Genomic DNA, 57671 nt, shown 5'->3' with positions numbered 1-57671 from the left:
GCGCCCTCGCCGATCTCCCGCCCCCGCTGCTCCGGCGACGCATACATCGGGGTCTCGATCCCGGTGGCCGCCCAGTCCAGCAGCCGGCACAACGCGGCCGCATTGTAGCCGACGTGCGCGAGCAGATGTCGCCGCGACCACCCCGCCAACCCGGTCGGCTCGTGCAGTTGCTCGTCGGTCAGCTCGGCGAGACGCTGCGCGAAATACGCCGTGCCGCGGCGGGCGATCAGCAACTGCTCGTTCAGGTCGAGATCGTGGAAACCCACTGGGTGCGTCCTTACTTGATGATCGTCTTGTTGCGGACGGTGCCGAGGCCCTCGATGGCGACCTCGATCGTCTGCCCGTCCTGAATGTAGAGCCCGGGCTTGCGGGCGTGCCCGACGCCACCCGGGGTGCCGGTGATCACCACGTCACCGGGCTGCAGCGTCACGATGTGCGAGATGTACTCCACCAGCCTGGCCGGGGTGAACACCAGATCATCGGTCGTGGTGGACTGCACCACCTGCCCCTCCAGGGTGGTGACCAGGGTGCCGCCGAACGTGTACGAGTCGGTGGTCGTCAGGAACGGCCCGAAACCGCTGGTCTTCTCGAACGTCTTGCCCTGATCCCACTGCAACGTCCGGTACTGGTAATCCCGCATCGTGTAATCGTTCATCACCGAATACCCGGCAATGTAGGACTCCGCCTCGGCCTCCGGCACCTGGTACGCCTGCTTCCCGACGACGAACGCCAACTCCCCCTCCCAGTCCAGCTGCGCCGCCGCGTAGGCGGGGACGACCACGTCGTCGTACGGGCCCGTCAGCGCCTCCCGGAACTTCGCGAACAGGGTCGGGTACTGCGGCAGGTCCCGGCCCATCTCCTTGATGTGGTTGGCGTAGTTCAACCCGACGCAGATGATCTTCCCCGGGTGCGGGACCACCGGCGCGTAATCCGCACCGGCGAGGTCCACGGTGTCACCGGAGGCGTTCTCGGCGATCGACCTCCAGTCCGGGTCGGCGAGCAGCGCCGACAGGTCCGCGAACCCGTCGATGATCGTGGCGGCGGTGTCGGAATCGACGCGGACGGCGACGGTGGCACCGGTGTGGCGCAGGGTGGCAAGCTTCATGAGATTTCAGGCTCCTTCGGAAATGTAGGTGCGATCAAAGTGCAGGCGCTCGACGATCGGGGCGTCGGAGAACGCGAACAGGTCGAACTCGGTGTCGGCCTCGATCGACCACTCCGTCCAGGACGGGACCACGATCATGTCGCCCTTGCCGACGGTGCGGGTCTGACCGCCCAGGACGAACCGGCCCGAACCCTCGAACACCTGATAGACGGTCGAGCCGACGTCCCGGCGCGGCCGGGTGTGGGCACCGGCCCGCAACCGGTGGAACTCGGCGCGGATCGTGGGCATCACGTCCCCACCGGTGGTCGGGTTGGTGTAGCGGACCGCGGCATGACCGGGTTCGGTGGTCGCCGCGTACCCCTCGTCCTCGAGCGCCAACTGCTCGCGCAGCGCCGCGTCGGTGTGCTCCCACCGGTACGCCGCGATCGGCGACGACGTCTTCGCGTCCAACCCGACCAGCGGTCGCAGCCCCGGATGCGCCCACAACCGCTCCGACCGGGACACATCCGGGGTCGAGTCGTCGGTGACGTTCTCGGACCCGAATTCGAAGAACCCGGTGTCGGTGTAATGCACGAACGGGATGTCGAGGCCGTCGATCCAGGCCATCGGCTGATCGGTCTCGTTGTGGTGACCGTGGAAATGCCAGCCCGGGGTCAACAGGAAATCGCCGCGCCGCATCGCCACCGGATCACCGTTGACGACCGTCCAGACCCCCTCGCCCTCGACGACAAACCGGAACGCGTTCTGCGCGTGCCGGTGCTCGGGGGCCACCTCCTTCGGACCCAGATACTGGATCGCCGCCCACAACGTCGGCGTCACATACGGCACCCCACCCAAACCGGGATTCGCCAGGGCGATCGCCCGCCGCTCCCCACCCCGGCCGACCGGCACCAGATCCCCGGCCCGCCGCGCCAACGGATACAACGTCGACCACTTCCACACGAACGGCACCGCCCGCGACGTCGGCGTCATCGGCATCAGATCACCGAGCTGCGTCCACAACGGATTCAGGTGCTCGGCCTCGAAATCGTGATAGAGCTGTGTCAGCTCCGGAGCGTCGTCAATGGAGGGGTCGGGGGTATGCATGGAGGGCTCCTTCGAGTGGAGACCGAGGATCGGCGACGGCGCCATACACGTCGCCGATCCTCGGAAGTCTTACGACGCGGTGTCTTCGCGGGCGAGGCGTTGGCGAATGTCTTCGCGCATGGCCTTCTTGTCGATCTTTCCGACCTTGGTGGTGGGCATCTGATCGACGATGACGAGCCGCTCGGGGAGTTTGAATCGGGCGACGCCGGCCTCGTTCATGAGGGTGACGACGTCGTCGAGGGTGACGTGGTGGCCGTCGGTCAGCGACAGGTACAGACACAGCTTTTCACCGAGTTTGGGGTCGGGCATGGCGACGGCGGCGGCCATCTCGACGCCGTCGATCTGATACGCGAAGTTCTCGACTTCCTCGGCGGAAATCTTCTCCCCGCCGCGGTTGATCATGTCCTTGTCGCGGCCGGCGACCACCAGGTTTCCGTCGGGGCGGCGGACGACGATGTCGCCGCTGGCGTACCACCCGTCGGGAGTGAACGCCTTCGCGTTGTGTTCGGGTGCCCGGAAGTAGCCGCGCGGGGTGTAGGGGCCGCGGGTGAGCAGGGCGCCGGGGGTGCCGTCGGGTACCGGTTCGCCGATCTCGTCGACGACGGCGATCTCGTCGGCCTCGCTGACCGGTCGGCCCTGGGTATTGGTGATGACTTCCGGGTCGTCGTCGAGACGGGTCATGTTGATCAGACCCTCGGCCATCCCGAAGACCTGCTGCAGGCGGGCGCCGAGGACGGGTTCGACGCGGGCGGCGAGTTCGTCGGGCATGCGGGATCCGCCCACCTGGAGCACCCGCAGCGTGGTGCCGGTCATGGTGTGATGCTCGCGTTGGTGCTCGATCCAGGTCTGGGCGACGGCGGGAACGACGGTGGCGACGGTGACGCCTTCGGCGTCGATGGTGCGCAGGGCCCGCTCGGGGGCCGGCGACGGCAGCATCACGGTGCGGCCGCCGGCGAACAGCGCACCGAGAATGCCCGGACACGCCAGTGGGAAGTTGTGACTGCTCGGCAGGGTCCCGAGATAAACTGTGTCGGAGTCGAATTCGGTGACATCGTTGCAGCGGAGGACGTTGTAGACGTAGTCGTCGTGGGTGCGGACGATCAGTTTGGGCAGTCCGGTGGTGCCGCCGGAGAGCAGCAGGCAGGCCACGTCCGCGCCGGTCGGTTCGTACTCGGCGTCTGTGAACCGAACGGGAGTGTCCATGCCGGCGGCGAGCGCGCGCTCGGGTGCGTGCGGCGTCGGGTCGTTCGAGAGTTCTCCGTGGACGAGCACCGTCCGGATGCTGGGGACCTCGGCGGCGACCTGCTGGGCGATCTGGCGCAGGTCGGTATCCCGGTCCGTGTCGGCGACGACGATCGCGGTCGCCTCGGACAGCGACGCGAGGTGCGTGAGTTCGTGTCTGCGGTGCGCGGGCAGCGCCATCACCGGGACGATCCCGGTCCGGAAGCACGCGAGGGTGAGGGCGACGAACTCCCAGCTGTTGGGCAGTTGCAGCACGATCCGGTCACCGGGGGCGATCGACAGGTCGAGCAGGTACTGGGCGCAGGAGGCGGACTTGTCCCACAGTTGCCGGTAGGTCAGGCGCGTGGAGCCGTCGACGAGGGCTTCGTCGTCGGGTCTGCGCTCGACCTGTCCGGCGATGTGTGAGCCGATCGACGTTCCCTGCCAGTACCCGGCCTTGCGGTACTGCTCGGCGACATCATCGGGCCAGGGCACGACACCCTCGATGGACAGCGGGGTGCGGGTGCTCATTGCAGCTCTCCTTCGAGTGCGGTGGGCCGGTTCGGCGCCGGGAGGATGACCGCGTCGAGGGCCGTCAGTCCGGTCGGGGTCAGCCGCAGTGGATTGATCTCGATATCGCTGATCTCGGGATGGGCGGCCAGGTAGCCGGCGACGGTGACGGCGAGGTGGGCGAACTCGTCGCGGTTCAGGACGGGGCCGCCGCGCCAGCCGTCGAGCAACGGCGCGCACTGGAGGTCGTCGAGCATGGCGGCGGCCGCTGCGTGGGTGAGGTGGTGGCTGCGGATGGCGACATCGCCGATGGCCTCTGCCGCCGTGCCGCCGAGTCCGGCGACCACGATGGGCCCGAACACCGGATCCCGTCGGGCGCCGAGGAACAGGTCCACCCCGGAGGTAGCCATGGTCTCGACCAGATACGCGGGTGCGCCTATGGCGTCGAGGGCGTCGAGGGCGAGGTCGAGGTCCTCGGCGGTGCGGATCCCCAGGTGGACCCCGCCGATCTCGGTCTTGTGCACGACCGTGGCGTCGAGGATCTTCACCGCGACCGGGAGCGTGAGTTCGGTGAGAGCCTGGTGTGCGGCGGCGCGGTCGGCGCAGACGCGCCTCTGGGGTGTGGCGATTCCCAGGGCGTCGAGGAGGTCCTTGGCGGCGGCCTCGTCGACGGGCAGCGACAGTGCCGGGGCCGTGACGGTAGCGGTCGGCCGGGGGTCGGCGGCGCGCAGGAAGCGACTCCGTGCGTCGTGTACCAGCGCACTGATGCCGGTGGCGAGGGCGGTCGGGCTCGGCAGTACCGGGACACCGATCTCTGCGGCCGACGCGAAGGTCTTGCCGACTGCCTCTGCGGGGCCGCCGATGCCGAGGACGACGGGCACGTCGGTGTGTACTTCGGATTCGCGGACGGCGGCGGCGAGATCGATGGCGTCGGGTTCGGCGAGGGCATAGACCGCGAGGGCGTCGATCCCGGGGTCGGCCGCCGTGGTCGCCAATACGTTGCCGAAGGTGGTGCCGGGCCGACCGGTGTCGACGGGATTGGCCTGGAACGTCAACGGCGGCAGCAGTTCCGACAATCCCGCTTGGGTCGATCCGGTGAGGGTCGGCACCTGCACGTCCTGGGCGAGCAATTCGTCGAGGATCATCAGACCGGGGCCGGCCTGGGCGGTGACGAGGCCGATGCCGGGGGCCGGGGCGGCGGGCAACCGGGTGCGGCTGAGCACGGCGAGCGCATCGACGAGTTGCCGCTCGGAGTCGACGACCACGGCGCCGGCCTCGGCCAGCAGCGCCCGGGTGGTCTTCCAGGACGTCGCGAGGGCGCCGGTGTGCGATTCGGAGAAGGCGGAGACGTCGCTTCGCCCGACGACGATCGCCACGATCGGCTTCTCGGCAGTGACCTTGCGCACCGCGGCGAGGAGGGCCTGGCCGTCGTCGACGGATTCGACGTGGAGCGCGATGGCGGTGACGGTCGGGTCCTCGCTCAGGTATTCGAGTACGTCGACGCTGGTCACGTCGACACTGTTGCCCAGCCCGACGCCGAGTCCGACGCCGACGCCCTGCTCGGAGAGCAGGAACGACAGGGCGTGGTTCATGCCGCCGCTGGCCGCGACGACCGCGACGGTGCCGCGGTTGATGTGTTCGACCGTCGGCACGAAGCTCACGGTGGTGTTTCCCGGGCGGAAGAAGCCGGAGGTGTTGGGGCCGAGCAACCGGATCCCGGTCTCGGCAGTGATGTCGGCGAGCTGATTCTGCAGCGCGATACCGTCGGGGCCGGCCTCGGCGAATCCGCCGGAGCAGATCAGCGCGGCGCCGACGCCGCAGTCCGCGGCCTCACGCAGCGCGGCTGGGGTGGCCGCGGCCGGAATGCAGAGCACGGCCAGGTCGATTGGCGCGCCGTGGGCTTCGGTGGCGGCGGCCAGCGACACGTGGAATCCGTCGCCTGCACCCTTGGGGTTGATCCCGTAGGCGGTCACGGTGCCGTCGCTGCCACGATTGATCGCGTCGAGCATCACCGACCCCAGTTTCCCGGGGGAGGCGGATGCTCCGACGACGGCGATCGACGTCGGGGCGAACAGTCGGTTCAGTGGTGTGTTCGTCGGCGCGGGAGTGTGTGTCAGTGTCATTTCGCGACCTCGGCGGAGGTGAGGACACGCGGATGCGCGTCGGCGGTGGGTTCGAAAGCGACGGCGTCGGCGCGACCGGACAGGATCAACGTTGCGGCGCAGTCCCGTTCGTCGACAGCGCGCCTGGCGCGCAGAGACGTGGGCTGGTCGACGACGATCACCGGGATGCGATGGGTGAAGCGGATGTGTTCGGCGCACAACACCCGGGAGAGGGCAGTGCCTCCGCGGACCGCGACAGCAACCGGTGTCCGCGCACACAGCTCATCGAGTTCGGTGCGGGTGACGACGTCGAGCGAGGTCCGGTCTGCGTCCGGTGCGGTGAAGATCGCCGCCACGTCCGGTTCGCCGGTGGATGTTCCGGCGACCACCGAAGTCGTGCCGTCGCTGAAATGCAGGGAATCGTTGGAGAATTCGGTGATCTGCAGCAGCCGGGACCCGAGCGTGACGGCTCCGATGGTCAGCGGGGTATCCAAGGGGGTAGCACCGTGCTGGGTGTTCCAGGCGCGCTCGGCGTCGGAGACGAACCGGGGGTCGCGCACGCGCATCTTCTCGGCCGAGATGGCGCGGCTGAAGAAGTGGAATCCGAACTGCCACGGTTCGAGTGCGCGGTAGTACTCACCGAAGTGGTCCCACCAGGACAGGCTCGGCATCGCCGAGTCCTGGATCTTCGCGACCTGCGGGCGACGGATGTCCTCGAACGCGGCCAGGGCGGCATCGAGGTCGCCGCGATGATCGGCGACGGTCTGGGCGAGGACGGCGGCATCTTCCATGGCCATCTTGGTGCCGGAGCCGACCGAGAAGTGGGCGGTGTGCACGGCGTCGCCGAGGACGACCACGGGGGTGCCCTGCGCGGCGCGGGTGTGCCAGCGGCGGGTGCGGCGGGTACGGAAGTTCGCCCATCGGGAGTTGTTGGCCACCAGTTTGTGACCGTCGATCTGATCGGCGAACAGTTCCTCGAGGTAGCGCTGGGTCACCAGGTCCGACTGCCCGGGCGGGGTGGACACGTCGAAGCCGTCCAGGCCCGCACGGCGCCAGGTGGCCTCGTCGGTTTCGACGATGAACGTGCTCAGGTCGGAGCCGATCGGGTAGGCGTGCACGGCGAAATTGCCGTGCTCGGACTTCTTGTGCAGGAAGGTCAGTCCGTCGAACTGGAACGTGGTGCCGAACCAGATGAACTTGACCGCGGCCTCGTCGACCGAATGCCCGAGCTCGTCGACGAAACGTTCCCGCGACGCAGAGTTCGCGCCGTCTGCGGCGATGATCAGGTCGTACTCACCGCCGGCGTCGAGCGCGTCGACATCCACGGTGGTCGAAAAATGAAGGCGAGCGCCCAGTTCGGTCGCGCGGTCCTGCAGCGCTCCGAGCAGGACCCGTCGGTGCACGGCGGACATTCCGTTGCCGCCGGCGGAGGTGGTCACACCCTTGCCGCGCACCTCGATGGTGTCCCAGTGCCGGCCGTGCTCGGCCAGAGCGTCCCGCAGTACGGGATCGATCCGGTCGACGTTGTCGAGCGTCGCGTCGGAGAACACGACCCCGAACCCGAAGACGTCGGATTCGTTGTTGCGTTCGAAGACGTCGATCGTCGAGCCCGGCACGGTCTGTGCCAACGCGATGGCGGAGAACAATCCGCCCGGTCCACCGCCGATGCAGGCGACGCGCAGCGGTGCTGCGGCAGGCGACGAATTCTGATCTGGGATGGACATCAATGTCGGCCCCTCATGTGACTGTGGCCCGGATCTCGGGCGAACTCTCACCCAATTATGTGACATAAATTGTCGAAAGGTCAAGAGGTTTGTTACATGTTTGCGGCGATCTCGGCGACGAACTCCTCGGAATCTGCGCGCAGCGTGTCGTGGCACTCGGTGAACACCTCGTGCGCGACCCGGCCGCGCCATCCCGGAGGCAGGAGCGATTCGGGCAGGTCGGGGTCACGGAAGGGGTACTTCCGATACTCCTGAATCAGCTGCATTCGCTCGACAAGGGCCTCGCGTCCGTCGAGACCCCGGCGGTAGCGCGCGAGCCTGGGCAGGAACTCCTCGATGAACCCCTGATAGTCGGCGCCGAGCTCACGCAAGTCCCAGCACCGTTCCGCGATGAGTCGGTCGAACGGAAGCCCCGCCGTCTGACTGCGCAGGAACTGAATATGAAGCTCGTCGTCACCGGAAAGCATTTCGCGCAGCTGCTTCTCTCGGTCGTGCGGCGAGAACCAGGCGGTGCCGCCGTGATGCCCGAACCCCCACCACGTCAGTGCCGTTTCGATGCGTTTGCGCCGCTCGCGGCTCAGGTCGGATTCGTCGACGAGCGCCTGCGTCCAGGTGCGGTCCCAGTCGTCGAAGTGCCGCTCGAAGATGCGGGCACGGCCGTCGTCGAGCAGGTGCCAACTCTTGTCGTTGAGCAGGTACGACACCTCGCGCCCATTCTTCGCCGAGTCGAACCACCCCTCCTTGCGCAGCCGGGTCATCACCACCCGCACCGTGGCCGGCTCGACGCCGAAGACCCCCATCAGTTCGGTCAGGGCCCCGAGCTTGGCCGCCCCGCCGGTATAGCGGAAGTATTCGCCGTACAGATCGAACACGAGTGCCCGTGGTCGCATGTGTGCCATCCCTTCGCCCGCGATCGATCCACTCGACCAGCAACATGTGTCATTGGTATTGACTTCAGAGGCAATTATGTCACATAGTGACTGTGCTCACATAGTCTCTTCGCGGTCGTCCCACCGACCACGAACCGCCCGACGTCACGCAAGTGTGTCGGACTCCCCCATCACCTCCAGACACCCACCCACAACGGAGGAAACAGGTGACCCCCCTGACCTCGGCCACGAACACCGGTTCCACCCGGCGTTCGAGCGCCTCGATCGTCGCCCTCTGCTTCGTCATCATCGTCTACGACGGCTACGACCTGGTCGTCTACGGCGCCACCGTTCCGTCACTCCTCGCCTACGAACCCTGGCAGCTCACCGCCGGCCAGATCGGTGCGATCGGAAGCTACGCGCTCGTCGGCATGCTGCTCGGCGCCCTGTTGTCGGGTTGGCTGGCCTCGCGGGTCGGCGCCCGCGCCATCGTGCTCGGCTCACTGATCTCCTTCTCGGTGATCATGGGCCTCACCGCGCTCGCCCCCAACCCCGAGGTGTTCGGCCTGCTGCGATTCCTCGGAGGTCTCGGGCTCGGTGGAGTCGTCCCCACCGTCATCGCACTGACCGTCGAGTACTCACCGCCCTCGCGCCGGCAGTTCAACAACGCACTCATGTACAGCGGATACTCCGTCGGGGGCATGCTCTCCGCCCTCGCAGCGCTGGCTCTGCTCCCGGAGAACAGTTTCCGAATCATGTACGCCCTCGGTCTGTTGCCGCTGGTCACCATCGTGCCCCTGGCCTGGCGGTACCTCCCCGAATCCGCGGCGTTCCTGGCCGGCAAGGGCCGAATCATCGAAGCGCGGGCGCTCGCCGACAAGTTCGGGATCGACCTCCCCGCACCGTCGGCCACCACGTCGAACGGAAGCATGGCATCGCTGGTGACCGGGCCCCGCCGGATCCCCCTGCTCCTTCTCGTCGTCGCCTCGTTCTGCGGCCTGCTCCTGGTCTACGGGGTCAACACCTGGTTGCCGAACATCATGCGCCAGTCGGGCTACTCGCTGGGTAGCTCACTGAGTTTCCTTCTGGTGCTCAACCTCGGAGCCATCGTCGGCGCACTCGCTGCCTCGAGAGCCGCTGACCGATTCGGCAGCAAACCGGTGACCGTCACGTCCTTCCTGCTCGCCGTCGTAGCCATCCTCGCCCTGGGAACAGGACTGCCGGTGTCCGCAGCCATGGCCGTGGTCGCCGTCGCCGGGCTCGGCACCGTCGGCACCCAGATTCTCGTCAATGGCTACGTCGCCACGTATTTCGGTGAGAACGAGCGCGCCGCCGCTCTGGGCCTCTCACTCGGACTCGGCCGGGTCGGCGCCATCGTCGGGCCGATCCTCGGCGGCTGGATCGCCTCCTCCGCGCTCGGCGTCGAGTGGAACTTCTACGCGTTCGCGGCCTTCGCCGCGCTCGGCTGCCTCGCGGTCGCGCTGGTCAGCCGATCGGCTGCAAGCACACCTCACCCGTCGAGCACCGTTCCCGCTACCTCGCAGCCCACTGCCTCGGCATCGTCGGAACGACGCTGACACCCCTCGATAGGAGACACCATGTCCACAACCTTCGTGCTCGTCCACGGCGCTTGTCACGCCGGCTGGTCCTGGCGGCCCGTGGCCGGCTATCTGCGCGCTCAGGGACATCGCGTGTACATGCCGACCCTGCCCGGTCTCGGCACCGAAGACACGAAAGCCGGCATACACCTCGCCGATACGATCGAATACCTGGTCGACTACGTGGAGAAGCGAGATCTCACGGACATCGTCCTCGTCGGTCACAGCTGGGGCGGCTTCCCCGTCTCCGGCGCCTCCGCACGGCTCGCGACACGCATCTCCCGGTTGGTTTACTGGAGTGCGTTCGTTCCGCACAGCGGTGAGTCGTTGATCGATCTGTGCCCGCCCGCCTACGGCGACATGTTCCGCGCCTCCGCGGCAGCCTCCACCGACAACTCGGTGACGTTCCCGTTCGAAGTGTTCTGCGCCGCCTTCATGCAGGACGCAACCCCCGAGACCCAACGCATCGTCTATCCACTGCTCGAAAGCCAACCGTTCCACACCATGAACGAGTCCCTGGACCTCGACGAGTGGGAACGACTCCAACTGCCCTCTACCTACGTGCTGTCCAAGGATGACCTCGCCCTGCCGCCCGGGGAATTCGGTTGGGCCCCTCGCTTCACCGAACGGCTTCCAGGCGCACCCGTGATCTACACCCCTGGCAGCCACGAATCCCAGCTCACCCAGCCGGAGCCGCTCGCCGCCGCCCTTGTCGAGGCCGCAGCGAGCTGACCGGATAGCCGTTTCATTCCGAGAGAAGAGAGTTCATGACCACGACCGTCACCGCCGCCGTCGCCCGCAACACCGGCGAACCACTCACCATCGAGCAGCTGCAGCTCGACGGGCTGCGTTCGAACGAGGTGCGGGTGCGGATGGTCGCCACCGGCATCTGCCACACCGACGCCATCGTGCGCGACGGCATCTACCCCACCCCTCTCCCCGCCGTCCTCGGCCACGAGGGTGCCGGCGTCGTCGAGGCGATCGGAGAGGAAATCACCACCGTCGATGTGGGTGATCACGTCGTCCTGTCCGCCGCCTACTGCGGGCACTGCAGGCAGTGCCGGTCCGGTCGAATGGCATACTGCGAGAACCTCTTCGAAGAAGACTTCGGCGGCCGCCGACACGACGGCACGACGGCACTGTCGGTGGACGGCGCGCCGATCTCCTCCCACTTCTTCGGGCAGTCCTCGTTCGCGACGCACGCCAACGTCGTCGAGACCAGCGTCGTCAAGGTCGATCCCGGAGCGCCACTCGCCACCCTCGCCCCGCTCGGCTGTGGCCTGCAGACCGGTGCCGGCGCCGTCCTCAACGACCTGCGTCCCGAGCCGGGAACCTCCCTCGTGGTGTTCGGGACCGGCGCCGTCGGCTCGGCCGCGATCATGGCAGCCCGCGTCGCCGGATGCACCACCGTGATCGCCGTCGACCTCCACGATTCCCGGCTCGAGCTCGCCCAGCAGATCGGCGCCACGCACACCGTCAACGCCGGCACCGTCGATGTCGTCGACGAACTGAAGAAGATCACGAACGGGGACGGCGTCGACTACGCCATCGACACGACCGCGGTACCGGCGGTGCTGCGCCAAGCCGCCGATTCCCTCGGAATTCGAGGAACACTGGCCCTCGTCGGCGCCGCCGCACCGGGCACCGAGGTGAACTTCGAGATCGGCGCGTCGCTGGTCAAGGGGTGGACGTTCAAGACGATCATCCAGGGCAGTTCGGTGCCCCAGGTGTTCATCCCCCGATTGGTCGAACTGTGGAAACAAGGCAGATTCCCGTTCGACAAGCTGATCCGCACCTACTCCCTCGCCGACATCAACACCGCGTTCGCCGACTCCGCGGACGGGTCGACGATCAAGCCAGTTGTCGTCTTCTGAGCACACCTCCGCACCGGCAAACCCCAATCCCGCAACCAGCCAAGGAGCAAATCTCATGACCACCACCCACGATGTCCTGTCGATCGGCCACCTCATCGGCCACACCCTGACCGACGTCGACAACTACGACGAGGTCCGTGACCCCGGCCGCCTCGACGACATCGTCGCCCGCGTCGCAGTCGGCACCCCCGCCGATGTGAACCAGGCGGTGGAACTGGCGCACCGCGCGTTCACGTCGTGGAGAAACGTCCCGCCCGCCGAGCGGGCTCAGCTGTTGCTCAGCGCCGCAGACGTGCTCGCCGGCTGCGCGGAGGATCTCGCGCCGCTGCTCGTCCGCGAGCACGGCGGTGTGCTGTGGGAAGCTCAGACCGACTTCGCCCTCGGTACCGGTGTGCTCCAGCACACCGCGAGTCTCGTCGACGGGTTCTTCACACCCGTCCAGTACGACGACGAGCAGAGCTTCATCAGCATCGAGCGCGTTCCCCGCGGCGTCGTCGCAGCGGTCGTGCCGTGGAACATGCCCGTGGTGCTGACCATGATGAAGCTTGCGCCCGCGCTCGCCACAGGCAACACCATCGTGCTCAAGCCGTCCCCGTTCGCGCCTGCCGCGCTGACCCTGGCCTTGCAACGCATCGCGCAACAACTTCCCGAGGGTGTGGTCAACGTCGTCCACGGCAACGCGGACGTCGGGCAGGCACTCACCTCCCATCCCTTGGTGCGCAAGGTCGGCTTCACCGGCGGCACCGCCACCGCCCGGCACGTCATGGCCTCGGCCGCAGGCACGATCAAGAATCTGACGCTCGAACTCGGTGGCAACGACCCGGCGGTCGTCCTCGACGATGTCGACATCGACGCGGCGCTGGACCGAATGCTCAAGGGCGTGTTCACCCGATCCGGCCAGATCTGCTTTGCGGTCAAGCGCATCTACGTGCCCCGCTCGCTGTACGGCACCTTCGCCGACGCCTTCTGCGAACGAGTCGACCAGTACGCCGTCGGACACGGCTTGGACGAGAACGCAAGCTTCGGCCCCCTCAACAACAAGGCACAATTCGACAGTGTCACGAACTTGATCGAGGGCACAAAAAACTCCTCCGCGAAGATCGTGCAGCTCGGAAAGAAACTCGACTCCGCGGGCGACGGGTACTACGTACTCCCCCACGTCGTACGGGACGTCGAACACTCGGCGCCGATCAGCAGCTGCGAGCAGTTCGGCCCCGTGATCCCCCTCATCGCCTACGACGACGAGGCCCAGGTAATCGAGTGGGCGAACGACTCCGAATACGGACTCGGCTCCTCGGTATGGACGACCGATATCGATCGGGGACTTGCCATCGCGCGTCAGATCGAGGCCGGCAGTACGTTCATCAACTCGCACGCATTCGAATCCCTCGACCTGCGCATGCCTTTCGGCGGCGTCAAGCAGAGCGGTATCGGACGGGAGTTCGGCGAAGCGGGCATGAGCGAGTACGTCGAGGACCACGCGATCCGCGTCGTGAAGTAACCGGCCCAAGGTGTGGCGGTGCGTTCGTCATCACGCGCACCGCCATACTCGGCACTCTTGCATCCGCCGGTTCCGTGGTCGCTCCACTGCTGCACACGGGCGGCAAATGGACCGGGCCGAGCCCGGCACCCGCATGACAACTCCGGACCATGAGGCACTCACCGCGCACCAACGTCCACATGGGCAACAGGAAAGGCTGATTTCGTTGTGTGACATAGTTGCAGGACTCGAATCCAGGGGAATCTCGCGCAGGAGGATTCTTGCCAGCCTGGCGATCGGCGCTGCGGCGACCGCCACTGCGGCGGCATGCTCGTCCGATCCCGACACCGGTGGTGGCGACGTCGCGCTCGACGCACGCCCCTACGGTCCCGAGCCCTATGCCAATCAGCGCACGCGCCTCATTCTCCTCGGCACATCGGGCGGGCCACCGTACTGGCCTGGCGGAACTCGTGAAGGTATTGCATCCGCAGTTGTGGTCGACGATCGGTTCTATCTCATCGACGCCGGCCACGGGGTGATGCGTCAGCTCCGAAACGCCAAGCTGGGTAGGAACTACGACACGGATTTCGATGGTCCCCTCGATGTACTGGCCGGAGTGTTCCTTACTCACCTCCATTCCGACCACATCGTCGACCTCAATAACATTCTCAGTGAGGGAATGTACAACGGCCTCCAGTTCGTGAACCGAATCCCTATCTGGGGGCCAGGAAACCGCGGACAGGTTCCACCGTTCTTCGGCGGCGGTACGCCCCCGACTCCGGTCAACCCGGAAAATCCCACGCCCGGTACTCGCGAGATGACCGACTTGCTGGTGCAAGCCTTCGCCGCCGATTTCAACGACAGGCTGTTCGACAACGCCAAGCCGCGGCCGGAACAGATGTGGGAGGCGAACGACGTCCCCGTCCCCGCGCAGTATCTGTCCGATCCGAATGGGCAACCTTGCCCGAAGATGGATCCCTTCGTCTTCTTCGAAGATGATCACGTCAAGGTGTCCGCAACACTCGTCAACCATGCGCCGGTCTTCCCAGCCCTGGCGTACCGCTTCGACACCCCCGACGGCTCGATCGTCTTCTCGGGTGACACCGGAAAGAATCCCAACCTGGTGCCGTTGGCCAAGAACGCCGACGTCCTCGTCCATGAGGTGATCGATAAGTCCTGGCCGGAATCGCTCTTCCCTGAGCCCCGGGACGCGAAGCAGGAATCGATATTCCAACACCTGATCAACGCTCATACCCTCGTCGAGGACGTCGGACGGGTCGCGCAGGAGGCGAACGTGAAGACGTTGGCACTCTCCCACATCGTCCCGGGGAACGGCGCGGACGACCGTTTCGAGGCGGCCAAGGACGGTTTCGACGGCAAGCTGATCATCGGCCGGGACCTGGATGTGATCGGTGTGGGCGCGCCCCGAAGCGGGGGCTGACGACCAGCGCCGGAGACCGAGTTTCACTGAGCCCTCTCGGAGACAATGTATTCGCGCGGCCCGACGCGCTTATCGATTGGAACAAAGTCAATGTGCAATACCGCCGGTCCACTCGCCGGAATCTCCCGGCGCTCCTTCGTCCAGGCAGCACTTGCCATGTCCGGTGCCGCCGTAGCATCCACCACTCTCAGTGGATGCACGGATAATGGTGACGTAGCCGCAGCGGGACCGGCCGGTTCCTCGATCAGTGCAGCGGACTTTCGGACACGACTCGTGTTGCTGGGGACCGCCGCCGGCCGGACCTGGTGGAGCGGCTCGGAGCGGAAGGGGATATCTACCGCTGTCGTGGTCGAAAACTCGGTGTACCTGGTCGATTTCGGGGAAGGATGGGCGAGGCGGTATCTCCAGGCCGGGCTAGGGAGGCAGGAGGAGTTCCACGGCCTCGAGCGGCTCGAGGCAGCCTTCGTTACCCATCTTCATTCCGACCACATCGTCGACTACCCGAATATCCTTACCTTCGGATCATCCGACGGCCTGGCGAACCGGCCAAAGCCACTTCAGGTCTTCGGCCCGGGACCCCGCCCCTCACTCGTACCGCTCGGCAACTCCGACGCTCCGGAGCCTCCTGTTCTGAATGCGTCGAACCGACGCCAGGTCTACGCGATACCACCGAATACCTCTACCAGGCGTTCGCGAACGATCTGAACGACAATATGCGGGACAGCCTCAAGCCCGACCCGCACTCGCTGATCACCGTTCACGATATCGAACTTCCGGTCGGCATCACCGTCGATCCGAACATCGATGTGGCACCACGCATGTCACCGTTCCCTGTGTTCGAGGACGAACGGGTGCGAGTCACGGCCACGCTGGTCGATCACGCACCGGTGTTTCCTGCCTTTGCCTTCCGCTTCGATACCGCCGACGGATCGGTTGTAGTGTCCGGAGATACAAACGCATGTGACAATCTTGTCGAGCTTGCCCGGGGCGCGGACATACTCGTCCACGAGGTGATCGACATTGCGTGGGTGGAAGGACTCTTTCCGAACCCGCCCAGCCCGGCACAGCAAGCGAAGATCGATCACCTCGTCAACTCGCACACACCGATCGAGGATGTCGGGAAAGTGGCTGAGCGAGCGGGTGTGCTGACGCTCGTGCTCACCCATCTGGCACCAGCGCACAATCCGCCCGAGCGGTGGCTCGAAGCTGGAAGGGACTTCTCAGGCGAGATACTCATCGGAGAAGACTTGATGGAACTCGGTGTCGGCGCCGCACGGAAGAATTGATTCCGGCGTCGCCGCTTCTGTATCGAACTCTGGTTGACTCCACTTCCGAGTGCGCAGGCCGAATCACATCGCACTTCACCTCGACGGCGCATCGCCGACGGTGTCCGCGGGGTTGTAGAGCCCGGTCATCCGTCCTTCTGGATCGAGTTGCGTCAACAATGCTTCACCGATGCGGCGGAGTTGGGTCAGCTGTGCTGGCGTCAACGGGTCGAGGACGTTGCGGCGCACGGTACGGACGTGTCCGGGCGCAGCGGCGACGACCTCATCCCACCCTGCCGCCGTAAGTCGCGCATTGCTCGCCCGGCCATCCTCGGGGCACGGGATTCGCTCCACGAATCCTCTCCTCTCCAATCGCCGGATGACATGGGACAGTCGGGGCAAAGTTGCGCTGGTGCGTTGGGCCAGCAAAGTCATCCGCAGGGTGTGGTCGGTTGCCTCGGACAGCATGGCAAGTACGAAGTACTCGAAGTGAGTGACGCCTGCGTCCCGTCGCAATTGCGAGTCCAGGACGCCGGGTAGCAGTTCGACGACGGCGACCAATCGGAGCCACGTTGCCCGTTCATCCGCGTTCAGCCATCTCGTTTCCACTCCAGGAGCCTACCTCCATTACTTGACACGACAACTAAATCAACTAGGCTTTACTTGAAGCATCAACCATGATGCGTGCAGCAGGAGTTCCTCGCCGTCGGCATCTCCGCCGTCGGCTGCAACGCCGTCACCAGGCAACAGCTGTTCCGTGTGCGAAAAATCGCCCTGTAACGACACTTTGCCGGTTTCGGCCGGAACGACCAACTGGAAGGTGGACACCCAGTGACCGTCGACTACATCGAGCAATCATGAGCGCAGTGGCCTTCGGCCAACCCGTCACCGCCACGTACGGCTCCGCCGACCCGACCGCTCCCCTGGTCGTGCTCCTCCACGGCCGTGGGTCGAACGAGCGCGAGATCCTCTCGCTGGCACCCCACTTGCCGGGAGACGTCGCCTACGCCGCGGTGCGCGCCCCACTTGCCGAGGGATCTGGGTTCGCCTGGTTTGCCAATCGCGGGATCGGCCGGCCTGTTGCGGCCTCTATCGCTCTGTCCATGCAGTGGTTCCTGAGCTGGCTCGACTCCGTCGCGCCGACCGGGCGTCCGGTGATTCTCGTCGGTTTCAGCGGTGGAGCAGCGTTCGCCGGCGGCCTGATCCTCGACGACCCTGCCCGCTTCACCGGCGCTGCTGTCCTGTACGGGACACTGCCCTTTGGCGCGGGCCTTTCGGTGGAGCCTGCCCGTCTCGCTCACCTTCCGGTCTTTGTCGCCCAAGGTGACCAGGACCACGTCATCCCGGCCGAGCTGCTCGAACGCACCTGGAACTACCTACTCAGCGATTCCGGTGCACCCACAGAAGCGCACCGCGACCCCGGCGGACACGGGCTGTCCGCGACCGTGGTGTCAGCTCTGGGAGAATGGATTGCGCATCGACTGCGCTTCGTGAAGCACCAGCACGTGCCTTCCGGCGGCCCGCGAGCCGCTGTCCGGTGGCCGACCGTCCCGGGCGGTCGGCTACCAGACCGTCGTGGGCCCCACCCGCGTGTGTCGTGGTCGATCCCCCAACAGCAGCAGACCGACAACGCACCGGTCGACTTGCAAGAACGGCTGCTCGCCCACGTCCGCGGGATGGCCGGTGTCACCGTCGGTGCATCACACATCTCGGTCCCCGGAGCAGTCGGTTTCAGTCTCGAAGACCGAGGGCCCGACGAGCAGGCGTATCTCGTTCCGTCGGCAGGTGAGTTCGCGCATCTGCATCCGCAGTACGACGGCTCGTTGCACCTGACGCTGCCGGCCGACCTCGCGGCCGACCTCGTGGCCCATGGGTGGGGGCGGATGCATCCGTGGGCGGGAACCCGGCTCTCACCCGGCTTCGTGATGGTCTACGGACCCCGCGACGACGACGAGCTCGCAACGATCCAGGGCGTCGTCGCGGCAAGCCATGCCTACGCCACCGGCCGGCTCACCGACTCGCCTTCCTCCGAGAGCCTCCCCTTGCCGAGCCGCATCCAATAGAGAGACGCCTCATGACCAACCTCACGCTCGACTCGGACCGCACCGCACTGGTCCTGATCGATCTTCAAAACGACAACGTTCACCGGGACGGCGCGTACGCGTCCTTCGGCGCCGCCGCACACGCGGAGGAACAACAACTACTCACGCACGTCGGCGAGTTGCTCGACTGGGCTCGGACGAAATCCGTACCCGTAGTCCACAACCACATCGTGTCGTTTCCGGGTCGCCCCTTCGGCGGCCGCAACGCCCCGATCTTCCGGATGATCGGTCCGGACTCACTCCGCCTCGGCTCGTGGGGCGCCCAGGCGCTGGACGGACTCGAGGCTCGGGACGACGAGCCCGTACTGTTGCGTAACCGGATGAGCTGCTTCAACGGGACACCGCTCGACAGTCTGCTGCGAAACCTCGGCGTCACCGACGTCGTCGTCTCGGGCGTGTGGACGAACATGGCCGTCGAGCACACCATCCGCGACGCAGCCGACCACGGTTACCGCGCAATCCTCCCTGCCGACGCCACGTCGAGCCTGAGCGCGGACTGGCAAGCTGCAGCGGTCGGCTACGCCCTGACGAACATCGCAGAGATCGTCACCACAGCCGATGTCATTGCGGAACAACGCGACGAGACCAGATGAGCCGCGACTTCATCTGGACTGTCGAGACGGCAGCCGATGTTCTCCTCGAAGCCGAGGCAACTCGCACCGATCGACACCCCATCACCGACGACTGGACTGCGCTCGACCTCGAGACCGCCTACCAGGTGCAGGACCGACTGATCGCCCGCAAGCTGGCACTGGGTGAGAAACTTGTCGGCGTCAAACTCGGCCTCACGTCCCGCGCGAAGCAGCAGCGGATGGGCATCAGCTCGCCACTCACCGCATGGCTCACCGATGGCATGGTTCTCGCAGCAGGGGCACCGGTTCCGACCCGCGAACTCATCCACCCCCGCGTCGAACCCGAGATCGTCTTCGTCCTCGGCGAGAAGCTGGAAGGCCCAGGTGTGACTGCGGCGTCCGCGATGGCCGCTGTCCGGTCCGTGCATGCCGGATTCGAGATAATTGACAGCCGCTACACCGACTTCCGTTTCACTCTTCCCGACGTCGTTGCCGACAACGCCTCCTCAGCGAGATTCGTACGTGGCGAGATTGAACGCCACCCCACCGACCTAGACCTCGCCCTCGAAACATGCATCCTGTCAGTGAATGGTGTCGTCGTCGACACCGCCACCGGCGCCGCCGTCCAAGGCCACCCTGCCAACGCACTCGCTCTCGCCGCGAACTCGCTCGCCGAACGCGGCATCGCACTCGAACCGGGCTGGATCGTCCTCACCGGCGGAATGACCGACGCCGTCTCCATCGAACCCGGACACCAGATCGTCGCCGAGTTCACCAACCTCGGTGCGATCACCGTCGCCGGCGCCTGACACAAGGGACATGCGGAGCCCCGCTGTGAGGACTCCCCGTCGTCGATCAGGCCCACCGCGTCCTTCGGATTACCGGCGGTCGTGGCGCGGCGGCGCTGTACCGCCTCCTGATGCCCTGAACCAGCGCCAGCGGCGACCAGCATCTCGCCGAAAGATGAGGCTCCGTGCGATTTCGGTGGCTTAGTGCGTAGTTCATTGTTCATCGTTGCGGACAGGGTTCGCGCCGTGGCTTTCACCCCCGGAGCGGAACTCGGTGGTCGAGGGTATGCCACGGCCACCGAGTGCGTTTCAACTCTTCGTGGGCACGGCTACCGGTTCCGCGTCTTCGATGATGTGCACGTGCAGCAGGCCTCCGGTGATCTTGTCGGTCCAGCGGCTCATGGTGAAGGCGAGGATCGCTGCGGCGACGAAGAAGCCCGCCATGATGAGGAGTCCGGTTGACGTGGAGCCGGTGGTGTCCTTCAGTAAACCGAAGAAATAGGGGCCGACCAGGCCGCTGAGGCTGGCGAGGCCGTTGATCATTGCGAGCGCGACGGCGGCGAGTCCACCGGTGAACAGCTGGGCGGGCATCGAATTGAATGTCGGGAGTGAGCCGAAGAAGCCGGCCGCCGCCAGGCTGATGCCGACCAGCGCGAGGTAGGGATTGCCGCTCAGCGCGGCAACGGCCAATCCCAGGGCACCTGCGAGTTGCAGGAGGGTCATGTGCCAGGTTCGTTCACCGGTTCGCGACACGTTCTTCGAGACGAAGATCATGACGACCGCAGCGAACAGCCACGGAATTGCCGAGACGAATCCGGCACCGGCAGCGCCTAGGTCGAACTGGTCTCGGACGATGGTGGGAAGGAAGTACGCGATCGTCCAGTACCCGATCGTCATACAGAAGTACAGCACAGTGAACACCCACGCTGCGGGCCGCCGCAGTACTGCCCACAGCTGTGAGATCTCGTGACCGGCGCTGTCAGGACTCTGAGCGGCTGCTTTCGCGAGGTATTCCTTTTCCGACGCGTCGAGCCACTTGGCATTCGAGGGGCCGTCGGGAAGGCGGAAGAAGATGTAGATTCCGAGCACGATCGCCGGTATGCCTTCGAGCAGGAAAGCCCAGCGCCACCCCGCCACGCCCAACAATCCGTCCAGTGACAGCAGTGCCGAGGTCAGCACCGACCCGACGGCAAGTGCGATGGGAACGGCCAGATTCAACATGGAGTACGTCCGCGGAAGCATGCGCGGTGTGCACCAGAAGGCGAGGAACAGCAGTGCGCCCGGCGAGAATCCGGCTTCCGCGATGCCGAGCATGATGCGCACGATGTAGAGCGTCGTCTCGTTCTGGACGAGGCCCATGAACATCGTGGCGATGCCCCAGGTGACCATGATGCGGGCGAGCCACACACGCGCACCGAACTTGGACAGGGCCATGTTCGAGGGAATCTCGAAGAAGCAGTAGCCGATGTAGAACAGCCCGGCGGCGAGACCGAAGGTTGCCGCGGTGAGGCCTAGGTCTTTGGACATCGGTCCGGCCAGGACACCGATGTTCGCTCGATCGATGTACGAGATGAACATGCCGAGCATGATGATCGGGATGACTCGCAGGAGCATCTTCTTGTAGATGCGTGCTTCCATATCGATGTCCGGGTCGGCGGTGATGAGGGGATTGGTCATGGGATCGGCTTCCTCGAGGTCGCGGCGGCGCGGCGAATGTGCCGGAACGGGTCGTCGCGAGGACTGCATGGCGTAAGGGGTATGCGGGCGGCAGGCACCGATGAGCAATTGCTGAAATCGCGGAAGGGGTTTCCGGCCGCGTCCACCGCCTGTAGCGGGAACGGTTCGTTTCAGTTGTCGGTGCGGTAGTGCTCGAGCTTGGCCGGGTCGATCGCGATGCCCAGACCCGGACCGGGCCGCACGCTCATCTTTCCGTCGGTGATGCGCAGGCGTTCGGTGAGCAGGTCGTCGCTCATGTCGAGGTAGTTCGACAGCTCGGCGGCGTGGTGTGCGGTCGTGCGTTGGGAGGCACCGAAGGCGAGCGAGCAGGCGGTTCCGATCTGGCCGTCGATCTGGTTGCCGATGACGACCTCCACCCCGAGGCCTTCGGCGAGGTGTGCGACGCGCAGCGAGTCCGAGAAGCCGGTGCGGGCGGTCTTGATGCTCACAGCCGTTGCCGCGCCGGCGAGGATCTCGCGGGTGACATCCGCTGGGGTGGGGACGCTTTCGTCCGCCACGAAGGGAATCGGGAACTGTCGCACCAGCCATCGGCGGCCGAGGACGTCGTCGGCGGGACACAGTTCCTCGACCCGGGACAGACCGAGCTCCCCCATCCGTCGCAGCGCGGTCGCGGCCTCGGACGCGGTCCAGCCGCGGTTGCCGTCGAGATAGAGTTCGGCTCCGTCGCCGACGGCCTCGCGGATCGCCCGGCACACGGCGATGTCGAGGTCGATCGGGCGCCGTCCGACCTTGATCTTGAACGAGGTGATTCCGTATTCGCCGGTGATGCGGAGGGCCTCGTCAGCCATGACTGCGGGGTCGGCGAAGCCGAGCATGTGACTCACGTTCAGGTGATCGGTGTAGCCGCCGAGCAGCTCGTGCAGCGGCCGGTCCACGGTCTTGCCCCAGGCGTCCCACATGGCCATGTCGATGGCGGCCTTGGCGGTGGGATTGCCGACCGTGCGGTTCAGTTTCTCCCGCACCTGTTCACGTCCGAGCAGTGACATCCCCACGATGGCGGGGGCGAAGACGGTCTCGATCACCGCGACGATGGATGCCTGGGTTTCGCCGTAGGTGTAGGGGCGCGGGGGTGCCTCGGCGATACCGACGATGCCGTCTTCGGTGACGACCTCGACCAGGACGTGGTCCGCGACGTCGATGTGGCCACTGGCGAAGTGCAGCGGTTTGCGGTATGGAATGGCGAACGGAATCGCCCGCACTCGAGTGATTTTCATGATTTTCATCCTGTTTCGGGCATCGGGAGGCGGGCCCCGTCGTCGGGACGGGACCGGCAATCGTTTGGGAGCTGCTGTTCGGGCCTCGTCGCCCGGCTGGTCTTCGGTGCTGTCGTCAGGTGAGGTAAGTCCGGATGATCTGGCTGTCGTCGGCTTCGAGCAGGCCTAGCTCGGCCGCACGCTGATACTGCTGCCTGGCGGCTTCGAGCAGCGGGACCTGGGCACCGTGCTCGGCGGCTTCCTCGTGGACGAGTCCGTTGTCCTTCGCGAGGATCGCCAGCCGGGTGAGTACGTCGGGGACGATGCCGAGTTCGGCCATGCGGGGTCCGCGCTCGTCGAAGAACCACGAGGCACCGGAGCCGCCGCTGATGATGCCGACGGTCTTGACCGGATCGAGGCCGAGGTGGGTGGCAAGGGCGATGGCTTCGGCGGCCGCGGCCAGATGGACCGAGCTGCAGAGCTGGTTGACGATCTTGGTCGCCTGACCGTCGCCGGGACGGTCGCTGACCAGCGCGACCTCGCCGAGCACGGCGAACAGGTCTCGCAGTGCCTCGACCGGCGCGGCTTCGCCGGCGGTCAGGAAGCGCAGCATTCCCTTCTCGGCGCCCGGGACACCGCCCGTGACAGGCGCGTCGATGACCGCGGCGCCGGATTCGGTCAGCATCTGCGCTGCCTCCTTCGCGGCGCGCGGTCCGACGGTCGAGCAGATCACCCAGGTCTGGTGATCGACCTGCCGGTTCGCGGTTCCGGCCTTGACCGTGTCGAGGAGTTGCTGACCGGTGGCGACCAGCACCAGAACAATGTCGCTGACCGGGGTCGCGGCGATGTCGTCGAAGGACTGCATGCCGTCGGCTTCGGCTCGTGTGCGGGCTGCCGGATTCGGGTCGACCGCGGCGACGTCGTAGCCGCGGGAGACCAGGCGGTGGGCCATCGGTAGGCCGATGGCGCCGATTCCGACGAACGTGACTGTGGGGAGGTTCTTTTCGGTTGCATTCATGCTGTTGTCCGTTGCTCTCATGATTGGATCCAGGTGACGATGGTGTAGACGGTGAAGGCGGCGTAGGCGACGGAGGCGACGCCGAGCACGATTCGCCGGGGACGTGAGATGCCGATCCGGTGGTCGAGCGCTCCGTTGACTCGGATGATGAGCACGCAGTACACGACCATTACGAGCCCGTTGAGCAGGGCCGCGATCGCGATCAGCACCAGGGGTTGATCGAGGCCGAGTGCGAGGATTCCTGCGCCGAGCCCGACCATCACCCAGACGGCGGCCATGTAAGTCTTGGCCTCGGTCCAGGTGGTGTGGTCGCGCAGATAGGTGGTGGCGAGGATGTTCGAGGTGATGCGGGCGACGAGGTCGACCACCACCAGGTTCGCGAACACGAGCGAGACGGCGCCGATGGTCCAGAACAGGATCTTCAGCCATTCACCGTATTGCTCGCCGAGGGCGGTGCCCTCGAACATGATGAAGCCGAGGTCGGCGGGACCGGTGTAGCCGCCCACGCCGATGATCTTGTACGCCAGAAGCGCGAACACGACGATGGAGACCAGGGTGACGAGGTAAAACGTCACGAATTGCTCGATGCGGACGGCCTTCCACCACTTCTTCCACCGGGACAGGCTGGTGTCGGTGATCTCGAACTGGTAGCCGGTCGCGGTGCCGGCCTCTTCCTCGCCGGTGACCGGGGAGACGACGCGCGGGGCGTGTATTCCCATGCCCCAGCCCTTGTCCCGTGCCCAGTTGCTGACCGCGAGGTTCACGGCGCCGCCGCCGCCGGCGAAAACCAGTGCGGACATCAGTACCCCGACGGGTACCTCTTGGGGCAGTCGGCCGATGCCCTGGACGGTGGCGTGGGGAAGCTCGGTCCATGGCTGCCACCCGATCAGGACGACGGCGAATGCCACGAACAACAGCACCATGATGATCTTGAACATCTCCAGCTTCTCGACCGTTTTGTACACCACCGGTGAGAAGGTCAGGACAGCGCCGATCAGGACGAGACCGCCGACCGCGATCCATCGAACATTGCCGCCGCCCAGGGGAAAGGTGAGCATCTGCGCGGAACTGGTCATCCAGGCGGGCCAGGCGAACGGGATGACCGTCATCGCGATGAACAGCGGGGCCCAGCCCCGCCACAGCCGCAGGAATCCGGTCAGAATCGTTTCACCGGTCGCGAGGGTGTAGCGCGCGACCTCGGTGTTGATGAAGTACTGCAGGCCCAGGCCGATCGCGGCGGCCCACAGGAAGGTCAGACCGACCCGGCTGGTGATGAACGGGTGCAGCAGGTATTCGCCGGTGCCGATTCCGACGGCCGCGATGATGACGCCCGGGCCGACGATCTTCCGCAATCGCGGCGCCGCGGGCAGCTCCCGCGTCGGCATGGCCGGCAGCGTGCCGCCGTCCATCGCGCCTGCCGACCCCGGGTGCTTCGTTGCCTTGTCCGCCATTGGTTTCACCATGATCCAACTCCCTCGAACGGCGACTCGTGATGCCCGCCACATGTAGGGAAGTTATCGGCTCAAGATCTATCTTGTCCAAGACTCATTTCTCAATTGTTCATATCCAAACCGTATGAATCGAGATCGGGTGTCGGCAGTGCGTTTTCACCGACCGCGAGCACGCGCTGCAAGGCGGGCGAGGTGTTGTCGGTTCGCCAGGCGAGAGCCGGGAAGAGGTGACTGGGCTCGGTGCCCTCGATCGGCTTGTAGATGATCCCGACGCTCTGCGCCTGGCAGACCGAGCTCAGCGTGATGGTCACCCCGGCGCCCGCCGCAACCAAGGCGAGCACCGTGCTCGAATCCGGCGCCACCTGGGTGATTTTCGGCCGGAACCCCGACGACATGCACATCGAGTACATGGTCAACCGGAGCATCGATCCGCTGTCCTCGGGGAGGCTGACGAAGTCCTCGTCGATCAGGTCCTCGAGGCGCACGCTGTCGCGATCGGCGAGCCGGTGCCCAGCCGGCAACGCGCAGAGCACCTCCTCCACCTCGACGACCCGATAGCTGAGTTCGGGACGCGCCACCGGTATCCGGACGAACGCGAGATCCAGATCGCCCGCTACGAGCAGGTCGAACGCCCGGTAGACGTACGTCTGGGACTGCAGGACCAGATCGATCCCGGGATGCTCTGCCCGGACCGCACGGGTGAGCAGGGGCAGCACTCGCTGACTCGACGCACCGGCGAAGCCGATCCGGACCTGACCTTCCTCGCCTGACGCGATCGCGGTCGCCAGCTCCCGCACCGACGCCGCCTGGTTCACCGCCCGCCGTGCGGGTCCGAGCAGCCGCTCCCCCGCGTCGGTCAACCGCACGTTGCGCGTCGTCCGCTGGAACAACTTGAGCCGGAACTCGTTTTCGAGCTGGGTGATGCGATTGCTCAGCGGCGGCTGCGCCATGTGCAGACGGGCCGCGGCCCGACCGAAATGCAGCTCTTCGGCCACCGCGATGAATGCTTCGAGGTCACGCAGGTCCATGAAATGCCACACTAATACTCTGACGATATTAGTTGCCACAGGATTCGTATTGGATTTGCCGGTTCAGGTGGGTAATCATGTGAGTAGCGCCACCTGGCGCGGTACTCGCCACCACCGGTCACTCCCGTGAGAGCACATCCGAGCGTTCCGGCGAGGCACACCCAGCACAGGGGCCAATACTCACGGAGCCGTCGCGCACCGTGCACGAAGGAAGGAAACACGATGTATCTGCGCCTGCACCACGTGAACGTGACCTCGGACGATATGGGGGAGTTGGGCAAGTTCTACTCCGACGCCCTCGGACTCAGCGAGATCGCCAGCCCCCCGATGATTGCGACGTCTCGGTCGGCGGACAGCGGCGATTCGGGTGACGAGGAGTGGGCGACGCGCGCGCGCTTCTACGATGCCGGCGACAAGGACGAGCTTCAGCTGCATGCCACACGCCGCCAGCCGTATCTCGCTCTGACAGAGGGCCATACGGTGAATCCCCTCATCGGCGGACATGTCGCCTTCCGCACCGACGATATCCAAGCCGTGATGGAGCGTCTGCGCAACAACAACATTCCGTTCGACGATTGGGGCATCTGGTCAGTCGAGGGCTGGTACCAGATCTTCCTGACCGACCCGGCGGGAAACATGATCGAGATCCATCAGGTCATGGAGCCCGACGACGAGTCATGAGCCACCGTCCGACCGGCACGTGCTCGCTTCCGGACTAGGAGACCGCAGGATCTGGACTGCAGCAGGAGAGGTAGAGGATGACACGCTGGCGGAACCGACCCGAAGGTTCGAACTGGGGGGACTTTGGCCCGGAGGATGTGCTCGGACGGCTGAACCTGCTCGGACCCGACCAGGTCCGCAAGGGCATCGCCGAGGTCCGTGACGGCCTCGTGTTCTGCCTGTCCTTGCCGCTCGATCTGCCCGGCGGCACTGCCCTCAACGCCAACCGGTTCCCGCCCGTCGTGCGTCCCACACTGCGGGCCGGGGCGGTCAATTTCAACTGCGACATGGCCGTTGCCCATTCCGGCGCGACCGACGTGATGAGCGACGATCTCGTGGTCTTGCATACCCAGTACTCGACGCAGTGGGATGCCTTCGGTCACGCGGGTGCGTTGTTCGACGCGGACGGACACGGTGTGCCCGAGCGGGTCTATTACAACGGCTGGCGCGCCGGTGTCGACGTCGTGGGACCGGACGGAGCCCACGGTGCCGGAATCGGCAGCCTCGGTCGACTCGACGGCGCCGAGGACGGTCTGGCGTCGACCTCACACGCGGGTCCGGTCGACATCAGCCACATGGCGCGGCACGGCGTGCAGGGCCGCGCCGTCCTGGTCGACCTCGAGGCCCACTTCGGCGCCGACCGCACGGTCGTCGGGTACCAGGACCTCGCACGCGTCCTCGCGGCCGACGCCGTCGTCGTCGAACCCGGCGACCTGCTGGTCCTGCACACCGGCTTCGCCCGGCACGTGTTCGCCCAGCAGGGCACTCCCACCGCGGAGGCGCTCCGGGTGTGCGCGGTCCTCGACGGTTCCGACCCTGCCCTGCACGACTGGATCCGCGACAGCGGAGTCGTCGCGATCGCCGCCGACAACTACGCGGTCGAGGCGTTTCCCCCTACCATCGAGCTTCACGATGCCCCCGCTCTCCCGCTGCACGAGTTGTGCCTGTTCCGGCTCGGCGTGCACCTCGGTGAGCTGTGGTGGCTGTCCGATCTCGCGAACCATCTACGAGCGCAACGACGCTCGCGGTTTCTGCTTACTGCCCCCCCACTTCGGTTACCCGGCGCAACCGGGTCGCCTCTGACCCCGATTGCGACGGTATGAACGTGTCTTCCTCTCCCGAACGTCTTCTCGTGACCGGTGGTGCCTCCGGCATCGGCCGTGCCATCGCCGAGGAAGGTCTGGCTCGCGGATGGGACGTCGTGGTCATCGACCGCGACCCGTCGCCGATCGGCAAGAGTGTGCTCGCCGACCTTGCCGATACCGCGTCCACCGCCACAGCACTCGAGGAGGTACTCGCCAACGGCCCCGTCACCCGGCTCGTCAACAATGTCGGCGCTGTCTTCCCCGGCCCGCTCCGCGAGCAGACTCTCGCGGAAATGGACGCCGCATTCGCTCTCAACCTGCGCTGCGCCGTCCAGTGCACCCAGGCCCTGCTACCCGGGATGACCGACGCCGGCTTCGGGCGAATCGTGAACATGACCTCCCGGGCGGCACTCGGAAAGGAACTGCGCACCGCCTACGCCGCATCGAAGGCCGGACTCATCGGCCTGACCCGGGTGTGGGCGCTCGAACTCGGGCCGCTCGGAATCACCACGAACGCGATCGGCCCCGGGCCGATCGCGACCGAATTGTTCACGAAGGCGAACGATCCCGAACGCACCAAGCAGATCGTCGACTCCGTCCCGGTTCGGCGCATCGGACAACCAGACGACATCGCCCACACCGCGGGGTTCTTCCTCGACGCCCGGGCCGGATTCGTCAACGGACAGATCCTCTACGTCTGCGGCGGCCTGACCGCAGGCATCGCCGCCGCCTGAGCGAGCTCCTCGTTGGTGGCCAATCCGCAGGGAGAACGCTGTGAAAGCCATCGTCAAAACCACCCCCGCAGAAGGCTTCGACTACATCACCGACCACCCGGAACGCCCCGTCACGCACAATGAGGTCCGCATCGCGGTCGCCGCCGCGTCACCGTGCGGCACCGACCGCGAACTCGTCCGCTACAGCGCCACCGCGAAAGCCTTCGGCCTCGAGCTGCCGGTGGTCCTCGGCCACGAAGTCGCCGGAACCGTCATCGAGGTCGGATCGGGCGTCGAGACCCTCCGGCTCGGCGACCGCGTCGCCCTCGAATCGCATATCGCGTGCCGGAACTGCTACCACTGCCGCAGCGGTCAAGGACACAATTGCCTGAACATGGCGCTGCTCGGCCTGCACGTCGACGGTGGGTTCGCCGAGCGGCTGGTGGTCTCCGAGCACGCCTGCTATGCACTGCCCGACAACGTGCCCACTGAAACCGGTGCCCTGTTCGAGTCAGCCGGTGTTGCGGTGCATGCGATGCTGCGCAGCCAGGTCACCCTCGCCGGGTGCTCGGTGATCATCGCCGGCGCCGGACCGATCGGCTTGGCACTTGTTCAGCTCGCCCACCTGTCGGGGGCCAGTCGGGTCGTCGTGATCGAGCCGAATGACTTTCGTCGCGGCATCGCCGAATCCTTCGGCGCTGTCGCCCTCGAGTCCGATCAAGCGGCCGTCGAATGGTGCCTGAACGATGCCGCCGACCGGCACGGGTTCGATGTGGGTTTCGATTGCACCGGCGCCCCCGGCGCACTCGACATCGTTCTGCAGTCGTTGCGCCGCGAGGCCACCGCCGTGTGTATCGGGGTGCCCAGACAACCTTTCGCCCTCGACATCACCCGTTACGTCATCAAGCACGGCATCACCCTGAAAGGCAGCTTCGGCCGATCCCTCTGGGAGACCTGGGATGTCCTCGGCTCCCTGGTGTCGCGAGAGCGCCTCGATCTGAACTCGCTTGTCACTCACCGGATGGGGCTGTCCAAGTTCCAGGAAGCCCTGGACCTGCAAGGCGGAAGTGCCGGAAAGATACTACTCATCCCCGGCATCGACTAGCCACAGCACCGAAGATCACGCCCATTCACGTTGCTCGACAACTTCATCAACTTTGATGGCCCAGGACGTAGCAACGTCCCGGGCCATCGTCGTTTCGAGAAATTCGAGCGCGCACTTCGAGTATCGGCGCAGGTCGCAGCATATGTTCGGCCGTTGTTTCAGATTGGAACAACTACGGCACCTGTGTTCCCTTCCATGATGGTCCCAAGCAAGTGGCGCACGCCACACCACGCGAGACCGAAGGAACATGTGCCATGGATGCAGCCGCCCACGATCAGATCCACGACCTCGACGCCCTTGTCGTCGGAGCCGGATTCGGCGGGATCTACATGCTGTACAAGTTGCGCAACGAGTTGGGCCTCGACGCCGTCGCCATCGACAAGGCCGGTGGAGTTGGTGGAACCTGGTACTGGAACAAGTATCCCGGAGCGCTCTCGGACTCTGAGGGTTTCGTCTACCAGTACTCGTTCGACCGCGACCTGTACGAGCAGACCCCGTGGAAGACGAAGTTCGTGACCCAGCCCGAGATCCTCGAGTACCTCAACGGCGTCGTGGATCGCTACAGCCTGCGTGAGCGCATCGAGCTCGAGACCGGCATGACCGACGCCGAATTCGACGAGCTCTCGGGCCGCTGGACCGTGCGGACCGACCGCGGTGTCACGTACCGGTGCCGGTTCCTGGTTACCGGCCTCGGTCTGCTGTCCGCGACGAATATGCCCAGTTTCCCGGGCATCGAGACGTTCGAGGGCCGCCTGGTGCATACCGGCGCGTGGCCTGAGGACCTGGACCTGACCGGCAAGCGGGTCGGTGTCATCGGTAACGGATCGACCGGCAACCAGGTGATCACTGCCAGCGCCCCGATCGTTGCGCACCTGACGTCGTTCCAGCGCACCCCGCAGTACAGTGTGCCCGCCGGTAACCGCGAGCTCACCCCGGAACAGATTCAGCATCACCGCGACAACTTCGACGCCATCTGGGAGCAGGTCCACAACTCGAGCACCGCCATGGGTTTCGTGGAGAGCACCGTCGAGACCTTCAGCCTCGATGAAGCGGAACGCGAAGCCGTGTACGAGAAGGCGTGGAACGAGGGCGGCGGGTTCCGGTTCATGTTCGAGACGTTCGGTGACATCGCCACCGACGAGGACGCGAACGAAGAGGCGGCAAAGTTCATCCGTCGCAAGATCGCCGAGATCGTCAAGGACCCGGAGACCGCCCGCAAGCTCACGCCCACGGACCTGTACGCGCGTCGCCCGCTGTGCGATTCGGGATACTACGAAACCTTCAACCGGCCCAACGTCACACTGGTGAACGTCAAGGAGAACCCGATCGCGAAGGTGACGGAGAAGGGCATCGTGACCGAGGACGGCACCCTCCACGAACTCGATGTCCTCGTGTGTGCCACGGGATTCGACGCCGTCGACGGAAACTACGTGCGCGTCGACATCCGCGGCCGCGGGGGTGAAACCCTGAAGGAACATTGGAGCGACGGGCCGACGAGCTACCTCGGCATGACCACCGCAGGGTTCCCCAACATGTTCATGATCCTCGGCCCCAACGGTCCGTTCACGAACCTTCCCCCGTCGATCGAGACTCAGGTCGAATGGATCGGCGACGCCGTCCGCCACGTCTCGGCCACGGATGCGGGCTGGATCGACGTCAAGCCCGACACCGAAGCCGAATGGACGCAGACCTGCACGGACATTGCCAATCAGACCCTGTTCTCGAAGGCCGCCGGTTGGATCTTCGGCGCCAACATCCCGGGCAAGAAGCGCACGGTCCTGTTCTACCTGGGCGGACTCAAGGATTACCGCTCGACCCTCGCTGCCGAATCGTCGGCCGGATACCCGAGTTACACCACCAATGACGACGTCCTCGAGCCGGCGATCTGACACACCCTGCGAGGCCGGATTCGATCTGCAACGAAGGACGAGGAATGACGAAGTACGCAACAGTCGACCCCACCACCGGCACCGTGGTGCGTGAGTTCGCCACGATGTCGGACGCCGACGCCGATCAGGCGCTGGTACGAGCCGCCGACGCCTACCGGCTGTGGCGTGAGGTCGATCTGCCCGACCGGGCGGCGGTGCTCGCGAAGGTGGCCGAGCTACACCGACAGCACGCCACCGAGCTGGCCAAGCTGATGACCCTCGAGATGGGCAAGCCGATCGCACAGGCGGAGGCGGAGGTGGAGCTGTCGGCCTCGATCTACGACTACTACGCCACCGCCGGGCCGGCGCTGCTCGCCGACGAGGAACTCGACATCGCCGGCGCCGGGCGGGCACTGGTGCGTACCGCGCCGATCGGGCCTCTGCTGGGTGTGATGCCGTGGAACTTCCCCTACTATCAGGTCGCCCGATTCGTCGCGCCGAACCTGCTGTTGGGCAATACGATTCTGATCAAGCACGCCGGCTCCTGCCCGCAGCAGGCCCTGCGGATCGCCGAGATCATCGACGCGGCCGGAGCACCGGCCGCGATCTACCAGAACGTGTTCGCCACCACCGATCAGGTCGCGACGATGATCGCCGACCCTCACCTGCAGGGTGTGTCGCTGACCGGATCCGAACGAGCCGGCAGCGCAGTAGGCGCGCATGCCGGACGCCACCTCAAGAAGTGCGTGCTCGAGCTGGGCGGTTCCGACCCGTTGATCGTCCTGCCCGGCGCAGACGTGGACAAGGCCGTCTCCGCTGCGGTCGCCGGCCGGTTCTGGAACGCGGGCCAGGCCTGCACGTCGTCGAAGCGGATGATCATCGAGGCCTCGGTGTGGGACCAGTTCGTCCCGGCGTTCGTCGAACAGGCCGCGCAATGGCGGGCCGGGGACCCGATGAGTGAAGACACCCGTCTCGGGCCGATGGCGTCCGTCGCCGCCCGTGCCGACCTGACCGCCCTGGTCGACGACGCGATCGCCAAGGGCGCCGTCGTCCACCTCGGCGGTGAGGTCCCGGACGGCCCCGGCGCCTACTACCCGGCCACGGTGCTCTCCGGTGTCACCCCGGCGATGCGCGCGTACCACGAGGAGTTGTTCGGCCCGGTCGCCGTGTTGCACAAGGTCGAGTCGGTGGACGCGGCCATCGAGTTGGCCAACGACTCACCGTACGGGCTCGGCAGCGCGGTGTTCACCCGCGACGAGAACGAAGCCGACTACGTCGCCAACCGGCTCGACGTCGGCATGGTCGGTGTCAACACCACCATCCGAAGTGCCCCGGATCTGCCGTTCGGTGGCGTCAAGAACTCCGGAATCGGACGCGAACTCGGCCGCTTCGGCCTCGACGAGTTCGCCAACAAGAAACTCGTCCGCATCGTCTGAGCGGCCGACCCCACCACTGCGACACCAGGAGTAGTCATGCGCGCTGCCGTCTACTACGGCAACAAGAAGCTCGAGATCGAAGACGTTCCCGAGCCGACACCCGGAGACGGGCAGGTCAAGGTGCGGGTCAGCCGCAACGGAATCTGCGGAACCGACCTCCACGAGTACTACGACGGGCCGATCTTCATCCCGCCGTCCGACCCGCACCCGCTCACCGGCAAGGCCATGCCCCTCGTCATCGGGCACGAGTTCTCCGGTGTCGTCACCGACGTCGGCAGAGGTGTCACGGATGTGCACGAGGGCGACCACGTCGCCATCGAGCCGGTCTACCGCTGCGGTGAGTGCCGCCCCTGCAAGTCCGGTCGCTACAACCTGTGCACGTCGGTGGGTTTCCACGGCCTCATGGCGGACGGCGGCATGGCCGAGTACACCGTCGTCCCCCGCAACCAGGTGCACGCCCTCCCCGAGAGCATCCCGCTGGAGATGGGCGCACTCGTCGAACCGATGGCCGTCGCGTACCACGCCGCCGTCCTCGGTGAGGTGGGCGACCAGTGTAGTGCGCTGATCTACGGCGCCGGCCCCATCGGCATCGGTCTCTGGTTCGCGCTGCGGGGCATGGGTTTGACCGAGATCGACGTGGTCGAGCCCTCACCGACCCGTCGCGCGTCGATCGAGGCGCTCGGCGCGCGGACACTCGACCCGACGAGCCAGGACGTGTCCGCACTCATCGCCGACCGCACCAACGGTGACGGTGTCGACGCCGCATTCGACGCCGCAGGGGTCGCCCCGGCGGTCACCTCGGCGCTCGAGTGCGTCGGCGAACGCCGACCCCTGATCAGCGTGGCGATCTACGACAAGCCACTGCCCACTCCGCTGATCAACCTCGTTCTGCGCGAGCGTCGCATCCAGGGAACGATCTGCTACACCGGCGACGACTACCGGGCCGTCATCGACCTCATGGCCCGGGGCCACTACGACACGACCGGATGGGTCGACACCGTGCCCCTCAGCGGTGTCATCGAGCAGGGGTTCGAAGCGCTCCGCGCCGGCCAGAAGATGAAGCTGCTCGTCGATCCCACCCTCTGATCCCACCCACTTTCACTACAGGAGAATGACAATGACAGTTGCACATGTAACCGGTGCCGCCCGCGGCATCGGGAAGGCCATCGCCCTGCGCCTCGCCCAGGACGGCCACGACGTCGCCGTCTCGGACCTGCCCTCGATGAAAGACGAGCTCGACGTCACCCGCAAGGGCATCGAAGCCCTCGGTAGACGATCGGCTGCCCTGACCGGCGATGTGTCGGATCATGATTCGGTCCGGCAATTGGTCGTCGACACGGCCGATCAGCTCGGTTCCCTCGACGTCTTCGTCGCCAACGCGGGCATCGCGCAGACCAAAGCGCTCCTCGACGTCACCCCGGAGGAGTACGACCGGGTTCACGCCGTCAACGGCCGCGGCGTCTTCCTCTGCTACACCGAGGCGGCGCGGCAGATGATCAAGCAGGGCACCGGCGGCAAGATCATCGGCGCGTCCTCGATCGCCGGCCACAAGGGCTTCCCCCTGCTGGGCGTCTACAGCTCGTCCAAGTTCGGTGTACGCGCCCTCACCCAGGCGGCCGCGCAGGAATGGGCCGAGCACGGTATCACCGTGAACGCATACTGTCCCGGCATCGTCGACACCAACATGTGGGTGGAGGTCGACCGCGACCTCGGCGCCATCAACAATGTCGGCGAGGGCGAGTCCATGAAGGCCATGGCCGCCGGCATCACCCTCGGGCGAGTGTCCCGGGGTGAGGATGTCGCAGGGTTCGTGTCCTACCTCGCCGGACCCGACTCGAACTACATGACCGGCCAGTCCGCCCTCATCGACGGAGGCATGCTCTTCGTCTGACACAGCACGACCCGAATACCCAGCCGCGCGGCCTGAGCAGACCTGCCCCGCCCGACCCCACGATTCACGTCGTCGGGCGGGGCAGCACCACCCGTGCTCTTCTCCCAAGCGGAGAGCACGCACCCTACCCCTCCCCACCGTTGTGGAGCCCCTCATGACCTCATCTCACGTCCCGACCTTCGGCCTCTGGTACGACTTCCGAAACCCGGCCCAGTGGCGGCAGCCACTCGGCAGTCTCTACCGCGAATCCATCGACCAGGTGGTCTGGGCGGAGCAACTCGGATTCACCTCCGCGTGGCTGAGCGAACATCACTTCGCCGACGACGACTACGCATCCTCCCCGCTGACGGTCGCCGCGACGATCGGCGCACGGACGTCGACGATGCGGATCGGCACCAACATCATCGTCGCGGGTCTGCACGAGCCGGTGCGCCTCGCCGAGGACGCCGCGGCGTTGTCGCTGCTGACCGGCAATCGGTTCGAGCTCGGCGTCGGACTGGGCTACCGCGCAATGGAATTCGCCGCCTTCGGGCGCACGGTCAAGCAACGCCCGAGCCTACTCGAAGATGCCATCGCCGTGATCCGACGTGCCTGGAGCGGCAGCGGGGAACCCTTCGACGGCAAGCGCTTCTCGCTGCCCGGGGTTCCGGTGACACCCCTGCCGGAAGTGTCGCCGCGGCTGTTGATCGGAGGCCAGTCCGAGCCGGGCATCGATCGGGCCGCCCGGCTCGGCGACGGCCTGATCACCCTGTCGAACGACCACTGCCAGGTCTACCTGGACGCGATCGAACGTCATGGCGGAAATGCTGCCGATGCGCGGATCTACGCGAGTCAGTGGGCGATCGTCGCCGACGATCCCGAGAAGGTGTGGTCGCAGGTGGGCGAGCACGCCCGGTACCAGCTCAACAAATACATCGAGTGGGGATCGTTCGAGGGCCCGAATCAGCCGTCACAGTTCCCCGACACCCAGTCCATCCTCGACGCCGGCGCCTACCGGTTGATGGACGCCTCGATGGCGGTCGACGAACTGGTGTCGCTGGCGACCACCTATCCTCAGATCCGCGACTTCCACTACTGGGCGCAACTGCCCGGCGAGTCCGTCGAATCCGGATCGGCGCGCATCCAGTATCTGGCCGACAAGGTCATCCCCGTGGTGACCGAGAAACTCAGCGCCCGACTGACGTGACGAGAGGATGCAGGCTCACACTTCGATGTTGTGAGCCTGCATCTTTCGATACAGCGTGGTTCGACCGATTCCCAATGCCTCCGCGGCCTTGCTGCGATTGCCCGAGAACTGTTGGAGCGCACGCAGAATAGTCTCGCGTTCGGAGGTTTCGATCATGGACAGCCGACGCCCCGTCCGCGCCCCTTGAATCTGAGCCGGCAGGTCGGCAATCTGGATCACCCGGCCGGGCATACGGCGGACGAGTTGTTCTACGGTCCGGCGCAGTTCGGCGAGGTTTCCGGGCCAGCTCCAGCGAATCAGCAATTGCTGCGCTTCGGAGGAGAATTTCGTCGAGTGCTCAGAACCTTCCAGTTCCGACAGGACCGCATCGATCAGGCCGGGGATGTGTTCGCTCATGTCTCGGAGGTCGGGTAACGCGACGGTGGTGGCCATCTGACTGATCAGGGAACTGACGTGCGCGGGGGCGCTGTCGCCTTCGACGGTGACGACTGCCGGAACGTGCGATTCTGCCGGGCGCATGAGCGCCTTGACCCGATTCACCTGCAGCGGGGCGAGGTCTTGCAGGTGCTGCACGATCACCGGACGTCCCGATTCGAGGGCGGCGGTCGCTGCGACGAACCATTGCGGCCCCTCGTCCGGCAGAAGGGTTGCGACATCGACCACGTGGGGATCCTGCTGCGCGAAGTGCGTGCGCAGGAACGCAGTGGCCGTGTGAAGCTTCCCGGTGCCCGGGCCTCCGTCGAGTGCAAGGCATTCACGGTGCCGAGCCACCAGGGACAGCTGCTCGTCGACCGCGGGCACCGGATGCACCGGCGGTCGGGGTGATCGCTTCGCCTTGGGCGATCGGCGACGCGCAGTTACGGACTCACCCCGGTCCAGTCGCAGGCCGCTGTCCTGTTCCGGCAGCACTCGAATCATGTAGGTGGGGCTCGATCCGGACCCACGGTCGATCATCTCCACCTCGGCCTCGTGCCACTCGGACTGCAGTGGTATCGGCATCCGGCACTTGTCCCGGGTGGGTGCGTTGTCGTTCAGGTAGTGCCACAGCATGGCGTGCGTGCCAGGACCCAGATGGGACAGGCCGGCGGTGTTGGCGAACATGGTCTGCTCGTTGATCACGATGACCTGATCGCGCTTGTTCCGATTCGCGTAGAGGTATGACCGGACCAGGGCATGATCGTGCATTTCGAGTGTCGCGGCGAGGTTGCTCTCGATTTGCCGCCCGACGTCGACAGTGATCGCCCCCATCAGAGGGGACGCGTCCTCGGTGTTGGCGGCGAGTGAGAACGTTCCCAGCAGACGACCGGTGAAGGGCTCGAAGACCGGGGCCCCGGCGCAGGAGAACGCGGCCAATCGCTCGCTGAAGTGCTCGTTACCCTGGATCACCAGCGGACGTCTCTCGGCGAGGGAAGTCCCCATCCCGTTGGTGCCGATAGTGCGCTCCGAGAAGTCGAACCCCTCTGCAGCGTACGCACTGTCGAGGCGAGAGCGCTGGCGCGGTTCGCTGGCCTTGCGGCTGAGGATGTTGCCGCTGCTGTCACTGAGGAACATCGCGACACGCACGTCGGCCAGGTGATCCGCCAAGCGCGCCAGCACCGGCTCCGCAGCCTCCTCGAGAGCGGAATTGGTGACCAGACTCCCCCGGTACGGCGGCTGGACGGACTGCACTTCCTCACCGATACAACGCCGCCAGCTACGGTCGATGACCTCCCGGACCCCGGTGTTCAGCGTGCCCGAGTCCAGCAACCCTTTGGCGAGCAACTCCTCTTTCGCTCGTCGGATCCGCTCCTGATCGAGTGGACCGGCTACACGACCGGATTTGCCTCCACCGGTGCGCTGAGCCATGTGCTCCCCTTATCCGATGCAACAGTGTTCCACGTCACATTGTTGGTCAGTACAAGTATGCGCGGTTGTTCCGAAATGAAACACCGACGGTTTATCAGGAGAAGTGAGGCATCTACCCGACAGCCCCCCCGGTACGCAATGCGGCGATCGTGGCGTCGGTGAGGCCGAGTTCGGTGAGTACGGTGTCGGTGTGCTGTCCCAGTGCGGGGACCGGTCCCATGGGCAGTTCGACGTCGGTGAACGTCATCGGTGGCAACACGGCCCGGACCTGGCCTGCTTCGGTGTCGATCTGGCGCCACCGGTCGCGCTCGGACAGCTGCGGGTGGTCGATGAGATCGCGCATGTCGTTCAACCGTGCGGCGGGCACCCCCGCGGCGGCGAGCCTTTTGTCGAGTTCGTCGGTGTCGAACCGGCGGGTGTGTTCGGCGACGACCGCGTCGGTCTCGGCTCGGTGCCGGACCCGGAGGATGTTGGTCGCGAACTTCGGGTGCTCGACGAGGTCGGGGCGGTCGAACACCTCGGTGACCAGGGCCCGCCAGCCGCGGTCGTTCTGCACGCCGATGAGGATCCGGCCGTCGATGGTCGGGTAGGCGTCGTAAGGGGAGATCGAGGCGTGACTCAGCCCCATCCGTTGCACCTGCGTGTCCTGGTACATCTGCAGGTACATCGGATGCCCGAGCCACTCGACGGTGGCGTCGAACATCGACACATCCACAACGGCGCCGACGCCGGTCCGCTCGCGGCGGAACAGCGCCGCCTGCACGGCGGTGAGGGCATACATGCCGGTGGCGATATCCGAGGCCGGAATACCGGTCTTCGTGGCGGACTCGGGGGTGCCGGTGATCGAGCACAGCCCGGTCTCGGCTTGGACGAGCATGTCGTAGGCCTTGCGGTCCTTCAGCGGCCCAGCGGTGCCGTATCCGGACATGTTGACCACGATCAGCTCGGGCCGATCCCGGCGCAGTTCCTCCGCGCCCAGACCGAGCCGGTCCATGGCGCCGGGCGCGAGGTTCTGGACCACGACATCGGCCCGGTCGACGAGTTTGCGGATCACCGAGACACCCTCGGCCGCTTTCAGGTCGACGGTCACCGATTCCTTGCCGCGGTTGAGCCAGACGAAATGCGAGGCAATTCCGTGCACGGCGCTGTCGTAGTTGCGGGCGAAGTCGCCCTCACCGATGCGTTCGACCTTGATCACGCGGGCACCCAGATCGGCCAGGTGCCTGGTGGCGATCGGAGCGGCGACGGCCTGCTCGAAGCTGACGACCGTGATCCCGTCGAGGGGCAGTGCACCGTGCAGCTGCTCGCTCATTTCGGCGTACCCGCCGCTTTGCGCTCCTGCTTGACCAGGCCGCCGCCGATGATCAGGCGCTGGATCTCGCTGGTGCCCTCGTACAGGCGCAGCAGCCGGACGTCCCGGTAGATCCGCTCGACCGCGACCTCGCGCATGTACCCGCTGCCACCGTGGACCTGCACCGCCAGGTCGGCGACCTTGCCGACCATTTCCGTGCAGTACAGCTTCGCGACCGACGGGGCGATGCGCCGGTCGGTGCCCTCGACCCAGGCGCGGGCGGCCTCACGCACCAGGGCCCGCCCGGCCATGACCCCGGTCTGCTGGTCGGCGAGCATCGCCTGCACAAGCTGGAAGTCCCCGATCGCGGTGCCGCCCTGGGTTGCGGTCGCCGCGTAGGCCACCGACTCGTCGAGCGCACGCTGCGCCTGCCCGACCGCCAGCGCCGCGACGTGCACCCGGCCGCGGGCCAGCGACGTCATCGCGGCACGGTAGCCGACCTCCTCACTGCCACCGACCAGCGCCGACGACGGCACCCGCACGCCGTCGAAGTGCACGGTCGCCGTGGTCGATCCGGCGTGCCCCATCTTGCGGTCCTTGCTCCCCACCTGGACGCCGGGGGCGTCGGCCGGCACGAGGAAGACGGCGATACCGGGGCCGTCGCCGTCGGCGGGCCGGGTACGGGCGAACACGACGAACAGGTTCGCGATCAGGGCGTTGGTGATGAAGCGTTTCTCCCCAGTGATCAGCCAGTCGTCGCCGTCGCGTACCGCCTTCGTGCGCAGTCCGGCCGGGTTGGATCCGGCGCCGGCCTCGGTCAGGGCGAACGAGGCGACGACCTCACCTGACGCAATACCCTCGAGCCAGGTCGTCTTCTGCTCCTCGGTCCCGTAATTGACCAGTACCTGACCGGCGATGCCGTTGTTGGTCCCGAACATCGACCGCAGCGCGAGGGTGGTGTACCCCAACTCCATCGCCAGCTCGACGTCCTGCACCAAATTCATGCCGAGACCACCCCACTGCTGGGGAATGGCGAACCCGAACAGGCCCATGTCCTTGGCCGCCGCCCGGATCTCCGCCGGGATCGCGTCCGTCTCGTCGATCTCCTGCTCACGCGGAACAACGACGTTGCGCACGAAAGTCCGGGTGTGGGCCACGATGTCGCGGAAATCGTCGTCGTCCAACTCGGTGTTCGGATCACGGGTCGCGGTGGCGGTCACGGTTGTCTCCTGAAAATCGAAATGCGAATTGATCGTCAGTTCGCGCGGCAGGCGAACTTCGGGACGCCGGATGCGGCGTGTGGTGTGTACTTCCAGGATCGGTCAACCAGGGGGCGTCCGGTTGTTCCAAATCGGAACACCACGGCGCCGCAGAATCGGACACGATGGAGAGGCGACAACGGAGAAGACCGCGACACCCGCAATCAGCATCCGAGGAAAAGGGTCCATGAGCACGTCCCAGCAACACCAGCCATCACCGACAGTGCGGTACGGGGTACGCGACGGCGTCGCCGTCCTCCGCCTCGCCAACCCACCCGTCAACGGCCTCGGGGACACCGTCCGCGCCGGACTCGCCTCCGCCGTCGCCCGTGCCGCTGCCGACGACCACGTTGGTGCTGTCATCGTCGTCGGTGAGGGCAAGGGGTTCTGCGGTGGCGCCGACCTGCGCCAATTCGGCACCCCCGCAGCGACCGCCGACCCCACCCTGCCGGACGTCCTCACCACCATTACTCACTCACCGAAACCGGTGATCGCAGCCCTCCACGGTTTCGCCCTCGGTGGTGGACTCGAGCTCGCTCTCGCCTGCCACTACCGCATCACGCACCGGGACGCGAAACTCGGCCTGCCCGAGGTGAACGTGGGACTGATCCCCGGGTCCGGCGGGACTCAGCGCCTGCCCCGGCTGATCGGTGCCGCGGCCGCGCTGCGGCTGATCCAGCAGGGCACGCCGGTGTCCGGCGCCCGGGCGTCCGAACTCGGTATTGCCGACGACTGCTTCGACGGCGATCCGCTCGGCGCCGCCCTCGATTTCCTCCGCACCCAGGTCGACACCAGCGTCTCGGGACCGGTGGTCGACAGCCTGCCGCCGGCCGACGCGGCAGGTGTCGACTTCGACGCCGCCCGCCGGACGGTGCGGCCCAGCACCCGCAACGGTCTGGCCCAGCTCACCGCGATCGACGCCGTCGAGACCGCCACCCGGCTTCCTACCGCCGCCGGGCTCGCCTTCGAGCGGGCCGCCTTCCTCGGCCTGCTCCGGGGTCCGGAATCCGCGGCCCTGCGGCACGTGTTCTTCGCGGAGAAGACCGCCCCCAGACTCTCCGGCGTTCCCCCCGTGTCCGCGCGGCCGATCTCCCGGGTGGCGGTCGTCGGCGCCGGCACCATGGGCAGCGGGATCGCCATGGCGTTCGCGAACGGCGGACTCCCGGTCACGTTGATCGAGCAGAATCAGGACGCCCTGACCCGGGGAACAGCCCTGGTGCGCAAGACCTACGAATCATCCACCGCCAAAGGCAGACTCACCGAGACGCAGGCACGAGACCGCATCGCGTTGATCGAACCGAACCTCGATCTCGACGCCGCCGCCGAGGCCGACCTCGTCGTCGAAGCAGTCTTCGAGGATATGGGCGTGAAGAAGGAGGTGTTCAGCAAACTCGACACCCTCTGCAAGCCGGGTGCGATCCTCGCGTCGAACACGTCCCGACTGGACCTCGACGAGATCGCCCGTGCCACCAGCCGTCCGTCCGATGTGATCGGTCTGCACTTCTTCAGCCCCGCCAACATCATGAAACTCGTCGAGGTTGTCCGCGGGGAAGCCACCGCCGACGACGTCGTCGCCACCGGCCTGGCTCTCGCCCAGCAGATCGGGAAGATCCCGGTGCTGTCGAAAGTCTGTGAGGGTTTCATCGGCAACCGCATGCTCACCCCCTACCGGCGCGAAGCCGAATTCCTCCTGGAAGAGGGTGCGACTCCGCAGCAGATCGACGCCGCGCTGCAGGCCTTCGGTATGGCGATGGGTCCGTGCGCGATGTCGGACCTGGCCGGCCTCGACATCGCCTGGGCTGCGCGCAAGCGACTGGCCCCGACCCGTCCGAAAGACGTCCGGTATTCGCGGGTCGCCGACACCCTCTGCGAGAACGGACGGTTCGGGCAGAAGGCTGGTGCAGGCTACTACCGGTATGAGAAGGGCAGCCGCACACCGGTTCCGGACCCCGCCGTCGACGAGATAATCCGCACCTGCGCCGCCGAAGACGGCATCGAATGCCGCACGATCACCGACGAGGAAATCATCGACCGCTGCGTCCTGGCCCTCGTCAACGAAGGCGCCACACTGCTCGGTGAAGGAATCACCCAACGCGCCTCCGACATCGACGTCGTCTACGTCGACGGCTACGGATTCCCAGCCTTCCGCGGCGGGCCGATGTACTACGCCGAAGCCCTCGGCCTGGACGTCACCCTGCAGAAGATCCGCGACTTCGAGAACCTACACGGTCGAACGTGGACGCCGGCACCACTACTCACACAACTCGTCGACGCCGGTCGCACCAGCTTCTAGTCTTCGGCTGCAACGGGTTCCGTCCTTCGATGGAAGGGCGGAACTCGTTCCGCTGGGTCGCCCACGGACCAGCCACCGTGGTGGGCGCCATAGTTGACCTACGATATGATGTGGTTCACACCAACAGGCTCTCTGGCGAACAGTGATGAACACATGCGCGACACATCAGCACACGACAACCCCTCGGCCACTCGCACCTTCGTCGATGACGCACCGGGTAACCCGTTCAAGACGAGCCATCTGCCGTGGAACCTGGAGTTCGATCCCGCAGTGGCGCCCACCACCACCCGTGTCGATCTCGGTGAACCGTGGGTGGTCGGCTGCCGCGTCGGGCGCATGAGTGGACGTCGCCGTGCTCCCGAGATACGAAACACGCAGGGTGAGTATGCCGCGGTCCTGATGGTGCACAGCGGGACCGAAATCCTGACCCAGCAAGGCAGGACAACCGAGGTGCGGGCAGGCACTGCTGCGCTGTGGGACGGCGTGCGTCCCGTCGAGTGCTTCAGTGCCGCAACGCTCGTCAAGAGCACGATGTTCATCCCACGCGCGTCGCTGGCCGGGATCCCCGACCTCGACTCCGTGTTCGTGCGCACGATCGAGAATTCGGCGACCCTGCGACTGCTGACCGGATGGCTCGATGTGTCCATGCGGCAGAGTGCCCTCGATCGGGATGCCGCGCACACCGCAGGCCGGATGGCGCTCGAGCTGCTGCATTCCGCCCTCGCGCGCACTCGCGGCGGCGCCAGTGACTCCCGGGAAGTCCTGTTGTTGCAGATCAAGGACTTCCTCGACCGCAACCTCGGCGACCCGGATTTGACGCTGGACACGGTCGCGCGGGCGAACGCGGTCTCGGTGCGCTATCTGCACATGCTCTTTCAGGGCACCGGCGAGACCGCCCGGGAATACCTGCGCCGCCGCCGTCTCGAACGCGCCCAGCACCTGCTGCTCGGTCCCGGGCCGGAGTTGGCGGTGGCCGAGATCGCGATCCGGAGCGGCTTCGACAGTCCCTCGTCATTCAGCCGCGCGTACCGCACCCGATTCGGTGTGGCACCGCGCGAGGCGCGGCGGCAGTTCGCTGCCGCGTAGGGGTGTGCGCTTCCGGTGAAGTTTCGTGCTCACCACGCCAAGACTCGCCCCCCGGGTGCATGCCAACCTGTGATCAGCGCCTCATTTCAACGACGCAAAGGCAGGCACCATCATGACGATCACGACACCCGATCCCACCGGCGTGCGCGCGCCGCAGGACGGCCCACTCTTCCAGCCCGGCCGAATCGGAAAGATGACACTGCGCAACCGGTTCGTCCAAGCCCCGATCTTCACCCAGTTCGCGAGCACCTTCGGCGAGGTCGACGAACGACTGATCGAATATCACCGCGCACGTGCACGCGGTGGTGTCGGACTGATCATCATCGAGAACACGTCCATCGACTGGGAAGTCGGCCGCACCGTCGGCCACCCGATCCGCATCGATCACGACCGGTTCCGCGCCGGCCTGTCGGACCTGGTCGAGGCCGTCCACAACGAGGGCGCCAAGATCGCCGTCCAGCTCCATCACACCGGCCGCCAGAACTCGCAGGGCAACACCGAGCGCAACGAACCACCCCTCGCCCCGACCGCAGGAATCACCAGCGCATTCGGGACGCCGCCGCGGGCCATCGAGGAACACGAGATACCCGGCCTCATCGACCGCTACGCGCAGGGCGCCCGCCGCGCCGTCGCCGCCGGATTCGACGCCGTCGAACTGCACGGCGCCCACGGCTACCTGCTGGGACAGTTCCTGTCCCCGTTCACCAACCGCCGCACCGATGACTGGGGTGGCTCTCTCGAGAACCGGGCCCGGTTCGCGCTGGAGGTCGTCAAAGCCGTCCGCGCGGAGATCGGACCGAACGTCCCGTTGCTGTACCGCCTCAGCGCCGAGGAACCCTACGAAGGTGGCCTCAGCCTCGACGACGGCCTCGCGTTCTGCGAGATGCTCGACCCGCTTGTCGACGCACTCGACGTCAGTGCGGGCAACTACGACACGGCCGCGACCCTGCTGCCGATGATCGCCCCGGGATCCCTCGTCGGGTACGCGAAGGCGGTCAAGAGGCGGGTGTCCGTGCCGGTGATCGGCGTCGGTCGCCTGACCTGGCTGCTCGACGACATGCACAAGGCCGTCGGCGACGGAGAACTCGACTTCGTGGCACTGGGTCGCGCACAACTCGCCGACCCCGAGACGGTGGCGAAAACCCGCCGGGGCGAACCCGATCGGGTGCGACGCTGCCTGGCCGTCAATGAATGCATCTCACGCTGGATGTTCAACGGCAAACGTACTCAATGCGTGATCAACCCCGCTCTCGGCCAGGAACGACGCGCAGCAGAGGCCCGACGGCCCGCGGCGGTGCGACGACGGGTGCTCATCGTCGGAGCCGGCCCCTCAGGCTGCGAGGCCGCCCTGCTCGCCGCCGCCCGGGGTCACCACGTCGAACTGATCGACCGCGCCGACCGCATCGGCGGGCAGCTTCACGCCTGGGCCGCGCCAGGTGCGTTCCGCGCCGAGATCGAGAACCTTATGGCCTTCTACGAGACCGAGCTCGACCGGTCGGACGTGACCCTGCACCTGAAAACCGACGCCGATACTCTCGACCTCGATGCGTGGGACTCGGTGCTGCTGGCAACCGGCACCGTCCCCAACCACGATGGCCTCGACGCGGTCGCCATGCTCACCGAGCGGCGCGCACCGGAGGCAGATGCGGTCACCGTCTTCGGCGAGACCGAGACGGCCATGTTCGCCGCCTTGTGGCTCGCCGAGCAGGGTAAGCGTACGACCCTGCTCTCCCCGAAAGACGTCGTCGGCATCGACACCAACGACATGGAGCGAGAGCACCTCACCGGCCTGCTCACCGAGCGCGGAGTCGAGATCCGACTCGATGCGTCCGCCCCCGACACCGGCACCGTCGTCTGGGCCACCCCACGGGTCCCGTCCACAGTGTTGTCCGCTGCCGTCGACGACGATCGTGTGCAAACCATCGGCACCCGCTTCCGCGGCGGCCGCCTGTACGAGGCCACCCAGTCCGGTTTCTGGACAGCCGCACGAATCTGAGGGGGAACAAGATGACCGTCCGAGCGATCGAACACATCGGCATCACCGTGCCGGACCTCGAACAAGCGACCACCTTCTTCGCCGACGCGTTCGGCGCCGAGAAGATCTACGACATGATCGATGCCCCGCTGTCCGGTCCCGGCATCGAATCCGGTCTCGGTGTTCCACCGGGAACCGCGATCGAGTCGATCCGCATGCTGCGGTTGGGCAACGGCCCGAACCTCGAATTGTTCGTCTACTCCGGGACGAAACAGCGAGAGCCCGTGCTGCCGAGCGATTTCGGCATCCAGCACTTCTGCGTCTACGTCGACGACATCGACGCCGCCGCCACAAGACTCGAGAAGGCCGGCGGAACGTTGCTCAGCGCCCCGGGTGACTTGCCCGGCGGCGACGCCGGGCCCGGAAACCGATACCTGTACGCCAGAACTCCCTGGGGAAGCACGGTCGAGCTGGTGACGTACCCCTCCCCGCAGGCCTACGAAGCCGACACCGAACTACGACGCTGGCGGCCGCCGGTCACCGAGTCCACGGACAGTCGACGGCAGGATTCGTGATACTCCCCGACTGATTTGCATGTCGGTGGTGGTGCGCTGCGCCCGTCTGCAGCCGGTGCGCCACCGCGGTGACAAGTCATTACGGTCGTCCAAGGCAGTCATGACTCCGACAGCAGTGGGGTGCCGGTACGAACACGGTGCCGGGACGGTCGCCGTGTTGCTCGTCTGGATCGTATTCCGATGCAGCCTAATCGAGCAGACCTGCAATCGATATGCGCTCCCGGTGCCCGCATCGGGTACCCGATGCTAGGCAGCAGCGCACAGATCTCACTCTGCGCTTGCGGGTGTGGGGGTCGGCGCGTTGCCTCGGGCGCCTGAAGCTATCGATCGACGGTTGAGAGATCAATCGGAGTTGAGACCCCACGACTTGCCGACAAGCACGTGGATGCTGGACAGCGTGACGGCAGGAATCCGATTCCGCCGCGCGATCTGAAAGGCCTCGTGCATCGTCGCCATTTCCGTGTCCCGGGAGGGTGAAGTCAGCTCACAGTGCACGGCAGCGGGGACATTCGTCGCTTCACGAGTGAGGGCGAGAGCACCAGTTCTGAGTGATTCAGGTTGACGGCCCGCGAGGTCACTGATCAGGACAGGCAATAAATGCCCTGGTCGGCGCAGATCCGCTGACGTGCTGTTCGGTGACGCAATCACGCGTGCGGTGCGTGCCCGATCAGCAGCCGAGATACCCGTCGAAACCCCGGTGGTCGCATCGACTCCAACTCCGGAAAATTCCCCTTGCACGGTCGGCGTGTCGTTGAGATCGATGCCCGCCATGATGGGGATCTGCAGTCGGCGGGCGATCCCGTAGTCGACGCCGATTTCGACGAAGCCCGAGCCGAGTCGTATGAGCGTCGCCATTCGGGTGGTGGTGATTGTGCGTGCCGCAGCGACGATTGTGGCTGCGCCAGTCGGAGAGAGATCATCGATGAGCACCACACATTCCTCGCCGGCAAGGGCACAGAGAGCCCGATCAACCGTGTCGGCTTCCGCAGAGGGTTTGATATCGGCGTTGCTCAGAATCATGTTGGGCTCCTGTACAGATGTGAGGACAGAGGGCATGGTTGGCAGCTGTCGGCACTTGAACAAGCAGCGAACGGAGCGCACGTAAGACCTTCGCGACCGACGCGTCTGGCGCGCATAACTTCGTAACCCGAGTTATCAGTGCCCGACTTGTGCGCCTCCTCTGTTGTACAGCGAGGCTAAGGCCGTGATCGTGCCAGGACTGTTTCATTCTGGGCCACCGAGGCGCAGTGTCCGCAAACGCCCTGCCGGTTGGGGTGTTTCCTGGCAACGAACAGTGTGCGCCCGCGCGATGCAGCCACGGCGGGCCCCTACTGCGGGCATCGATCACGATTTGGCGAACAGGCCAGCCACGCTCTCTGGATGTTGGCGCTAGGGCCGGCCGTTCGGTCTGCCGTCGGCTATCGGAACGCGCTTCTCCCGGCAGGAAACACCGACCAGCAGGTTTGCGTTGTCATGCGCGCTGTAACCAGTTGTACCAAGTTGAGACACTTTGCGATGAGCCCCTTCCAACGACCGACGCCTGTTCCTATCGTGATTCTCGTCACGGGGAGCACCCGCTCCTAACAGCAAGGGGATATGAGATGACAGGTCGAGTTGGTGGGAAAGTAGCCCTGATCACGGGGGCCGCGCGTGGGCAGGGGCGAAGTCACGCGATTCGCCTAGCTCAGGAGGGCGCCGATATCATCGCAATCGATATCTGCGACGACATCAAGTCTGTTCCGTACGCCGGAGCCAGTGAGGACGATCTAGCATTAACGGTGAAGCAGGTCGAAGCCGCCGGTGGTCGCATCTTGACCAAAGTCTGCGATATTCGGAATCTTGCTGCGCTCGAAGAAATCGCGGCAGAGGGGGTAGCCACGTTCGGCAAGATCGACGTGCTCGTCGCCAACGCCGGAATCTTCGGCTTCGGACCCGCGTGGGAACTCGATGAGCAGACGTGGCAGACCATGATCGACGTCAACCTCACCGGCACGTGGAAGACGACCCGAGCCGTGATCCCCCACATGCTCGAGCAGGGATCCGGGGGATCGATCATCCTGACGAGCGCCGGCGCTGGACTCATCGGTCTACCGAACGGGGTGCACTACGCTTCCGCGAAGCACGGCGTGACGGGGCTGATGCGCACCTTGGCGATCGAGTTGGCGCCACATCAGATTCGATGCAACTCGGTGCATACGACGACTGTAGATACGCCCATGGTGAACAACCAGGCGGTCTATTCCTTGTTTATGGGCGGGAATCTCGATGTAACGCGTGCTGACGCAGAGCAGAACATGAAGGCTATCAATGCCCTTCCTGTTCCGTGGCTCGAACCCGCGGACGTCAGCAATGCGGTCCTCTATCTCGCCTCCGAGGAATCCAGATATGTCACAGGGGCCACACACGTCGTGGATGCCGGCAACAGCTCGGCCTTCAAAATTCCCCACCTCCAAGCGTAAATCTGCCGCGGGCACCTCTGACATCCTCGACTGCCTCGAACCATAGTGCGCTGGCACCGTCCGCAACAGTCACCTCACTCGCGCGAAGAACGCTCGCCCCAGCTCTTCCGGCGAATGTTCCGAATCTCGGATGCCTGAAGTAGGCATCGACGGACGCAGGCCCGCTCGGCGGGTTCGACAAACATAACCGTGTGTGCCAGTTACGCCGCGTCCAATCTGACGAGCGACAACAGTTCATCGACCGTCCGGCATTCTCGAGCGCGGCGGACACGGCCCGTTTACCGGCCACATCGAAAACAAGCTTGGGTGCACTCATTTCCCTTCGCGGGCACCCAGAGAACACCGAGAACCCGAACACAATAGGAGAAGAACATGGCAAGCAATGCGAACGAACGAGTTTCGGAGTACAAGGCACTGGGAATTCCGGCTGGTACCTTGCCTGGCTCCGTGTTGGTCGACACCAATGAAATGAAATGGACGCCCTTTCCCGGTGCCGATGCCGGTGAATTCCTGCTCTTGAGCCTCGACCCCGCTAACGGGGGCTGGACTGGGATCGTGCGGTTCCCCCCTGGGATCAGGATTCAGATGCATCTCCACGCCGGCGGCGTCGACGTCTACAACCTCAGCGGTCACTGGACGTACGACGGTGGTGATATGAAGCCGGGCTCCTACTTCTATGAGCCCGCCGGCATCATCCACGAGCCAGACATCGAAGATGACGTCACGATGTTTGTCGTCGTGCGTGGCATCTCCATGTACTTCGGGGATGACGGTCATGTGTCGTCCTGGCTCGACTCTCACATGCTGTACACGTTGTGCAAGGCAAACGGCGCAGCAGAACACCTCAAGCACTACGACGGCCTGATGACCGAGCGCGCCCTGCCCAGCGCGTAGAGATTGATGTAAACCTCGGGGTGGCATCGTTTTCGCTTTCTACCCCTGTCGTGATCGCTGACTCGGCGATTGAGAAGCCGCCGAGTCAGCGATCACCCTCCCGTCGCTACAGACCGGCGTTTGACTTGCAACCCTGACCGGCAGAGCGAAAATGTTTGGGCCCTCTATACTTTCGAGGCACGGATACTTATGAACTCGCGTGAATATCGCCTACTACGTCAGAGACGCCGCACTGCCGGGATCGAAGCGGACCGCAAGCGCCACCATCCTGATACCGAGGCGGAGCACGTCATCGAGTTCGCCCGGAGGTGGGCACCGTACGGGGGCGCTTCAGAGGAAGAAATTTTCGTGCACTTCGGAATGTCACGGTACCGGTTCGTCGAGCGACTTTGGCAGGTCATCGCCGAATCGCGATTCGCCGAAAACGAGATATTCAGATTAACGAGTGCATATTCTCACCGATCGCTGACCGGATACGCTGGGGACACCCAAGATTAATGCACTTCTCAAGCTTGCGAAAAGCACTCGGAGCGAGGTTAACATCGGCAGGAATAAATCGGACAGGCGGATTGCGGCGACGCAAGGTAACGATAAAGAAATTCTCAACTTTGCGAGGCCCCGCCCGGTCGATAATATCGACCACCGGGCGGCCGCACTGTGACAACAGTTTTCAAATCCGCGACGCAATAGTGAGCGATCACGGGGATCCACGGCCATACGGCGCGGACCGTGTACAGGTGATCGCGGTGTACGCGGCTGTCCAACGCCCTCCGATGGACCTCAGCGACGGTGGCGTTCGACCTCACCTGGTCCGCCCGTACGACACGAGAGGCCGGACAATCACCCACAGCAGCGCGCGTCCCATTATCCAGCCGACAAATCCCAAAGCGATTGCCGTAATCGCTCGGAATATTCATGATCGGCCTCGTCTGCGGATTCGCGCCCTTCAGTCACTATACTCCATAATCGTTCGGATTGATTCGAACTGTTCAGCGGTCATACCGCGATCCATTATTTCAAATTCGATATGCCACACCATCATATTAGGTATTGGACTGATCTCGCTCTCCGCGCGATAGTTATGTCATGCACATTATTAACGTTGAGTTCGTGTCATGAGTCTTCCTCTCGACGGAATCACCGTCATCGCCCTTGAACAGGCAGTGGCTGCGCCGCTGGCCACGCGCAACCTCGCAGATCTCGGCGCTCGGGTGATTAAGGTCGAACGCGTCGACGGCGGTGACCTCGCCCGTGGCTACGACCATGTCGTCCACGGCACCGGTGCACACTTCGTGTGGCTTAACCGAGGGAAAGAATCAATCGCAGTCGATGTCAAGAGCCCCGCCGGGCGCTCAGTTGTCCGGCACCTTATCGACGGTGCCGACGTCTTCGTACAGAACCTCGCTCCTGGGGCTGTCGAGCGACTCGGACTCGGAGCACATGAGCTACGGGTGGACCACCCGGAATTGGTCGTGGTAAATCTGTCCGGGTACGGGACCGGCGGGCCGATGGAACTGCGTAAGGCGTACGACCTGCTTATTCAGGCCGAGGCCGGTTTGATCTCGATTACCGGCACACCTGAGACTCCGGTGAAGACGGGGATCCCGACGGCGGACATCGCATCTGGTGTCACCGCCTCGCAGGCCGTCATAGCGGCTCTATTGCGTCGATGGCGTACCGGAGAAGGCGCGACGATCGAGGTCTCGATGCTGGAGGCGACCGTCGAGTGGATGGGCCATTCCTTGTATACCCAACTGCATACCGGAACCCAACCTCCTCGAATGGGGCTGAGCCACAGTTCGATCGCGCCCTATGATGTTTTTCCTACGCGTGACGGCGAGATGTTGATAGGTATCCAGAGCGATCGCGGTTGGCGCACGCTGGTGACTGAGGTCCTTGGTATCCCGCAGTTGGCCGACGACCCACGGTTCGTCACCAATGTTCAGCGGGTGCGGAACCGCGCCGAGTGCGACGCCCTCGTTGCTGCTCAGACGGCCAGCTGGCGCACCGACGAACTTGACACCAAACTCTCCACCGCTGGCATTCCAGCAGCACAGATCAAGCGACTCGAGCAAGTCGCCGATCATCCGCAACTGCAGGCGCGGGATCGGTGGCGCACTATCCGGATCGAAAACGCAACGGTTGAAGCCCTCCTGCCACCCGCGACGTTCGCCGACATCGAAGCACCTATGGGTGACGTCCCGGCGCTCGGCCAGCATACGCACACTCTGCTCAGCGAATCGGGGCTCGATGCCGACGTCGTCGATGAACTCATCGCCGCCGGCATCGCACTTCAGGCCGAGGCGTTCCATCCCACCTCGCCCCGATAGCGCGGCCGATCGCGTGAGACTTGCGCAAGAACACGAGAGTCGTCGCTCACGATGGAACTTCGCCCGCTGTGCGCCGACCGCGGAATTTTCGTGCCCCCGCCTACCGGCACGAGAAACGGATCGAGGAGTTCCGTCGCGCCCGGGGGTACGGGACGAACATCGCGCGGATGGTGTTGCCGTGTTCGGTGAGTGACAGCCGAATATCGGCCAGCGGGGGCGCGTTCCACGTGCCGCTTGCGGGCACACGGCAGAGATGCGTCCACCACTTCGGGCTTACCGCCGCGGACTTGCTACGTGCCGTCGAAACTCATGCGGCGTGTCCACCGATCCGAGGACAGGGGTGTCGTCCCCGAGCACCGGTAATCACCACTGGAGACGGTGAGCCTCGTCCGCCGCGGGATGGGCCGTACTGGTCGGATCGCGAACCCGACCAGTCGTCCCCTGTCCTGGTGAAATTTCAGCTAACTGCGGTTGCGGTCGCACGCTCCTGCGCGTGCCGCTCGGTGGCCTGGGCGATCGCGTCAGCCTGACGTCGGTCGAGCTCGCTCCAGCGGGAGACCGCGTAGTCCTTGGCCTGAAGGAGGCGGTCGACGCTGCCCTGGAATCGGGGTTTGACGAAATCAGCGAATAGCTCGTAGCTCCTCAACGTGGCTTCGTGGCGTGCCCATTCGTGGTGGATCAGCAAGTAGGAACCGAAGCCGCCTGATTGGTTCTGCAGCCGCTCGATCTGCGCGATTGCGTCGTCAACGGTGCCGATGATTCCTAGCCCGCTTTCGTTGACCCATTCGACTCGCTCTTCGAACGTTTTTCCGGCAGCACGGAAGTGGGGTGCAGCAAGGACGTCCTGGGTGTAGTCGCACCATGCATCGAGGCCGTGGCGGACGTCCTCGATAGCCTGCTCTTTGGTCTCTGCCAGGTGCATCGGACCACATAGACGCCACTTGCTGCGGTCCGGGGAGTGACCGAACTGGGTGCTACGTTCTTCCATGACGTCCCAGTGAAGGCCGAGAGCGTCGAAGCCGCCTTTGGCAGTGGCACCGACCGACATCAGGTGGATACCATTCTTTGCCGCCGTGCGCGGTCCGGTCGGGGATGCGATTGCCGTGATCGCAATCTCGAAGTCGCTGTACGGCGAGTATTGAGTATGGGCATCGACCAGGTTGTATCGGTTGGTCTTGGCGGTGACCTTCTCACCGCGCAGGATGCGCATGAGGACATCGACATCTTCTTCGAACGCCGTCCGCTGCTCTTCCAGGCTGATTCCAATCATGGTGGCGTCGGTCGGTAGGGCGCCTGGACCCAGACCGAGCATGAACCGGCCGCGGAGCAACCGGTCGAGGAAGAGCGCACGGTCGGCGACCCAGAGCGGGTTGTGGTAGGGCAGAGAGAGCACACCCGTACCGAGCTTGATGTGCTTGGTCTGCGGTGCGACCCATGCGAGGAAGGACATCGGATCAGGGATCAGCTCATGGCCGGCGGAGTGGTGCTCCCCGACCCACGCTTCATCGAAGCCGAGCCGGTCCATATGCTGGATGACTTGGAGATCCCTTTCGTATGCCGCGGTTGGGTCCTGACCGACCGGGCAGTGAAAGGGAGCCATGAAGGTTCCAAACTTGAGAGTCATTGACCAGTCCTTCGTGTATGAGGTGCGAGTTGCAGCGGCCCCTGTTGATGCCGCTTGGTGTGGACTTTCACACGGACGTGGTCGGGGTGGTTGTGCGACTTTGGGACGCTCTCCAGTGTCCCAAGAGTGAACAGTCATGCGGACCGAAGACGGGTTTAATGCGGCCATGACTACACAGCCCGTACCCGAGAGCATTGCCTCTCCCCCGATACCCGATCAGGTTTCACACACCAACCAGTCCGAGGCGCAGGTCTCGCCGGCAAGGCTGCGCCAGGTCGTTCACCCCGTCGACGACGTGCCCGCGGCCGTCTCGTTCTACACTGCCGTGTTGGGAGTTCCGACGCGGTTCGTCGATGGCAACCGCTATGCGGCCCTCGACGCTGGACCGGTCACTCTTGCGCTCGCCGCAGACACCGAGGACATTGCCGGGATCGCCGCGGCGGCGTTCAAGGTTGACGATATCGACTCTTTCGTCGATCGGCTGATCGCAGCCGGTGGTCATGTGATCCAACTGCCGACCGACGGTCCGCACGAGCGGCGCGTCGTCGGTAGCGACCCATGGGGAAATCGGGTGATCGCATATGCCGCACTCTGACTCGCCCCCCACAACCGGAGTTCACCACTTCTCTCCGACCGTCTCCGACGTGGAGGCATCTGCTGACTGGTACTGCCGAGTCTTCGGGCTCGAGCGACTCACCAGAGTCGCTCCCCACCATGACGACGAGGAGGGCGGCTACGCGGTGTTGTTGACCGATCCACGCACTGGCTTCCTCATCGGGCTGCACCATCACGAAGCTGTCATCGCAGGCAACTTTGACGAGCGGCGGGTCGGGCTCGATCACATCGCGTGGGGTGTTCCCGAGCGCCGTGACCTCGACAGCTGGGCAGCATGGCTGAGTGAGCTAGGTGTTCTGCACTCCGGTGTGATCGATAAGGACAGTGCGCGCCCTTACTCCGTAATCGTCTTTCGCGATCCGGACAACATCCAGCTGGAGTTGTTCCACAGGTCCTGACGGACCGGGCCGCCACTAGGATCTCAAACTCCGTCGTCGCGGGTCGGAGTCGGGCCCGGTGCCGAGGATGTTCCGGGCAGTGCACAGACCAATTATCGACGACCCGCGAACAGGGCTCCAGATCTCGGACCGGCAACCGTACGAGCGCAAGGTCGGCTACACCGACGGCAACCTGCTCGAGCGCCGTGTAGACGCGTAGGTCTGCGTTCGACTGCGAATTCGATCCCCCGGTACGCAGTACGAAACCGCCGCGGCAAAAATGGGCAGCACTCTTTGACTCGACGCCCCGGGAAGCCGATCCGCACATAGCCTTCCTCACCCGGGCGATGGCGCTTGCGACCCGCCGGGCGTACTCAACTTCGTCGAGGCCCGCCGCGCAGAGGGTTGGAGTCGAAGGCCAAGCATCAGTGAGCAGGCCTCTGCGAGTACTCCGCTCGAACAGCGCAGGCCGATCTCCGTTTCCAATCCGCGGATCCGGTTACTCAACGACGGCTGGGCGAGGTGCAGGCGCTCGGCGGCACGCCCGAAGTGCATCTCCTCGGCCACCGCAACGACGGCCTCCATTCACGTACTTCTATCCCATGATTATTACGAAGCACATATCAATACGTATCGAATTGGAATTGGACCGCGAATGCGGATCGTGATTGTGTGAAGCGACACACCTTACAATGTGTGGGCGAGCACAGCAGGAGGTGCGAGAACGGTGATCGACGCGTATTGTGACCGCCCCGCTGAGAAGGACCCGGGCTCGTGCATGGTGAGAAACGAGATACTCGAGTCGTGGCGCCGTTCCAAACTCAGCGGTGTCGACCCGGACCATGTTCGCAGCGTGGAAGGCGACGTGAGTCTCGACAGGCGCATCACCCGAACTGCGATTCCAGTCCTGACCTCCACCGCTGAAGCCCTGGTCGGCGCCAATACCAGCCTGCTGCTCAGTGCACCGGATGGAACACTGCTGTGGCGGTGGGATGACGACGGTCGACTGAAGAAGAGGCTCGATCGTCGCAACGTCTTTATCGGTACTCGTATGTCGGAGGACGTCGTCGGCACCAATGGGATCGGTACCGCGCTCGAGACTGCACGGGCTGTCACCATCAACGGCGTCGAGCACTTCAGTGAGGCTCTACGTGACTTCACGTGTGCGGGTTCCCCCATCCGCCACCCCGTGACAAACCGGGTGACCGGCGTTCTCAGCGTCACAAGCCTCGTCGAGGACGCAAGTCCGTTGATGGCACCCACCCTCCTGCGGTTGGCGCGCGACATCCAGGACGAGCTCTACGGCGAGAGCACGATGCACGAGCGTCAGATGCTGCGACACTTCCTCGCGGAGCGACGGCGTACTCGTAGCTCGGTCGTCGCTCTCAGTGCCGATGTCGTCATTGCAAACGCAATCGCCACCGCAATGGACCTCGACCATTCGGCACTCTGGCAGCGAATCCAGGACGCTCCCCACGACATCATCGGCGTCGAGATCGCGCCCGGCACCCTTGTCACTGTGTGCCGTCCCGTGCACAGAGGCGGGAACCTGGTCGGGGTTGTGGTTGTCGCCGAACAGACCCCCAGCGTCGAGGGTGCCGGCGTGTCAGCGAAACGCGCTCGCGACGGCGCACGCGTGCCGTTGCCCCGGGAGCGGCCATGGCCTCGCCTATTGTCGGACTTGCGTGCAATCGCGAACAACACCGACCGCCTACTAGTAGTAGGGGAAGACGGCGTCGGCAAGCGCACAGCGTTACGCGCAGCGGCCAACGACTCCGACCGCGGATATCGAGAAATCGACTGTGTGACAGTGGAAGAAATCGGTCGAGAGGGCTGGCTCTGCCAGGCTCGTGCCCTCGTCGAGCACTCCGAAGAGCTGGTCGTGTTTGCGCACCTCGACGGCCTCGATCAGAGCACCTGTCGTGCGCTCGCCGCGATACTCGACCGCGCTGATCGCGGCACCGACGCAAACTTGCAGATTGCGGCAACGCTCTCCGCGACGGCCCACCAGGGTGGAGCGCTTCCGCGTGTCATCCTCGACCAGTTTCCGCCCCACATCTTTGAAGTGCCACCGCTCCGCAAACGCACCGACGACGCCCTCGCACGCCTCGTCGACCAAGGATTAGGAATGCCGGCTCTCTCACGCGAGGTGATCCAGATGATCCAGCGCCATCCCTGGCCTGGTAACCACCGTCAGCTTGAGGCCTTCCGCCGCTGGATGGCACGGCAAGGGCGACCCACGATCGTCGCATCCGATTTACCGATCCTCTGGCGCAACGAACTGATACGCGGGCACCTCACCACCATGCAGAGCGCCGAGTACGACGCGATCGCGGCTGCGCTACGCGAACACGCCGGAAACAAAGCGGCGACGGCTACCGCACTAGGTATCTCGCGATCTTCGCTCTATCGGAAGATGCGTGAGTACTGCATTCGCTGAACCGGCACGCCTCACGGTACGGCGCGAAGATGTGGGGCCCGACAACGGCCGCATCGCTTGCGACTGTGCCATATCGAGACATCCAAACAACCCAACCGCGTGCGAAATTGACCGGGTTAGGCAAGCACAAAGGGTGGCACCGAGGATAGCGGACTTCAAGTTCAGTACGGCGCAGCTCCTTTACCGTGAGCTGCCCTGCGCGGCTGGAGCCGCCGGCGTCGCGTGAGCGCGCTCGGCACCTGAGAATCAGGAAGGAAGAAGATGGTCCGCATCCAGCAAAAGTCGGGAACGAAGCAGTTGCGCAAAGCATTCGGCGCATTCCCCTCGGGAGTAGCAGCCCTTTGCGCGCGAATCGACCAGGTACCAGTCGGCATGGCGGCAAGCTCGTTCACCTCCGTGTCCGTGGATCCACCCCTGGTTTCGGTGTGTATTCAGAAGAC

At 65.3% G+C, this 57671-nt stretch carries 50 protein-coding genes (2 of these 50 running past the window's edge); 30 read left to right on the top strand and 20 right to left on the bottom strand.

Going from position 1 to position 57671, the window contains the following annotated elements; genetic code table 11:
• The 7 genes from WKC72_RS40925 to WKC72_RS40895 all read right to left on the bottom strand — a co-directional run.
• Positions 1-266 carry the start of a maleylpyruvate isomerase family mycothiol-dependent enzyme gene (locus tag WKC72_RS40925; RefSeq protein WP_370184977.1) on the bottom strand. Its footprint begins 469 nt before the window's first position, so 266 of the gene's 735 nt are visible here — the first part of the coding sequence; it begins with the start codon at positions 264-266; the stop codon falls past the left edge of the window.
• An 11-nt stretch (positions 267-277) separates the two neighbouring features.
• Positions 278-1105, bottom strand: coding sequence for a fumarylacetoacetate hydrolase family protein (locus WKC72_RS40920; RefSeq protein WP_370184976.1), 828 nt, complete (start codon positions 1103-1105; stop codon positions 278-280).
• Positions 1106-1111: 6 nt separating this feature from the next.
• Positions 1112-2191 (bottom strand): cupin domain-containing protein, encoded by a 1080-nt coding sequence (locus tag WKC72_RS40915; protein WP_370184974.1) that lies wholly within the window; start codon positions 2189-2191, stop codon positions 1112-1114.
• Between the two features lie 69 nt (positions 2192-2260).
• Positions 2261-3943: a (2,3-dihydroxybenzoyl)adenylate synthase gene (locus tag WKC72_RS40910; RefSeq protein WP_370184972.1), complete on the bottom strand. Its 1683-nt coding sequence runs from the start codon at positions 3941-3943 to the stop codon at positions 2261-2263.
• Positions 3940-6045, bottom strand: coding sequence for an acetate--CoA ligase family protein (locus tag WKC72_RS40905; protein WP_370184970.1), 2106 nt, complete (start codon positions 6043-6045; stop codon positions 3940-3942). The genes WKC72_RS40910 and WKC72_RS40905 overlap by 4 nt, the downstream gene beginning before the upstream one ends.
• Entirely contained in the window at positions 6042-7748 is a 1707-nt protein-coding gene (locus WKC72_RS40900; RefSeq protein ID WP_370184968.1) for an FAD-dependent monooxygenase, read from the bottom strand. Before WKC72_RS40900 ends, WKC72_RS40905 begins: the two co-directional genes overlap by 4 nt.
• Before the next feature lie 92 nt (positions 7749-7840).
• Positions 7841-8638, bottom strand: coding sequence for a PaaX family transcriptional regulator C-terminal domain-containing protein (locus WKC72_RS40895; protein WP_370184966.1), 798 nt, complete (start codon positions 8636-8638; stop codon positions 7841-7843).
• A gap of 206 nt (positions 8639-8844) precedes the next feature.
• Here WKC72_RS40895 and WKC72_RS40890 point away from each other — a divergent pair, with 206 nt between their 5' ends.
• The 7 genes from WKC72_RS40890 to WKC72_RS40860 all read left to right on the top strand — a co-directional run bounded on the left by WKC72_RS40890 (position 8845) and on the right by WKC72_RS40860 (position 16296).
• Entirely contained in the window at positions 8845-10194 is a 1350-nt protein-coding gene (locus WKC72_RS40890) for an MFS transporter (protein WP_370184964.1), read from the top strand.
• 21 nt (positions 10195-10215) lie between these two features.
• Entirely contained in the window at positions 10216-10947 is a 732-nt protein-coding gene (locus WKC72_RS40885; RefSeq protein WP_268788873.1) for an alpha/beta fold hydrolase, read from the top strand.
• Between the two features lie 35 nt (positions 10948-10982).
• Positions 10983-12089: an NAD(P)-dependent alcohol dehydrogenase gene (locus WKC72_RS40880; protein WP_268788874.1), complete on the top strand. Its 1107-nt coding sequence runs from the start codon at positions 10983-10985 to the stop codon at positions 12087-12089.
• A 55-nt stretch (positions 12090-12144) separates the two neighbouring features.
• Positions 12145-13590: an aldehyde dehydrogenase family protein gene (locus WKC72_RS40875; protein ID WP_370184962.1), complete on the top strand. Its 1446-nt coding sequence runs from the start codon at positions 12145-12147 to the stop codon at positions 13588-13590.
• Between the two features lie 106 nt (positions 13591-13696).
• Positions 13697-15010: an MBL fold metallo-hydrolase gene (locus WKC72_RS40870; RefSeq protein ID WP_370184960.1), complete on the top strand. Its 1314-nt coding sequence runs from the start codon at positions 13697-13699 to the stop codon at positions 15008-15010.
• Positions 15011-15055: 45 nt separating this feature from the next.
• On the top strand, positions 15056-15715 hold the full coding sequence (locus WKC72_RS40865; protein ID WP_370184958.1) for an MBL fold metallo-hydrolase: 660 nt from the start codon (positions 15056-15058) through the stop codon (positions 15713-15715).
• An 8-nt stretch (positions 15716-15723) separates the two neighbouring features.
• Positions 15724-16296, top strand: coding sequence for an MBL fold metallo-hydrolase (locus tag WKC72_RS40860; protein ID WP_370184956.1), 573 nt, complete (start codon positions 15724-15726; stop codon positions 16294-16296).
• Positions 16297-16371: 75 nt separating this feature from the next.
• Here WKC72_RS40860 and WKC72_RS40855 read toward each other — a convergent pair whose 3' ends face one another.
• Positions 16372-16884, bottom strand: a complete 513-nt coding sequence (locus WKC72_RS40855; protein WP_370184954.1) for a MarR family winged helix-turn-helix transcriptional regulator — start codon at positions 16882-16884, stop codon at positions 16372-16374.
• 39 nt (positions 16885-16923) lie between these two features.
• Positions 16924-17103: a hypothetical protein gene (locus WKC72_RS40850; RefSeq protein ID WP_370184953.1), complete on the bottom strand. Its 180-nt coding sequence runs from the start codon at positions 17101-17103 to the stop codon at positions 16924-16926.
• A 29-nt stretch (positions 17104-17132) separates the two neighbouring features.
• Here WKC72_RS40850 and WKC72_RS40845 point away from each other — a divergent pair, with 29 nt between their 5' ends.
• Genes WKC72_RS40845 through WKC72_RS40835 form a run of 3 tightly spaced genes read left to right on the top strand, consistent with a single transcriptional unit; the run spans position 17133 to position 19758 of the window.
• Entirely contained in the window at positions 17133-18338 is a 1206-nt protein-coding gene (locus tag WKC72_RS40845; protein ID WP_370184951.1) for an alpha/beta hydrolase, read from the top strand.
• An 11-nt stretch (positions 18339-18349) separates the two neighbouring features.
• Positions 18350-18970: a cysteine hydrolase gene (locus tag WKC72_RS40840; RefSeq protein ID WP_370184949.1), complete on the top strand. Its 621-nt coding sequence runs from the start codon at positions 18350-18352 to the stop codon at positions 18968-18970.
• Positions 18967-19758, top strand: a complete 792-nt coding sequence (locus tag WKC72_RS40835) for a 2-keto-4-pentenoate hydratase (protein WP_370184948.1) — start codon at positions 18967-18969, stop codon at positions 19756-19758. Before WKC72_RS40840 ends, WKC72_RS40835 begins: the two co-directional genes overlap by 4 nt.
• A 288-nt stretch (positions 19759-20046) precedes the next feature.
• Here the strand turns inward: WKC72_RS40835 and WKC72_RS40830 are convergent, their stop codons facing one another.
• The 5 genes from WKC72_RS40830 to WKC72_RS40810 all read right to left on the bottom strand — a co-directional run bounded on the left by WKC72_RS40830 (position 20047) and on the right by WKC72_RS40810 (position 26164).
• On the bottom strand, positions 20047-21414 hold the full coding sequence (locus tag WKC72_RS40830) for an MFS transporter (RefSeq protein WP_370184946.1): 1368 nt from the start codon (positions 21412-21414) through the stop codon (positions 20047-20049).
• A gap of 170 nt (positions 21415-21584) precedes the next feature.
• A complete protein-coding gene (locus WKC72_RS40825; RefSeq protein WP_370184944.1) occupies positions 21585-22688 on the bottom strand; it encodes a mandelate racemase/muconate lactonizing enzyme family protein in 1104 nt (367 codons plus the stop codon).
• A gap of 115 nt (positions 22689-22803) precedes the next feature.
• Positions 22804-23706 carry an NAD(P)-dependent oxidoreductase gene (locus WKC72_RS40820; protein ID WP_370184942.1) on the bottom strand — a complete coding sequence of 301 codons (903 nt, stop codon included), beginning with the start codon at positions 23704-23706 and terminating at the stop codon, positions 22804-22806.
• Positions 23703-25148: an Nramp family divalent metal transporter gene (locus WKC72_RS40815; protein WP_370184940.1), complete on the bottom strand. Its 1446-nt coding sequence runs from the start codon at positions 25146-25148 to the stop codon at positions 23703-23705. Before WKC72_RS40815 ends, WKC72_RS40820 begins: the two co-directional genes overlap by 4 nt.
• Positions 25149-25237: 89 nt before the next feature.
• Positions 25238-26164, bottom strand: coding sequence for a LysR substrate-binding domain-containing protein (locus WKC72_RS40810; protein ID WP_370184938.1), 927 nt, complete (start codon positions 26162-26164; stop codon positions 25238-25240).
• Positions 26165-26386: 222 nt separating this feature from the next.
• On the opposite strand from WKC72_RS40810, the gene WKC72_RS40805 reads away from it, so the two are divergent.
• The 9 genes from WKC72_RS40805 to WKC72_RS40765 all read left to right on the top strand — a co-directional run bounded on the left by WKC72_RS40805 (position 26387) and on the right by WKC72_RS40765 (position 36168).
• A complete protein-coding gene (locus WKC72_RS40805) occupies positions 26387-26845 on the top strand; it encodes a VOC family protein (protein WP_268788894.1) in 459 nt (152 codons plus the stop codon).
• 77 nt (positions 26846-26922) lie between these two features.
• Positions 26923-27987: a cyclase family protein gene (locus WKC72_RS40800; protein WP_370184936.1), complete on the top strand. Its 1065-nt coding sequence runs from the start codon at positions 26923-26925 to the stop codon at positions 27985-27987.
• Positions 27984-28703, top strand: a complete 720-nt coding sequence (locus tag WKC72_RS40795; protein ID WP_370184934.1) for an SDR family oxidoreductase — start codon at positions 27984-27986, stop codon at positions 28701-28703. Before WKC72_RS40800 ends, WKC72_RS40795 begins: the two co-directional genes overlap by 4 nt.
• Before the next feature lie 40 nt (positions 28704-28743).
• Positions 28744-29787, top strand: coding sequence for a zinc-binding dehydrogenase (locus WKC72_RS40790; protein WP_370184932.1), 1044 nt, complete (start codon positions 28744-28746; stop codon positions 29785-29787).
• A gap of 254 nt (positions 29788-30041) precedes the next feature.
• A complete protein-coding gene (locus tag WKC72_RS40785; RefSeq protein WP_370184930.1) occupies positions 30042-31676 on the top strand; it encodes a flavin-containing monooxygenase in 1635 nt (544 codons plus the stop codon).
• Between the two features lie 44 nt (positions 31677-31720).
• Entirely contained in the window at positions 31721-33091 is a 1371-nt protein-coding gene (locus WKC72_RS40780; protein ID WP_370184928.1) for an NAD-dependent succinate-semialdehyde dehydrogenase, read from the top strand.
• Between the two features lie 36 nt (positions 33092-33127).
• Positions 33128-34177, top strand: a complete 1050-nt coding sequence (locus WKC72_RS40775) for a 2,3-butanediol dehydrogenase (RefSeq protein ID WP_370181997.1) — start codon at positions 33128-33130, stop codon at positions 34175-34177.
• A 31-nt stretch (positions 34178-34208) separates the two neighbouring features.
• Positions 34209-34982, top strand: a complete 774-nt coding sequence (locus tag WKC72_RS40770; protein WP_370181998.1) for an SDR family oxidoreductase — start codon at positions 34209-34211, stop codon at positions 34980-34982.
• Positions 34983-35136: 154 nt separating this feature from the next.
• The gene (locus tag WKC72_RS40765) at positions 35137-36168 is read left to right on the top strand and encodes an LLM class flavin-dependent oxidoreductase (protein ID WP_370184926.1); all 1032 of its coding nucleotides are present in this window, start codon (positions 35137-35139) and stop codon (positions 36166-36168) included.
• 15 nt (positions 36169-36183) lie between these two features.
• Here WKC72_RS40765 and WKC72_RS40760 read toward each other — a convergent pair whose 3' ends face one another.
• The 3 genes from WKC72_RS40760 to WKC72_RS40750 all read right to left on the bottom strand — a co-directional run bounded on the left by WKC72_RS40760 (position 36184) and on the right by WKC72_RS40750 (position 40524).
• Positions 36184-38013, bottom strand: coding sequence for a sigma-54-dependent Fis family transcriptional regulator (locus WKC72_RS40760; protein ID WP_370184924.1), 1830 nt, complete (start codon positions 38011-38013; stop codon positions 36184-36186).
• Between the two features lie 112 nt (positions 38014-38125).
• The gene (locus tag WKC72_RS40755) at positions 38126-39325 is read right to left on the bottom strand and encodes a CaiB/BaiF CoA transferase family protein (protein ID WP_370184922.1); all 1200 of its coding nucleotides are present in this window, start codon (positions 39323-39325) and stop codon (positions 38126-38128) included.
• Positions 39322-40524, bottom strand: coding sequence for an acyl-CoA dehydrogenase family protein (locus WKC72_RS40750; protein ID WP_370184920.1), 1203 nt, complete (start codon positions 40522-40524; stop codon positions 39322-39324). Before WKC72_RS40750 ends, WKC72_RS40755 begins: the two co-directional genes overlap by 4 nt.
• 226 nt (positions 40525-40750) lie before the next feature.
• Between WKC72_RS40750 and WKC72_RS40745 the strand changes: the two genes are divergently transcribed.
• The 4 genes from WKC72_RS40745 (at position 40751) to WKC72_RS40730 (ending at position 46492) form a co-directional block, all read left to right on the top strand.
• Positions 40751-42856, top strand: coding sequence for a 3-hydroxyacyl-CoA dehydrogenase NAD-binding domain-containing protein (locus tag WKC72_RS40745; protein WP_370184918.1), 2106 nt, complete (start codon positions 40751-40753; stop codon positions 42854-42856).
• A 153-nt stretch (positions 42857-43009) separates the two neighbouring features.
• Positions 43010-43942 carry a helix-turn-helix domain-containing protein gene (locus tag WKC72_RS40740; RefSeq protein ID WP_370184916.1) on the top strand — a complete coding sequence of 311 codons (933 nt, stop codon included), beginning with the start codon at positions 43010-43012 and terminating at the stop codon, positions 43940-43942.
• 112 nt (positions 43943-44054) lie between these two features.
• Positions 44055-45938: an FAD-dependent oxidoreductase gene (locus tag WKC72_RS40735; RefSeq protein WP_370184914.1), complete on the top strand. Its 1884-nt coding sequence runs from the start codon at positions 44055-44057 to the stop codon at positions 45936-45938.
• An 11-nt stretch (positions 45939-45949) separates the two neighbouring features.
• Entirely contained in the window at positions 45950-46492 is a 543-nt protein-coding gene (locus tag WKC72_RS40730; RefSeq protein ID WP_370184912.1) for a VOC family protein, read from the top strand.
• A gap of 342 nt (positions 46493-46834) precedes the next feature.
• Here the strand turns inward: WKC72_RS40730 and WKC72_RS40725 are convergent, their stop codons facing one another.
• Complete coding sequence (locus tag WKC72_RS40725) at positions 46835-47512, bottom strand: 3,4-dihydroxy-2-butanone-4-phosphate synthase (protein ID WP_370184910.1); 678 nt, start codon at positions 47510-47512, stop codon at positions 46835-46837.
• A gap of 581 nt (positions 47513-48093) precedes the next feature.
• Between WKC72_RS40725 and WKC72_RS40720 the strand changes: the two genes are divergently transcribed.
• From WKC72_RS40720 to WKC72_RS40710, 3 genes are all read left to right on the top strand, one after another.
• Positions 48094-48951: a mycofactocin-coupled SDR family oxidoreductase gene (locus WKC72_RS40720; RefSeq protein ID WP_370184908.1), complete on the top strand. Its 858-nt coding sequence runs from the start codon at positions 48094-48096 to the stop codon at positions 48949-48951.
• Positions 48952-49323: 372 nt separating this feature from the next.
• Positions 49324-49845 carry a cupin domain-containing protein gene (locus WKC72_RS40715; RefSeq protein WP_317570366.1) on the top strand — a complete coding sequence of 174 codons (522 nt, stop codon included), beginning with the start codon at positions 49324-49326 and terminating at the stop codon, positions 49843-49845.
• 1115 nt (positions 49846-50960) lie between these two features.
• Positions 50961-52175, top strand: a complete 1215-nt coding sequence (locus WKC72_RS40710) for a CaiB/BaiF CoA transferase family protein (protein WP_370184905.1) — start codon at positions 50961-50963, stop codon at positions 52173-52175.
• Between the two features lie 457 nt (positions 52176-52632).
• Here the strand turns inward: WKC72_RS40710 and WKC72_RS40705 are convergent, their stop codons facing one another.
• On the bottom strand, positions 52633-53799 hold the full coding sequence (locus tag WKC72_RS40705) for an LLM class flavin-dependent oxidoreductase (RefSeq protein ID WP_370184903.1): 1167 nt from the start codon (positions 53797-53799) through the stop codon (positions 52633-52635).
• 136 nt (positions 53800-53935) lie between these two features.
• Here WKC72_RS40705 and WKC72_RS40700 point away from each other — a divergent pair, with 136 nt between their 5' ends.
• Entirely contained in the window at positions 53936-54394 is a 459-nt protein-coding gene (locus WKC72_RS40700) for a VOC family protein (protein WP_370184901.1), read from the top strand.
• Positions 54381-54812, top strand: coding sequence for a VOC family protein (locus WKC72_RS40695; protein ID WP_317570370.1), 432 nt, complete (start codon positions 54381-54383; stop codon positions 54810-54812). Before WKC72_RS40700 ends, WKC72_RS40695 begins: the two co-directional genes overlap by 14 nt.
• A 315-nt stretch (positions 54813-55127) precedes the next feature.
• Here WKC72_RS40695 and WKC72_RS40690 read toward each other — a convergent pair whose 3' ends face one another.
• Complete coding sequence (locus WKC72_RS40690) at positions 55128-55376, bottom strand: LysR family transcriptional regulator (protein WP_370184899.1); 249 nt, start codon at positions 55374-55376, stop codon at positions 55128-55130.
• Positions 55377-55518: 142 nt separating this feature from the next.
• On the opposite strand from WKC72_RS40690, the gene WKC72_RS40685 reads away from it, so the two are divergent.
• Entirely contained in the window at positions 55519-57231 is a 1713-nt protein-coding gene (locus tag WKC72_RS40685; protein ID WP_370184897.1) for a sigma-54-dependent Fis family transcriptional regulator, read from the top strand.
• Positions 57232-57492: 261 nt separating this feature from the next.
• Positions 57493-57671: the beginning of a flavin reductase family protein gene (locus tag WKC72_RS40680; RefSeq protein WP_370184896.1), read on the top strand. It continues 352 nt past the right edge of the window; the window shows 179 of its 531 coding nt (coding positions 1-179); the start codon lies at positions 57493-57495; the stop codon falls past the right edge of the window.

It is taken from the genome of Rhodococcus wratislaviensis, assembly GCF_041228765.1.
Lineage (GTDB): Bacteria > Actinomycetota > Actinomycetes > Mycobacteriales > Mycobacteriaceae > Rhodococcus_F > Rhodococcus_F wratislaviensis.
The sequence above is the reverse complement of the archived record's forward strand: the minus strand, read 5'-3'. Positions and strand labels throughout refer to the sequence as shown.

Bases quoted from the DNA above. Each gene is read 5' to 3' on its own strand.
- WKC72_RS40920 (WP_370184976.1), bottom strand. From the start codon at position 1,105: ATGAAGCTTGCCACCCTGCGCCACACCGGTGCCACCGTCGCCGTCCGC.
- WKC72_RS40915 (WP_370184974.1), bottom strand. From the start codon at position 2,191: ATGCATACCCCCGACCCCTCCATTGACGACGCTCCGGAGCTGACACAG.
- WKC72_RS40910 (WP_370184972.1), bottom strand. From the start codon at position 3,943: ATGAGCACCCGCACCCCGCTGTCCATCGAGGGTGTCGTGCCCTGGCCC.
- WKC72_RS40905 (WP_370184970.1), bottom strand. From the start codon at position 6,045: ATGACACTGACACACACTCCCGCGCCGACGAACACACCACTGAACCGA.
- WKC72_RS40900 (WP_370184968.1), bottom strand. From the start codon at position 7,748: ATGTCCATCCCAGATCAGAATTCGTCGCCTGCCGCAGCACCGCTGCGC.
- WKC72_RS40895 (WP_370184966.1), bottom strand. From the start codon at position 8,638: ATGCGACCACGGGCACTCGTGTTCGATCTGTACGGCGAATACTTCCGC.
- WKC72_RS40885 (WP_268788873.1), top strand. From the start codon at position 10,216: ATGTCCACAACCTTCGTGCTCGTCCACGGCGCTTGTCACGCCGGCTGG.
- WKC72_RS40880 (WP_268788874.1), top strand. From the start codon at position 10,983: ATGACCACGACCGTCACCGCCGCCGTCGCCCGCAACACCGGCGAACCA.
- WKC72_RS40875 (WP_370184962.1), top strand. From the start codon at position 12,145: ATGACCACCACCCACGATGTCCTGTCGATCGGCCACCTCATCGGCCAC.
- WKC72_RS40870 (WP_370184960.1), top strand. From the start codon at position 13,697: ATGGACCGGGCCGAGCCCGGCACCCGCATGACAACTCCGGACCATGAG.
- WKC72_RS40865 (WP_370184958.1), top strand. From the start codon at position 15,056: ATGTATTCGCGCGGCCCGACGCGCTTATCGATTGGAACAAAGTCAATG.
- WKC72_RS40860 (WP_370184956.1), top strand. From the start codon at position 15,724: ATGCGGGACAGCCTCAAGCCCGACCCGCACTCGCTGATCACCGTTCAC.
- WKC72_RS40845 (WP_370184951.1), top strand. From the start codon at position 17,133: ATGAGCGCAGTGGCCTTCGGCCAACCCGTCACCGCCACGTACGGCTCC.
- WKC72_RS40840 (WP_370184949.1), top strand. From the start codon at position 18,350: ATGACCAACCTCACGCTCGACTCGGACCGCACCGCACTGGTCCTGATC.
- WKC72_RS40835 (WP_370184948.1), top strand. From the start codon at position 18,967: ATGAGCCGCGACTTCATCTGGACTGTCGAGACGGCAGCCGATGTTCTC.
- WKC72_RS40830 (WP_370184946.1), bottom strand. From the start codon at position 21,414: ATGACCAATCCCCTCATCACCGCCGACCCGGACATCGATATGGAAGCA.
- WKC72_RS40825 (WP_370184944.1), bottom strand. From the start codon at position 22,688: ATGAAAATCACTCGAGTGCGGGCGATTCCGTTCGCCATTCCATACCGC.
- WKC72_RS40820 (WP_370184942.1), bottom strand. From the start codon at position 23,706: ATGAGAGCAACGGACAACAGCATGAATGCAACCGAAAAGAACCTCCCC.
- WKC72_RS40815 (WP_370184940.1), bottom strand. From the start codon at position 25,148: ATGGTGAAACCAATGGCGGACAAGGCAACGAAGCACCCGGGGTCGGCA.
- WKC72_RS40810 (WP_370184938.1), bottom strand. From the start codon at position 26,164: ATGGACCTGCGTGACCTCGAAGCATTCATCGCGGTGGCCGAAGAGCTG.
- WKC72_RS40805 (WP_268788894.1), top strand. From the start codon at position 26,387: ATGTATCTGCGCCTGCACCACGTGAACGTGACCTCGGACGATATGGGG.
- WKC72_RS40800 (WP_370184936.1), top strand. From the start codon at position 26,923: ATGACACGCTGGCGGAACCGACCCGAAGGTTCGAACTGGGGGGACTTT.
- WKC72_RS40795 (WP_370184934.1), top strand. From the start codon at position 27,984: ATGAACGTGTCTTCCTCTCCCGAACGTCTTCTCGTGACCGGTGGTGCC.
- WKC72_RS40785 (WP_370184930.1), top strand. From the start codon at position 30,042: ATGGATGCAGCCGCCCACGATCAGATCCACGACCTCGACGCCCTTGTC.
- WKC72_RS40780 (WP_370184928.1), top strand. From the start codon at position 31,721: ATGACGAAGTACGCAACAGTCGACCCCACCACCGGCACCGTGGTGCGT.
- WKC72_RS40775 (WP_370181997.1), top strand. From the start codon at position 33,128: ATGCGCGCTGCCGTCTACTACGGCAACAAGAAGCTCGAGATCGAAGAC.
- WKC72_RS40770 (WP_370181998.1), top strand. From the start codon at position 34,209: ATGACAGTTGCACATGTAACCGGTGCCGCCCGCGGCATCGGGAAGGCC.
- WKC72_RS40765 (WP_370184926.1), top strand. From the start codon at position 35,137: ATGACCTCATCTCACGTCCCGACCTTCGGCCTCTGGTACGACTTCCGA.
- WKC72_RS40760 (WP_370184924.1), bottom strand. From the start codon at position 38,013: ATGGCTCAGCGCACCGGTGGAGGCAAATCCGGTCGTGTAGCCGGTCCA.
- WKC72_RS40755 (WP_370184922.1), bottom strand. From the start codon at position 39,325: ATGAGCGAGCAGCTGCACGGTGCACTGCCCCTCGACGGGATCACGGTC.
- WKC72_RS40745 (WP_370184918.1), top strand. From the start codon at position 40,751: ATGAGCACGTCCCAGCAACACCAGCCATCACCGACAGTGCGGTACGGG.
- WKC72_RS40740 (WP_370184916.1), top strand. From the start codon at position 43,010: ATGCGCGACACATCAGCACACGACAACCCCTCGGCCACTCGCACCTTC.
- WKC72_RS40735 (WP_370184914.1), top strand. From the start codon at position 44,055: ATGACGATCACGACACCCGATCCCACCGGCGTGCGCGCGCCGCAGGAC.
- WKC72_RS40730 (WP_370184912.1), top strand. From the start codon at position 45,950: ATGACCGTCCGAGCGATCGAACACATCGGCATCACCGTGCCGGACCTC.
- WKC72_RS40725 (WP_370184910.1), bottom strand. From the start codon at position 47,512: ATGATTCTGAGCAACGCCGATATCAAACCCTCTGCGGAAGCCGACACG.
- WKC72_RS40720 (WP_370184908.1), top strand. From the start codon at position 48,094: ATGACAGGTCGAGTTGGTGGGAAAGTAGCCCTGATCACGGGGGCCGCG.
- WKC72_RS40715 (WP_317570366.1), top strand. From the start codon at position 49,324: ATGGCAAGCAATGCGAACGAACGAGTTTCGGAGTACAAGGCACTGGGA.
- WKC72_RS40710 (WP_370184905.1), top strand. From the start codon at position 50,961: ATGAGTCTTCCTCTCGACGGAATCACCGTCATCGCCCTTGAACAGGCA.
- WKC72_RS40705 (WP_370184903.1), bottom strand. From the start codon at position 53,799: ATGACTCTCAAGTTTGGAACCTTCATGGCTCCCTTTCACTGCCCGGTC.
- WKC72_RS40700 (WP_370184901.1), top strand. From the start codon at position 53,936: ATGCGGACCGAAGACGGGTTTAATGCGGCCATGACTACACAGCCCGTA.
- WKC72_RS40695 (WP_317570370.1), top strand. From the start codon at position 54,381: ATGCCGCACTCTGACTCGCCCCCCACAACCGGAGTTCACCACTTCTCT.
- WKC72_RS40690 (WP_370184899.1), bottom strand. From the start codon at position 55,376: ATGGAGGCCGTCGTTGCGGTGGCCGAGGAGATGCACTTCGGGCGTGCC.